The 54,388-nt window shown below is 68.6% G+C and carries 54 protein-coding genes, 1 tRNA gene and 1 riboswitch (1 of these 56 only partly in view); of the genes, 30 read left to right on the plus strand and 25 right to left on the minus strand.

The features are described 5' to 3' along the window. The first annotated feature begins 34 nt into the window (after positions 1-34). The 3 genes from tldD to ACPYIS_RS05495 all read left to right on the plus strand — a co-directional run bounded on the left by tldD (position 35) and on the right by ACPYIS_RS05495 (position 3,315). A complete protein-coding gene (gene tldD / locus ACPYIS_RS05485) occupies positions 35-1,507 on the plus strand; it encodes a metalloprotease TldD (protein WP_424859816.1) in 1,473 nt (490 codons plus the stop codon). A 268-nt stretch (positions 1,508-1,775) separates the two neighbouring features. Continuing rightward, a complete protein-coding gene (locus ACPYIS_RS05490; protein WP_299021642.1) occupies positions 1,776-2,921 on the plus strand; it encodes a 3-deoxy-7-phosphoheptulonate synthase in 1,146 nt (381 codons plus the stop codon). A 73-nt stretch (positions 2,922-2,994) separates the two neighbouring features. Further along, complete coding sequence (locus tag ACPYIS_RS05495) at positions 2,995-3,315, plus strand: hypothetical protein (protein WP_299021640.1); 321 nt, start codon at positions 2,995-2,997, stop codon at positions 3,313-3,315. Here the strand turns inward: ACPYIS_RS05495 and mpl are convergent. Continuing rightward, complete coding sequence (mpl, locus tag ACPYIS_RS05500; RefSeq protein WP_424859815.1) at positions 3,309-4,736, minus strand: UDP-N-acetylmuramate:L-alanyl-gamma-D-glutamyl-meso-diaminopimelate ligase; 1,428 nt, start codon at positions 4,734-4,736, stop codon at positions 3,309-3,311. The genes ACPYIS_RS05495 and mpl overlap by 7 nt on opposite strands. Before the next feature lie 56 nt (positions 4,737-4,792). On the opposite strand from mpl, the gene ACPYIS_RS05505 reads away from it, so the two are divergent. Together ACPYIS_RS05505 and ACPYIS_RS05510 are read left to right on the plus strand one after the other, a co-directional pair. Further along, on the plus strand, positions 4,793-5,428 hold the full coding sequence (locus tag ACPYIS_RS05505; RefSeq protein ID WP_424859814.1) for a hypothetical protein: 636 nt from the start codon (positions 4,793-4,795) through the stop codon (positions 5,426-5,428). Continuing rightward, complete coding sequence (locus ACPYIS_RS05510) at positions 5,410-5,934, plus strand: TlpA disulfide reductase family protein (RefSeq protein WP_424859813.1); 525 nt, start codon at positions 5,410-5,412, stop codon at positions 5,932-5,934. Before ACPYIS_RS05505 ends, ACPYIS_RS05510 begins: the two co-directional genes overlap by 19 nt. Positions 5,935-5,942: 8 nt before the next feature. Here ACPYIS_RS05510 and ACPYIS_RS05515 read toward each other — a convergent pair whose 3' ends face one another. Both ACPYIS_RS05515 and ACPYIS_RS05520 read right to left on the minus strand, forming a co-directional pair. After that, positions 5,943-8,372: an EAL domain-containing protein gene (locus ACPYIS_RS05515; RefSeq protein WP_424859812.1), complete on the minus strand. Its 2,430-nt coding sequence runs from the start codon at positions 8,370-8,372 to the stop codon at positions 5,943-5,945. Further along, complete coding sequence (locus tag ACPYIS_RS05520) at positions 8,369-9,661, minus strand: HD-GYP domain-containing protein (protein ID WP_424894979.1); 1,293 nt, start codon at positions 9,659-9,661, stop codon at positions 8,369-8,371. The genes ACPYIS_RS05515 and ACPYIS_RS05520 overlap by 4 nt, the downstream gene beginning before the upstream one ends. A 114-nt stretch (positions 9,662-9,775) precedes the next feature. On the opposite strand from ACPYIS_RS05520, the gene ACPYIS_RS05525 reads away from it, so the two are divergent. Then, positions 9,776-10,984 carry an HD-GYP domain-containing protein gene (locus ACPYIS_RS05525; protein WP_424894978.1) on the plus strand — a complete coding sequence of 403 codons (1,209 nt, stop codon included), beginning with the start codon at positions 9,776-9,778 and terminating at the stop codon, positions 10,982-10,984. Positions 10,985-11,062: 78 nt separating this feature from the next. On the opposite strand, the gene ACPYIS_RS05530 is transcribed toward ACPYIS_RS05525, so the two are convergent. Further along, positions 11,063-11,139: transfer RNA gene (locus tag ACPYIS_RS05530), tRNA-Pro, on the minus strand. Positions 11,140-11,158: 19 nt separating this feature from the next. Then, entirely contained in the window at positions 11,159-12,103 is a 945-nt protein-coding gene (locus ACPYIS_RS05535; RefSeq protein WP_424895228.1) for a polyprenyl synthetase family protein, read from the minus strand. 159 nt (positions 12,104-12,262) lie between these two features. Then, a riboswitch (S-adenosyl-L-homocysteine riboswitch) is annotated at positions 12,263-12,372 on the plus strand. 60 nt (positions 12,373-12,432) lie between these two features. Between ACPYIS_RS05535 and ahcY the strand changes: the two genes are divergently transcribed. From ahcY to ACPYIS_RS05555, 4 genes are read left to right on the plus strand one after another with little or no spacing between them, the layout of a single operon-like run. After that, the gene (gene ahcY / locus ACPYIS_RS05540) at positions 12,433-13,869 is read left to right on the plus strand and encodes an adenosylhomocysteinase (RefSeq protein ID WP_424894977.1); all 1,437 of its coding nucleotides are present in this window, start codon (positions 12,433-12,435) and stop codon (positions 13,867-13,869) included. An 11-nt stretch (positions 13,870-13,880) separates the two neighbouring features. Next, a complete protein-coding gene (locus ACPYIS_RS05545) occupies positions 13,881-14,648 on the plus strand; it encodes a TlyA family RNA methyltransferase (protein WP_424859808.1) in 768 nt (255 codons plus the stop codon). Further along, on the plus strand, positions 14,633-15,475 hold the full coding sequence (gene metF, locus ACPYIS_RS05550; protein WP_299023051.1) for a methylenetetrahydrofolate reductase [NAD(P)H]: 843 nt from the start codon (positions 14,633-14,635) through the stop codon (positions 15,473-15,475). Before ACPYIS_RS05545 ends, metF begins: the two co-directional genes overlap by 16 nt. Positions 15,476-15,514: 39 nt before the next feature. Next, the gene (locus tag ACPYIS_RS05555; RefSeq protein WP_299023049.1) at positions 15,515-16,786 is read left to right on the plus strand and encodes an O-acetylhomoserine aminocarboxypropyltransferase/cysteine synthase family protein; all 1,272 of its coding nucleotides are present in this window, start codon (positions 15,515-15,517) and stop codon (positions 16,784-16,786) included. A gap of 44 nt (positions 16,787-16,830) precedes the next feature. On the opposite strand, the gene ACPYIS_RS05560 is transcribed toward ACPYIS_RS05555, so the two are convergent. Then, on the minus strand, positions 16,831-17,757 hold the full coding sequence (locus ACPYIS_RS05560; protein ID WP_299023047.1) for a 23S rRNA (adenine(2030)-N(6))-methyltransferase RlmJ: 927 nt from the start codon (positions 17,755-17,757) through the stop codon (positions 16,831-16,833). A 175-nt stretch (positions 17,758-17,932) separates the two neighbouring features. Here ACPYIS_RS05560 and rplM point away from each other — a divergent pair, with 175 nt between their 5' ends. The 3 genes from rplM to erpA all read left to right on the plus strand — a co-directional run bounded on the left by rplM (position 17,933) and on the right by erpA (position 19,330). Continuing rightward, positions 17,933-18,364: a 50S ribosomal protein L13 gene (gene rplM / locus ACPYIS_RS05565; protein ID WP_299023046.1), complete on the plus strand. Its 432-nt coding sequence runs from the start codon at positions 17,933-17,935 to the stop codon at positions 18,362-18,364. Positions 18,365-18,373: 9 nt separating this feature from the next. Then, positions 18,374-18,766 carry a 30S ribosomal protein S9 gene (rpsI, locus tag ACPYIS_RS05570; protein ID WP_299023045.1) on the plus strand — a complete coding sequence of 131 codons (393 nt, stop codon included), beginning with the start codon at positions 18,374-18,376 and terminating at the stop codon, positions 18,764-18,766. Positions 18,767-18,952: 186 nt separating this feature from the next. Further along, the gene (gene erpA / locus ACPYIS_RS05575; protein ID WP_299023044.1) at positions 18,953-19,330 is read left to right on the plus strand and encodes an iron-sulfur cluster insertion protein ErpA; all 378 of its coding nucleotides are present in this window, start codon (positions 18,953-18,955) and stop codon (positions 19,328-19,330) included. 9 nt (positions 19,331-19,339) lie between these two features. Here the strand turns inward: erpA and ACPYIS_RS05580 are convergent, their stop codons facing one another. Both ACPYIS_RS05580 and ACPYIS_RS05585 read right to left on the minus strand, forming a co-directional pair. Then, entirely contained in the window at positions 19,340-20,488 is a 1,149-nt protein-coding gene (locus ACPYIS_RS05580; protein WP_424859807.1) for an anhydro-N-acetylmuramic acid kinase, read from the minus strand. Positions 20,489-20,510: 22 nt separating this feature from the next. Beyond that, positions 20,511-21,857 (minus strand): M23 family metallopeptidase, encoded by a 1,347-nt coding sequence (locus ACPYIS_RS05585; protein WP_424859806.1) that lies wholly within the window; start codon positions 21,855-21,857, stop codon positions 20,511-20,513. Between the two features lie 222 nt (positions 21,858-22,079). On the opposite strand from ACPYIS_RS05585, the gene tyrS reads away from it, so the two are divergent. Both tyrS and ACPYIS_RS05595 read left to right on the plus strand, forming a co-directional pair. Then, the gene (gene tyrS, locus ACPYIS_RS05590; protein ID WP_424894976.1) at positions 22,080-23,336 is read left to right on the plus strand and encodes a tyrosine--tRNA ligase; all 1,257 of its coding nucleotides are present in this window, start codon (positions 22,080-22,082) and stop codon (positions 23,334-23,336) included. Positions 23,337-23,352: 16 nt separating this feature from the next. Further along, on the plus strand, positions 23,353-24,279 hold the full coding sequence (locus ACPYIS_RS05595) for a cation diffusion facilitator family transporter (RefSeq protein WP_299021265.1): 927 nt from the start codon (positions 23,353-23,355) through the stop codon (positions 24,277-24,279). Between the two features lie 12 nt (positions 24,280-24,291). Here the strand turns inward: ACPYIS_RS05595 and ybeY are convergent, their stop codons facing one another. Then, complete coding sequence (gene ybeY, locus ACPYIS_RS05600) at positions 24,292-24,759, minus strand: rRNA maturation RNase YbeY (RefSeq protein WP_299021264.1); 468 nt, start codon at positions 24,757-24,759, stop codon at positions 24,292-24,294. A gap of 6 nt (positions 24,760-24,765) precedes the next feature. Then, entirely contained in the window at positions 24,766-25,707 is a 942-nt protein-coding gene (locus tag ACPYIS_RS05605; protein WP_424894975.1) for a PhoH family protein, read from the minus strand. 35 nt (positions 25,708-25,742) lie between these two features. Between ACPYIS_RS05605 and ruvA the strand changes: the two genes are divergently transcribed. Beyond that, positions 25,743-26,318, plus strand: a complete 576-nt coding sequence (gene ruvA / locus ACPYIS_RS05610) for a Holliday junction branch migration protein RuvA (protein ID WP_299021260.1) — start codon at positions 25,743-25,745, stop codon at positions 26,316-26,318. A gap of 10 nt (positions 26,319-26,328) precedes the next feature. Beyond that, positions 26,329-27,393, plus strand: a complete 1,065-nt coding sequence (ruvB, locus tag ACPYIS_RS05615; RefSeq protein ID WP_299021257.1) for a Holliday junction branch migration DNA helicase RuvB — start codon at positions 26,329-26,331, stop codon at positions 27,391-27,393. 19 nt (positions 27,394-27,412) lie between these two features. Here ruvB and ACPYIS_RS05620 read toward each other — a convergent pair whose 3' ends face one another. Continuing rightward, on the minus strand, positions 27,413-28,069 hold the full coding sequence (locus ACPYIS_RS05620; RefSeq protein WP_424859803.1) for a histidine phosphatase family protein: 657 nt from the start codon (positions 28,067-28,069) through the stop codon (positions 27,413-27,415). A gap of 91 nt (positions 28,070-28,160) precedes the next feature. Between ACPYIS_RS05620 and ACPYIS_RS05625 the strand changes: the two genes are divergently transcribed. Next, positions 28,161-29,147 (plus strand): chemotaxis protein, encoded by a 987-nt coding sequence (locus ACPYIS_RS05625; protein ID WP_425973964.1) that lies wholly within the window; start codon positions 28,161-28,163, stop codon positions 29,145-29,147. Positions 29,148-29,161: 14 nt separating this feature from the next. Here ACPYIS_RS05625 and ACPYIS_RS05630 read toward each other — a convergent pair whose 3' ends face one another. The 4 genes from ACPYIS_RS05630 to ACPYIS_RS05645 form a co-directional block, all read right to left on the minus strand. After that, positions 29,162-29,809, minus strand: coding sequence for a hypothetical protein (locus tag ACPYIS_RS05630; protein ID WP_424859801.1), 648 nt, complete (start codon positions 29,807-29,809; stop codon positions 29,162-29,164). 1 nt (position 29,810) lies between these two features. Further along, positions 29,811-30,746 (minus strand): tRNA 2-thiocytidine(32) synthetase TtcA, encoded by a 936-nt coding sequence (gene ttcA / locus ACPYIS_RS05635; protein ID WP_424859800.1) that lies wholly within the window; start codon positions 30,744-30,746, stop codon positions 29,811-29,813. Positions 30,747-30,819: 73 nt separating this feature from the next. Then, positions 30,820-31,209 carry a dihydroneopterin aldolase gene (locus ACPYIS_RS05640; RefSeq protein ID WP_424894973.1) on the minus strand — a complete coding sequence of 130 codons (390 nt, stop codon included), beginning with the start codon at positions 31,207-31,209 and terminating at the stop codon, positions 30,820-30,822. An 18-nt stretch (positions 31,210-31,227) separates the two neighbouring features. Continuing rightward, positions 31,228-32,058, minus strand: a complete 831-nt coding sequence (locus ACPYIS_RS05645; RefSeq protein ID WP_299019259.1) for an SDR family oxidoreductase — start codon at positions 32,056-32,058, stop codon at positions 31,228-31,230. Positions 32,059-32,098: 40 nt separating this feature from the next. Between ACPYIS_RS05645 and ACPYIS_RS05650 the strand changes: the two genes are divergently transcribed. The 3 genes from ACPYIS_RS05650 to trxC all read left to right on the plus strand — a co-directional run bounded on the left by ACPYIS_RS05650 (position 32,099) and on the right by trxC (position 34,004). Beyond that, complete coding sequence (locus ACPYIS_RS05650; protein WP_424894972.1) at positions 32,099-33,229, plus strand: class I SAM-dependent methyltransferase; 1,131 nt, start codon at positions 32,099-32,101, stop codon at positions 33,227-33,229. A 15-nt stretch (positions 33,230-33,244) separates the two neighbouring features. Beyond that, a complete protein-coding gene (locus ACPYIS_RS05655) occupies positions 33,245-33,439 on the plus strand; it encodes a DUF2905 domain-containing protein (protein ID WP_299019261.1) in 195 nt (64 codons plus the stop codon). A 115-nt stretch (positions 33,440-33,554) separates the two neighbouring features. Continuing rightward, positions 33,555-34,004: a thioredoxin TrxC gene (trxC, locus tag ACPYIS_RS05660; protein ID WP_424859796.1), complete on the plus strand. Its 450-nt coding sequence runs from the start codon at positions 33,555-33,557 to the stop codon at positions 34,002-34,004. A 26-nt stretch (positions 34,005-34,030) separates the two neighbouring features. Here the strand turns inward: trxC and ACPYIS_RS05665 are convergent, their stop codons facing one another. Genes ACPYIS_RS05665 through ACPYIS_RS05675 form a run of 3 tightly spaced genes read right to left on the minus strand, consistent with a single transcriptional unit; the run spans position 34,031 to position 36,403 of the window. After that, positions 34,031-35,341: a multifunctional CCA addition/repair protein gene (locus ACPYIS_RS05665; RefSeq protein ID WP_424894971.1), complete on the minus strand. Its 1,311-nt coding sequence runs from the start codon at positions 35,339-35,341 to the stop codon at positions 34,031-34,033. A gap of 23 nt (positions 35,342-35,364) precedes the next feature. Beyond that, positions 35,365-36,063: a glutathione S-transferase family protein gene (locus ACPYIS_RS05670; protein ID WP_424894970.1), complete on the minus strand. Its 699-nt coding sequence runs from the start codon at positions 36,061-36,063 to the stop codon at positions 35,365-35,367. A gap of 7 nt (positions 36,064-36,070) precedes the next feature. Then, positions 36,071-36,403 carry a metal-sensitive transcriptional regulator gene (locus ACPYIS_RS05675; RefSeq protein WP_424859794.1) on the minus strand — a complete coding sequence of 111 codons (333 nt, stop codon included), beginning with the start codon at positions 36,401-36,403 and terminating at the stop codon, positions 36,071-36,073. A gap of 225 nt (positions 36,404-36,628) precedes the next feature. Here ACPYIS_RS05675 and ACPYIS_RS05680 point away from each other — a divergent pair, with 225 nt between their 5' ends. Together ACPYIS_RS05680 and ACPYIS_RS05685 are read left to right on the plus strand one after the other, a co-directional pair. Then, a complete protein-coding gene (locus tag ACPYIS_RS05680) occupies positions 36,629-37,216 on the plus strand; it encodes a DUF302 domain-containing protein (RefSeq protein ID WP_299019270.1) in 588 nt (195 codons plus the stop codon). A 49-nt stretch (positions 37,217-37,265) separates the two neighbouring features. Further along, a complete protein-coding gene (locus ACPYIS_RS05685) occupies positions 37,266-38,555 on the plus strand; it encodes an OmpP1/FadL family transporter (RefSeq protein WP_424894969.1) in 1,290 nt (429 codons plus the stop codon). A gap of 51 nt (positions 38,556-38,606) precedes the next feature. Here the strand turns inward: ACPYIS_RS05685 and ACPYIS_RS05690 are convergent, their stop codons facing one another. Together ACPYIS_RS05690 and ACPYIS_RS05695 are read right to left on the minus strand one after the other, a co-directional pair. After that, a complete protein-coding gene (locus ACPYIS_RS05690; RefSeq protein WP_424859792.1) occupies positions 38,607-39,563 on the minus strand; it encodes a complex I NDUFA9 subunit family protein in 957 nt (318 codons plus the stop codon). Between the two features lie 52 nt (positions 39,564-39,615). Next, the gene (locus ACPYIS_RS05695; protein ID WP_424859791.1) at positions 39,616-41,574 is read right to left on the minus strand and encodes a transglycosylase SLT domain-containing protein; all 1,959 of its coding nucleotides are present in this window, start codon (positions 41,572-41,574) and stop codon (positions 39,616-39,618) included. 142 nt (positions 41,575-41,716) lie between these two features. Between ACPYIS_RS05695 and ACPYIS_RS05700 the strand changes: the two genes are divergently transcribed. Then, a complete protein-coding gene (locus ACPYIS_RS05700; RefSeq protein ID WP_299020187.1) occupies positions 41,717-42,355 on the plus strand; it encodes a 5-formyltetrahydrofolate cyclo-ligase in 639 nt (212 codons plus the stop codon). A gap of 23 nt (positions 42,356-42,378) precedes the next feature. On the opposite strand, the gene icmF is transcribed toward ACPYIS_RS05700, so the two are convergent. Then, positions 42,379-45,684, minus strand: a complete 3,306-nt coding sequence (gene icmF / locus ACPYIS_RS05705) for a fused isobutyryl-CoA mutase/GTPase IcmF (RefSeq protein WP_424894968.1) — start codon at positions 45,682-45,684, stop codon at positions 42,379-42,381. A gap of 208 nt (positions 45,685-45,892) precedes the next feature. Between icmF and ACPYIS_RS05710 the strand changes: the two genes are divergently transcribed. From ACPYIS_RS05710 to ACPYIS_RS05720, 3 genes are read left to right on the plus strand one after another with little or no spacing between them, the layout of a single operon-like run. Then, a complete protein-coding gene (locus ACPYIS_RS05710) occupies positions 45,893-46,138 on the plus strand; it encodes a metal-sensitive transcriptional regulator (protein ID WP_299019962.1) in 246 nt (81 codons plus the stop codon). Between the two features lie 27 nt (positions 46,139-46,165). After that, positions 46,166-47,305 (plus strand): MBL fold metallo-hydrolase, encoded by a 1,140-nt coding sequence (locus ACPYIS_RS05715; RefSeq protein WP_424894967.1) that lies wholly within the window; start codon positions 46,166-46,168, stop codon positions 47,303-47,305. A gap of 52 nt (positions 47,306-47,357) precedes the next feature. Continuing rightward, the gene (locus ACPYIS_RS05720) at positions 47,358-48,239 is read left to right on the plus strand and encodes a type III pantothenate kinase (protein ID WP_424894966.1); all 882 of its coding nucleotides are present in this window, start codon (positions 47,358-47,360) and stop codon (positions 48,237-48,239) included. Positions 48,240-48,258: 19 nt separating this feature from the next. Here ACPYIS_RS05720 and ACPYIS_RS05725 read toward each other — a convergent pair whose 3' ends face one another. Beyond that, on the minus strand, positions 48,259-49,470 hold the full coding sequence (locus ACPYIS_RS05725; protein WP_424894965.1) for a M20 aminoacylase family protein: 1,212 nt from the start codon (positions 49,468-49,470) through the stop codon (positions 48,259-48,261). 56 nt (positions 49,471-49,526) lie between these two features. Here ACPYIS_RS05725 and ACPYIS_RS05730 point away from each other — a divergent pair, with 56 nt between their 5' ends. Beyond that, positions 49,527-51,608 (plus strand): molybdopterin-containing oxidoreductase family protein, encoded by a 2,082-nt coding sequence (locus ACPYIS_RS05730; RefSeq protein ID WP_424894964.1) that lies wholly within the window; start codon positions 49,527-49,529, stop codon positions 51,606-51,608. A gap of 15 nt (positions 51,609-51,623) precedes the next feature. Here the strand turns inward: ACPYIS_RS05730 and ACPYIS_RS05735 are convergent, their stop codons facing one another. The 3 genes from ACPYIS_RS05735 to ACPYIS_RS05745 form a co-directional block, all read right to left on the minus strand. Further along, entirely contained in the window at positions 51,624-51,881 is a 258-nt protein-coding gene (locus ACPYIS_RS05735; RefSeq protein ID WP_058615462.1) for an acyl-CoA-binding protein, read from the minus strand. 58 nt (positions 51,882-51,939) lie between these two features. Continuing rightward, complete coding sequence (locus ACPYIS_RS05740; RefSeq protein WP_424894963.1) at positions 51,940-52,404, minus strand: ComEA family DNA-binding protein; 465 nt, start codon at positions 52,402-52,404, stop codon at positions 51,940-51,942. A 120-nt stretch (positions 52,405-52,524) separates the two neighbouring features. After that, positions 52,525-52,656 (minus strand): hypothetical protein, encoded by a 132-nt coding sequence (locus ACPYIS_RS05745; protein WP_424859785.1) that lies wholly within the window; start codon positions 52,654-52,656, stop codon positions 52,525-52,527. Positions 52,657-52,789: 133 nt separating this feature from the next. On the opposite strand from ACPYIS_RS05745, the gene rfbB reads away from it, so the two are divergent. After that, on the plus strand, positions 52,790-53,896 hold the full coding sequence (rfbB, locus tag ACPYIS_RS05750) for a dTDP-glucose 4,6-dehydratase (protein ID WP_424894962.1): 1,107 nt from the start codon (positions 52,790-52,792) through the stop codon (positions 53,894-53,896). Next, positions 53,893-54,388, plus strand: partial view of a dTDP-4-dehydrorhamnose reductase gene (rfbD, locus tag ACPYIS_RS05755; protein WP_425973968.1) — the 5' portion only. Its footprint extends 446 nt past the window's final position; 496 of the gene's 942 nt are visible here — the first part of the coding sequence; it begins with the start codon at positions 53,893-53,895; its stop codon lies off the right edge, out of view. Before rfbB ends, rfbD begins: the two co-directional genes overlap by 4 nt.

Here is a 54,388-nt window from a genome sequence, read left to right on the forward strand (position 1 = left end):
TGCACGGTCGGACGGGGCTGCCTACAATGCCGTCATGATCGCCGTCGAACCCACCCTAGCGCGCCTGGCCACGGCGCGCGCTTTGTTGCTCGAGCCTTATGGCTTGGACGAAACCCATCTGCGCCGCGCGCTGTCGGCCATCATGGCGCCCGGTGTCGATGACGCCGACCTGTACTTCCAGTACACGCGCAGCGAGGGCTGGAGCCTGGAGGAGGGCATCGTCAAGACCGGGTCGTTCAGTATCGACCAGGGGGTCGGCGTGCGCGCCGTCAGCGGCGACAAGACGGCATTTGCCTACTCCGACGACTTGTCGTGGGCCGCGCTGCGCGAGGCGGCCGAGAGTGTGCGCGCCATCGGCCGCCAGGGCGGGGCACAGTGTGCGCGCGTCGGGCGGCGCCGGACGCGCCCTTCGGTGGCGCCGTCGCGCCAGCTCTACGGGGGGCACGACCCCATCGCCACGCTGGAGAGCGCCGCCAAAGTGGCGCTGCTCGAACGCGTCGAGAAGATGGCGCGCGCGCGCGACCCGCGTATCGTGCAGGTGATGGCCGGGCTGGCAGCGGAGTACGACGTGGTGCTGGTGGCGCGCGCCGATGGTGTGCTGGCGGCCGATGTGCGGCCCTTGGTGCGGCTGTCGCTGACCGTGATCGCGCAGCAAGGCGAGCGGCGCGAGGTCGGCACCTCGGGCGGCGGCGGTCGCTTTGGGCTCGACCGCTTCGACGACGCGCTGCTGGCGCGCTACGTGGACGAGGCGGTGCAGGCCGCGCTGACCAACCTGGAGTCGCGCCCCGCCCCGGCGGGCGAGATGACCGTGGTGTTGGGCCCCGGGTGGCCTGGCGTGCTGCTGCACGAGGCCGTGGGCCACGGGCTGGAGGGGGATTTCAATCGCAAAGGTTCCAGCGCGTTTGCCGGTCGCATCGGCGAGCGCGTCGCGGCCAAGGGTGTGACCGTGCTCGACGACGGCACCCTCGAGGGCCGACGCGGCTCGCTCAACATGGACGACGAGGGCAACGCCAGCCAGCGCAACGTGCTCATCGAGGACGGTATCTTGCGCGGCTACTTGCAGGACCGGCTCAACGCCCGCCTGATGGGGGTGGCCCCCACCGGCAACGGTCGGCGCGAGAGCTATGCCCACTTGCCCATGCCGCGCATGACCAACACCTACATGCTGGCGGGCGAGCACGACCCGCAGGAAATCATCGCCAGTGTGCGCCGCGGTCTGTACGCCACCCAGTTCGGCGGCGGACAGGTCGATATCACCAGTGGCAAGTTCGTCTTTTCGGCCAGCAGCGCGTGGTGGGTGGAAAACGGCCGCCCCGTCTATCCGGTCAAGGGCGCGACCCTCATCGGCAGCGGGCCGGAAGCGCTCAAGCGCGTGGTCCTGATCGGCCGTGACCTCGCGCTCGACAGCGGCATCGGCACCTGCGGCAAAGAGGGCCAGAGCGTGCCCGTGGGCGTTGGGCAGCCGACCCTGCGCCTGGACGGGCTGACCGTGGGGGGGACGGCCTGATGGCCACCGTCGCAGCGCGCCCGAGCGTTGCACCCGCACGACAACGGCGCGGTGCGTGCGGGTTGTCAGCATCGTGTCATGCAGGCTGTGCTACAGTCAGGCCTATGCAACTGCGCGGCTTTTACTTCGGCACCTTTTGGTTCTCACGCGTCACCGACGGCAGAGAGGTCTGAAAGCGCCCTGTAACAGCCCACTGAACTCGAAACCGTCGGTCCCCACCGGCGGTTTTTTTTTGACTTCATCTCCCACCCTCTCCAAGGAGCGACCCATGAGCCCGAGCCCCAGCAAAGCCAGCAGCACCGATGCGTGGTATCCGCACCCGGCCGACCGCACCAGTCAGACCGACGACCAACGCATCGAGGACATCACCGTGCTGCCGCCGCCCGAGCATCTGATTCGCTTCTTTCCGATTCGCGGTACCGCGATCGAAAAGCTCATCACCCACACGCGCCGCGCCATCCACCAAATCCTGCACGGCAAGGATGACCGGCTGCTCGTCATCATCGGGCCGTGCTCCATCCATGACCCGGCCGCGGCCATGGACTACGCCCGGCGTCTGAAGGCGCTGCGCGATCAGCACGCCGACACGCTGGAGGTGGTGATGCGCGTGTATTTCGAAAAGCCACGCACCACGGTGGGCTGGAAAGGGCTGATCAACGATCCCTACCTGGACGAGAGTTTTCGCATCGATGAAGGCCTGCGTATCGCGCGCCAGCTCCTCATCGACATCAATCGGCTGGGGCTGCCGGCGGCGAGCGAATTTCTCGACGTCATCAGCCCGCAGTACATCGCCGACCTGATTGCCTGGGGTGCGATCGGCGCCCGTACCACCGAGAGCCAGGTGCACCGTGAGCTGGCCTCGGGGCTGAGCGCGCCCATCGGTTTCAAGAATGGCACCGACGGCAACATCCGCATCGCCACCGACGCCATTCAGGCCGCTAGCCGGCCGCACCATTTCCTGTCGGTGCACAAAAATGGCCAGGTCGCCATCGTACGCACCAAGGGCAATACCGATTGCCACGTCATCTTGCGCGGCGGCAAGCTGCCCAACTACGACGCCGATAGCGTGGCCATCGCCTGCCAGCAATTGCAAGAGGCCAAACTGCCCGCGCGCGTGATGGTCGACTGCAGCCACGGCAACAGCCAAAAACAGCACGAGCGCCAGGTGGACGTGGCGCGCGACATCGCTGGTCAGATCGCGGCGGGGTCGGACCGCATCTTTGGCATCATGGTCGAGAGCCACTTGCGGGCTGGGGCGCAGAAATTCACGCCCGGCAAGGACGACCCGGCCACGCTGGAATACGGCCGCAGCATCACCGACGCCTGCATCGACTGGGACACCTCGGTTCAGGTGCTGCAGATGCTGGCCGATGCCGTCGCGCAGCGGCGCTCGCGCAAGGCCAAGCGGGCATGAGCAGAGTGGGGCACGCGGCCGACGGGTCTCGGGTAGGATAGGCACCCATCGTCCCACCCCGCAAAGCCCTGCCATGCGCAACCACGTCATCGTTCACTTCGGCCCCGATCGGGAGTACACGTTCGACCTCGACGAGGTGCAGCCCATGCCGCACGAGCTGGCGCGGCAGTGGCTCGATCAGCAATTCATCGAGCTGGGCTGCGAGCCGCTGCGTCTGAGCGGCAAGGTGCTGACGGCCGACAAGGTGCTGGCCATCGCCCAGACCGTGGGCGAGGAGCGCTTTGCCGACCCGGCCCACCGGCCCTGGGCCATGGTGTACGCGCGCGCCGCCAGCAGCCTGCTCGGCAAGCCCGTCGTCAAGGTGGACGTGCCGGCGATGACCGTGGGCTACTGAGCGCCAGCGCGCGCGCGCAGCGCTGCCAACAGCCGCTCGTGCACGCCGCCGAAGCTGCCGTTGCTCATGCACAACAGGTGGTCGCCCGGCTGCACCGTGGCCAGCACCTGCGTGACCAGGGTGTCGATGTCGGGCGCCACCTTGGCCCGCTCGCCCAGTGGGGCCAGTGCGGCGGCCGCGTCCCAGTCCAGCCCGCCGGCGTGGCAAAACGCCCACTCGGCCCCCGCCAGCGCCCACGGCAGCTGGGCTTTCATCGTGCCCAGCTTCATGGTATTGGAGCGCGGCTCGAAAATGGCAAGAATCCGCTCGTGCGCACGCCCCTCGCGCTGCAGGCGTCGGTGCAAGCCGTCGATCGTGGTGCGTATCGCCGTCGGGTGGTGGGCGAAGTCGTCGTACACCGTCACCTCGCCACCGGGCAGGGCCACGCGCCCGCGCACCTCCAGCCGCCGCCGCACGCCTTGAAACGCTGCCAGGGCCTCGGCCGCCTGCGCCGGATCGACGCCCACGTGCTCGGCGGCCGCGATGGCGGCCAGCGCGTTGAGCTGGTTGTGCACCCCGGCCAGCGACCAGCGCACCCGCGCCACCGGCTGCCCGCGGCGCAGCACCGTGAAATCCTGCGGCTCGCCCTCGGCCGTGTAATCGCTGTCGGTGGCGCCGAAGGTGCGCAGCTCGCTCCAACATCCTTGGTGAAGCACGCGGGTCAGGCTCTCCTCCAACCCGTTGGCGATCACGCGGCCGCTGGCGGGCACGGTGCGCAGCAGGTGGTGAAACTGCCGCTCGATGGCCGCCAAATCGTCGAAGATGTCGGCGTGGTCGAATTCCAGGTTGTTGAGCACCGCCGTGCGCGGCCGGTAGTGCACGAACTTGCTGCGCTTGTCGAAAAATGCGGTGTCGTACTCGTCGGCCTCGATCACGAACGGCGTGCGTTCGTCGGGTGTCGGCAGCCGCCCCAAGCGGGCCGAGACGCCAAAATCGTGCGGCACGCCCCCGACCAGAAAGCCCGGCTCGCACCCGGCGTGCGCCAGGATCCACGCCAGCATCGCGGTGGTCGTCGTCTTGCCGTGCGTGCCAGCGACCGCCAGCACGTGGCGGCCGTGCAGCACGTGCTCGCCCAGCCACTGGGGGCCACTGGTGTAGCGCGCCCCGGCGTCCAGAATCGCCTCCATCAACGGAAACTTCGGCGAGCCGTCGGCCAGCCGGGCGCGGCTGACCACATTGCCCACCACGTACAGGTCGGGCCGCAGCGCCAACTGATCGGCGCCATAGCCTTCGATCAGGTCGATGCCCAAGGCGCGCAGTTGATCGCTCATGGGCGGATAAACGCCGGCGTCGCAGCCGGTCACCCGGTGGCCCGCTTCGCGCGCCAGCGCCGCCAGCCCGCCCATGAAGGTGCCACCAATACCCAAAATGTGGATGTGCATCCCGGCATTATCGCGGCCGCGCCTGGGGTCTCGCGCCGATGGCGGACAATGCGGGCATGGATGACGACGTGCAGCGGGAATGGGCGGCGGTCGCTGCCGCCTTGATGGTGGACGAGGGGCTGGAGGCGCGCCGGGCGCTGCAGCGCGCGCTGACCCGGTTGCGCCTGCCCGCCCGTACGCCGCCGCCCGGGCCTGCCATGATCGATGCCGCGGTGCGCGAGCACTTGGCGATCTTTCACGCCGACACGCAGCCCGCCGAGTTGCGTGCCTTGCGCGAGACGGCGCTCGCCTGGATGGAGCGGCTGGCGGCGTTCGAGCCCTTGCTGGGGGGTGCCGTCTGGCACGGCACGGCAACGCGCCTGTCTGACATTCACCTGCAGCTCTTCAGCGACGACCCGAAGGCGGTGGAAATCGCACTCATCAACGCGGGGCTGGATTACGACGCGCGCTGCGCGCCGGGTTTGCAAGGCAAGGAGACGAGTGTGCTGAGCCTGACCGTGCGCTGCGATGGACTGGGCGAGGCGGTCGGCCTGCACCTGTGGGTCAACGATGCGCAGGCCCAGCGCGGCGCGCGCCTGCCCGACGCGCTGGGGCGGGTACCGCGCGGCACGCGTGCCGAACTGCGAAACTTGCTCGCGGCGGCCGAATCCGACGCGGCGAAAGGATGCGAGACATGCAACGACGGACCGTGACGATCGCTGCCGTGGCGGCCGCGGCGGCGGCCGCTGGCGGCGCGCTGTCGTGGTGGCGGCTGGCGCCGACCGATCCCGCCGCCGGGGCCGAGCAGGCGTTTTGGGCGCTGCGCTGGGACGCGCCCGACGGCGGCGAGATCCAAGCGCAGGCCTTTCGCGGCCGGGCGCTGCTGGTCAATTTCTGGGGCACCTGGTGCCCGCCGTGTGTCGAGGAACTGCCGTTACTGGAGCGCTTCTACCGCGAGCGGCAGGCCCAGGGCTGGCAGGTGCTGGCGCTGGCGATCGATCAGCCGAGTGCGGTGCGCCAGTTTCTGCAGCGCCAGCCGTTGTCGTTCCCCATCGGGCTGGCGGGCTTGGGTGGCACGGAACTCGCGCGGTCGTTGGGCAACACCACAGGGGCGCTGCCGTTTACCGTGGTGCTCGATCGCAGCGGCCGGGTGGTGCAGCGCAAGCTGGGGCAGGTCAAGCTGTCGGATTTGCAGGCCTGGGCCGACGCGATTCGATGAGCGCCGGGTCACGCCGCTGCCGGGCGTGACGGCTCGGCGGATCGCTGCTGCAGCCAGTCCTGCAGCGCGTCGGCGGGCATCGGGCGCGCGTACAAAAAGCCTTGGCAGTGGTCGCAATCCAAATCGAGCAGCGCCTGCACCTGCTCGGGCCGCTCCACGCCCTCGGCCACGGTTTCCATCGACAGGGCATGACCCATTTGCACGATGGCGGCCACGATCGCCGCATCGGTCGGGTTTTCTGGCACCGCTGTGATGAAGCTGCGGTCGATCTTGAGCCGGTGCAGCGGAAAGCGTCGCAAATACACCAAGCTGGAGAAACCGGTGCCGAAGTCGTCCAGTGCCAGGGTCACCCCCAGGTCGGCGAGCGCCTGCAGCTTGGCCAGCGCCTCGTCGGTGTCACGGATCAGGATCGACTCGGTCAGTTCCAACTCCAGCCACTGCGGTGGCAAGCCGTGCCGCTGCAGCGCATCGGCCACGTCCTGTACGAAGTCGGCCTGCTGAAACTGCAACGCCGACACGTTGACGGCCACTTGCAGTGGGCGGCCTTGTGCCGCCCATTGGGCGGCCTGCGCGATGGCGCTGTCCAGCACCCATTGCCCCAGCAAGGCGATCAGCCCCGTTTCCTCGGCGACGGCGATGAAGGTGCCCGGCATCACCAACCCCTCGCCCGGGCGCTGCCAGCGCAGCAGGGCCTCGCAGCCCGTGGCCCGGCCGGTGCGCAGCTCCACCCGGGGCTGGTAGTGCAGCATAAACTCGCCGCGTTCCAGGCCCTGCCGCATCGCGTGGTCCATCTGGATGCGTGCGAGCAGGTCGGCATTCATGTCGGCTTGGTAGAAGCGATAGTGCCCTTTGCCGCGCTCCTTGACCTGGTACATCGCGGTGTCGGCGTGCTGGATCAGCTCATCCAGGGTCGCGCCATCGTCGGGATACATCGCGATGCCGATGCTGCACGAGAGTGTGAACTGCATTTCCTCGATCGAGACCGGCTGCTCGATCGCCTCGATGATGCGTCGTGCGGTGATCTCCGCGGCACGGCGGTCGGCGTCGTGCAGGTGGATGACGAACTCGTCGCCACCCAGGCGCGCCAGCGTGTCGGTCTGGCGCAGACAGCGCTGCAGGCGCGCGGCCACCTCGACCAACACGCGGTCACCAAACAGGTGCCCGAGCGAGTCGTTGATGCTCTTGAAGCGGTCCAAATCGAGGAACAGCAGCGCAAAGCCGCGGCCATGGCGCTGTGCCAGCCGCACGGCGTGCCCGACGCGCTCACCCAACATCAGGCGGTTGGGCAGGCCCGTCAGCGGGTCGGTGTAGGCCAGTTGTTCGATGCGGCGTTGGGCCTCGAGTTTTTCCGACAAATCCTTGGCAAACAACACCGTGTGCAAGGGCTGGCCTTGGCCGTCGCGCAGCAGCACCCACGACGCCAGCAACGCCACGCCGGGTGCCTCACGCCGGCGCAGCCAAAGCTCGCCTTCCCAATAGCCCTTGGCTTGCAGCGCGGTGTCTACCTCCTGCAGCCAGTCCGGCCGCCCAGGGGCGTATAGCAGGGCCTCCACCGAATCGCCCTGTGGGTCTGCCGCATCCAGCCCCGCCAGCCGCAGGGCGGCGGGATTGCAGGCGACGATGCGGTGCCGCGGGTCGGTCAGGACGATCGGGTCGAGGCTGGCTTCGAACAGCTTGGCCGCCAAGCGCAGTTTGGCGTCGGTGGCGGCGCGTTCGGTCACGTCGCGGTGGGTGTAGACGCGCCCGATCGGGCGGCCGCGCGCCAGTTGCGGGCGTGAGGCCCGCTCGAGGATGCGGCCGTTGCGCAGCACGATGACATCGTGCGCCTCGAGCAGCGGGGCGCGTTGCAGCTCGCCGAGCCGGCTCTGAAAACCCGTCGGATCGGACACGCTGCTGGCCAGATGGGCCCAGATCGCGGCGTCGTCCTGGTGTGTGAGCAGCTCGTCCGGCAGCCCCCACAGTGCGGCAAACGGGCGGTTGAACGCGCGGATGTGGCCTTGCAGGTCGCACACCAGAATGCCGTCCGAGGTGGACTCCAGCGCCGCGCGCAGCTCGGTCAGCAATGCTTCGAGCTGCTGACAGGTTTGCTGCCATTCACGGCAGTCCTGCATCGCCACCAGCACCACCGTCTCGCCGCCGTCGGGCGTCACGGGGGTGATGCGCCGCTGCACGCGCACCAGCGAGCCGTCGGCCCGGCGCACCGTGGCTTCGGACTCTAGCGTCTGCACGATGCCGGCCTGCCACTCCTGCCAGTACACATGGTCCTGCGGGTCGGCGATCCAGTCCTGCACCGGGCTGCCCAGCAGCGTCTCGCGCGGCACGCCCAGCAGCCGCGCGGCCGACGCGTTGACCGTCAGCACGCGCAGCGTGCGCGGGTCGATCACCCATACCGCCTCCAGCAGCCCCTCGATGATCGGTGCCCAGTGCACATAACTCATGCCGCGGCCTCCCGGGCCTCGCCCTCGGGTCGAAGCGCGCGCTCGAAAAAATAGCAGTACCGGGGTCGCGGCTCCAAATAGTCGAGCGCGGCGCGCGGCAGCTGATCAGGGCGCAGACTGCGTTGGATGGATAGGTCTGGCGTGTCTTGCAGGTCGAGCAGCAGCGCTTCGCTGCGTGGCGTGCGTGGATCGTGCACCAGCACGCGCGGCTTGAGCGGGCGAGCCGCGTTGACCGCCTGCACTTGCGCAAAGCGCCCGTCGCTGAGTTGCACGATCGAGCCTGGCGGATAAACGCCGACCATGCGGATGAAGGCGCTCAAGGTCTTGGCATCGAAGCGCGACTTGTGCATGGCAAACAGCCGTGACAGTGCCTCGTGCGGCGTCAGGGCCCGCGCCGGGTTGAGGGGGTTGCACATCCCGTCGTAGCGGTTGATGAGCGCCAGAACGTGGGCCGCAGGGGACATCTCCGCACCGCTGCATCCCCGGGGAAAGCCGCTGCCGTCGGCCGCCTCGTGGTGCTGCGCGATCGCCTGCACCACGGCAGGCGCCAAGGCCATCGCCTGCGCCAGCGTCACGCCGTGCTCGACGTGCTCCTGGTACACCTTGAGCTGCGTCGCGGTGAAGGCATCGTCTTTGTAGCGCACCAAGTCGGGCAGGCGCACCTTGCCGATGTCGTGCACGAACGCTGCCAGGCCCAGCGCCGTCTGTTCGTCGGCGCTCAGCCCCATCGCGCGGCCGAGCAGCAGCGCCAGCACCGTTACGTTCATCGCGTGCTGCGCGCCGCGGTCACCCTGCACATCGCCCAGCAGACGGATGGCCGACTCGCCCTGGCCGTCGATGTCGGCCAGCAACGACCCGACCAGCGTGTGCGCCTCGGCCGCAGCGGCCCGTGGATCGCGCTCCACCGCCTCTTGCAGCGCCCGATAGCGCCGCGCCCCTTCGTGGTATTGGCGCTCGCAGCGCTGCAGCGACCGGCGTTGCTCGGCCAGCGCCTGGGCGCGCGGGTCGGAGGGCGTACGAGGGGTGGAGGCCTCGGCCGCTGGGGTATCCGCGGGGCGCCGATCCGCGCCGGGCAGCGCGGGCGCTTCCAGTGCCTCCAGGTCGCTGCGCGCGGGGTCGATGCGCACCCGGGTCAGGCCCAGCGCCTGGATGGTCTCGATCTGCCGCTGCGACGTCAGCCGAAACTGGTTGCGCGGAAACGGATGCTCCATCCAGCCGAGGTCGAGCAGGACGTAGTGCCCGACCCGCAGATCCGCTACGGGGATCAGGGGTAGCGACGCGTCAGGCATCCTGGGGTCCTCGGGTCAACATGACGGGATTATCGCAACGAAACCCCGATTCGAGCGCTTTTTGCGGCTTGCGGCACTGTCGGTCGTACTACAGTATGGGTTGGATGCCACTCTATGTACGTTCCATTGCCGATCGATGACATCACCCTGGGCGAGCCGCTGCCGGTCGACGTCTGGGATGGCCACGGCCAGCTGCTGCTGCGCAAGGGGCAGCCGGTTCGCGATGAGCGCCATCGCGAATGGTTACGCCTGCACAACGCACAGGTCAAAAGTGACGAGTTTCGCGACTGGACCTACCGCTATACCGCGGCCATCGACCGCGCGCTGCGTGGCGAGCAGCCGCTGGAGGACATCGCGGCCGTCGCGCGGCCCATGGGCGTGGCGGAGGCGCCCGCGCCCGATCCCGAGCAGCGGCCGATCGAGGAGCACTGGGCCGACGTGCACGAGCAGCTCACCCTGCTGCTGCACCAGGGGCAGGAGGTCCATGACTTTGGCGACCGCTTCTTGCGCATCGAACAGCGCGTGCTGGCGCTGACGCGCTTGCGCATCGACGACAGCCTGTTCGTGCTGGTGCAGATGTTGATGGACCGCCGCCAGGGCTACAGTGCCAGCCATGCCTTGCTGTGTGGTCTGGTGGTGCGGCTGGTGGGGCAGACGTTGGGCTGGGCGGCGCCGCGTCTGCAGGCGCTGCAGCGCGCCGCCATGACCATGAACGTCGGCATGGCGCGGCTGCACGACGATCTGGCGCGGCAGGACACCCCGCTGACGCGCGATCAGCGGCGCGTCGTCTTCGACCATCCGGTGCGTGGCGAGGCGCTGCTGCGCGCCGTGGGCGTGCGCGACGAGGCCTGGCTGGAGCTGGTGCGCGACCACCACGAGCAGCTGGGTGGCGCAGGGTACCCGCTGGGCCGGGTCGTCATCAGCGACGACGCCCAACTGCTGCGCATGGCCGATGTGTTCGTCGCGCGCATCAGCCCGCGTCTGAGCCGTGCCGGGCTGCCGGCCCCGCGTGCCGTGCGCGACGTCTACCTGGATGCCAGCGGCATGCCCACGCCGCTCGGGTCGGCGTTCGTCAAGGCGCTGGGCCTGTACCTGCCCGGCACGTATGTCGAGCTGGCCAGCGGCGAGATCGCCGTCGTGGCGCGCCGCGGGCGGCGCGCCAACGTGCCACTGGTGTTTGCCCTGACCACGCGCGACGGCTTGCCGCGCGGCGAGCCGCCGCTGCGCGATACCGCCGACCCGGCCTATGCCGTGCGGCGGGCGGTCGAAGCCGATGCGGTCAAAATCCGAATTCAGCCGTCGCGGTTGTTGGTGAGGATTTGAGGAAGGGAGCGTCTTTGTCGAGGTGCTCTGGGCAGCTCGGCTACCCCGCGGGAGATCGCGATGCGCGCGGGCGATTCCTGGTCGGGGTGAGAGGATTCGAACCTCCGGCCTCTACGTCCCGAACGTAGCGCTCTACCAGGCTAAGCTACACCCCGATGTGCTCCAGCGCTGCCCTCAAGAGCGGCGCTGCAATAGCTGAGCCGCTAATTGTAGCAGAGCTTGCCGGTGCAATTCCTGCGCGGCGCTGCCCGCAGGCAGCGCCGCGGCCGCGTCGATGGCCCGCTGCGCCTCGGCGGCGGCATGGGCGCGCGCCTCGTCCAGGCCGCCGCTGCGCCGCACGATGGCCAAAATGTCGTCGAGCCGCTCCGCGTCGCCGGCTTCGATTGCCTGGCGGATCAGGGTCGCTTCGTCCGGGGTGCAGCGGCGCAGCGTGCAAATGAGGGGCAACGTCACCTTGCCTTCGCGCAGGTCGTCGCCCAGGTTTTTGCCCAACTCGGCGGCGTCGCCCTCGTAGTCCAGCACGTCATCGACGATCTGGAACGCCGCCCCCAGCGCTTCGCCGACGGTGGCGCAACGTTCCTCCGTCTCGGCATCGGCGCCCGCCAATATCGCGGCCAGGCGTGCGCTCGCTTCGAACAGCTTTGCTGTCTTGGCGCGGATGACGCGCAGGTACGCCGCCTCGTCCAGGTGCGCGTCGTGCATGTTCATCAGCTGCAGCACCTCTCCTTCGGCGATCACGTTGGTGGCATCGGCCAGCACGCGCATGATGCGCATGTCGCCGCAATCCACCATCATCTGAAAGGCGCGCGAGTACAAAAAGTCGCCCACCAGCACGCTGGCCGCGTTGCCGAACACTTGGTTGGCGGTATCGCGTCCGCGGCGCAGGGTGGACTCGTCCACCACGTCGTCGTGCAGCAGCGTGGCGGTGTGGATGAACTCGACGACCGCCGCCAGCGTGTGGCGGCGCGGGTCGTGGCAGCCCAGCGCGCCGCACAGCAGCAACAGCAGCGCGGGCCGCACCCGCTTGCCCCCGGCACCGATGATGTAGTGCGCCACCTGACCCACCAACGGTACCTCGCTGCCCAGGCGCTGCTGGATGACGGCATCCACCGCCTGCATGTCGGCGGCGACCAGGGACAGCGCGTGCGCGGGGGAGGAGGGCGGGGTGGCGTTCAAGATGGGGCGTGACGTCCGGGTACCCGGGGCGGCCGGGCGCCGATCAACCCGGCAATTATAGGAAGGCCACACGGCCGGCCCCGACCGCCTATAATGGGGTCGTTCTTCGAGGAGCGTTGCAGCGTTGGCCCCACCGCCAGCGCGAGGCTCGGGGGACGCGGCCGCGCCCGTGCTGGGATGGCGGCTCTCTGGCACAACGACGCTCACCCACCGACGTGGCGTGAGCAACCGTGTGCGCCACGGCGGTGGATGACCATCGAAGGAGTCATCCCATGAACGCACCGCTGAAACAGACCCTCCCCACCGATTGTGTGATCGCCGACATCGGCCTGGCCGATTGGGGCCGCAAGGAAATCCGCATCGCGGAAACCGAAATGCCCGGCCTGATGGCGATCCGCGAGGAATACGCCCCCAGCCATCCGCTCAAAGGCGCGCGCATCGCGGGCAGCCTGCACATGACCATCCAGACTGCCGTGCTGATCGAGACGCTGCAGGTGCTGGGGGCGCAGGTGCGCTGGGCCTCGTGCAACATCTTTTCCACGCAGGACCACGCGGCCGCGGCCATTGCCGCCGCAGGTACGCCGGTGTTCGCCTTCAAAGGCGAGACCTTGGAGCAGTACTGGGACTACACGCACCGCATCTTCGAGTTCGGGCCCGCGGGTGCGCCGGATGAGGGCCCGAACATGATCCTGGACGACGGCGGCGACGCCACGCTGCTGATGCACCTGGGCAAGCGTGCGGAAAAAGACCCGTCCGTCCTCGACCGTCCGACCAGCGACGAAGAGCGCGTGCTGTTTGCCGCCATCCGCCAGCGCCTGGCGCAAGATCCCACCTGGTACAGCCGCAAGAGCGCGCAGATCATCGGCGTGACCGAGGAGACCACCACCGGCGTCAAGCGCCTGCAGCAGATGGCTGCGCGCGGTGAGCTGATGTTTCGCGCCATCAACGTCAACGACTCGGTCACCAAGAGCAAGTTCGACAACCTCTACGGCTGCCGGGAATCGTTGGTGGACGGCATCAAGCGCGCCACCGACGTGATGATCGCCGGCAAGATCGCCGTCGTGTGCGGCTATGGTGACGTGGGCAAGGGCTCGGCGCAGGCGCTGCGCGCGCTCTCGGCCCAGGTGTGGGTGACCGAGATCGATCCCATCTGTGCGCTGCAAGCCGCCATGGAGGGCTACAAGGTCGTCACCATGGACGAGGCGTGCGACAAGGCCGATATCTTCGTCACCGCCACCGGCAACAAGCACGTCATCACCTACGAGCACATGGGGCGCATGAAGGACCAGGCCATCGTGTGCAACATCGGGCACTTCGACAACGAGATCGACGTCGCCTCGCTCGAGGCACGCTGCCGCTGGGAGGAGATCAAGCCCCAGGTCGATCACGTCATCTTCGAAGACGGCAAGCGCATCATCCTGCTGGCAAAGGGGCGCTTGGTCAACCTGGGTTGCGCCACCGGCCACCCCAGCTACGTGATGAGCAGCTCGTTTGCCAACCAGACCATCGCGCAGATCGAGCTCTTCACCCACCGCGACTATTACGAAGTGGGCAAGGTCTACGTGCTACCCAAGCACCTGGACGAGAAGGTGGCGCGACTGCAGCTGAAAAAACTCGGCGCCCGCCTCACCGAACTGACCGATGAGCAGGCCGCCTACATCGGCGTGCCCAAGGAGGGGCCGTACAAGCCCGACAGCTACCGCTATTGATCCGTCCCGCCGTGCGCGCCGACCAACAGCTGGTGCAGCAGGCGCTGGCGCCGTCACGCTCGGCGGCGCAGCGCCTGATCGCGCGCGGGGCCGTGCGCTGGCGCGCGCACGTGGGCGCGCCCTGGCAGCCGGTGCGCAAAGGGGGTGACGAGCTGCCTGCGCAGGCCGAGCTGGCGCTGCTGGACGACGCGGAGCTGCGCTACGTCTCGCGCGGTGGGCTCAAGCTCGAGGCGGCGCTGGCGCGCACCCGGCTGGACGTGCGCGGCTGGCGCTGCTTGGACGTCGGCCAGAGCACGGGCGGCTTTACCGACTGCCTGCTGCAGCACGGCGCCGCGGCCGTGGTGGGGGTCGACGTGGGGCACGGCCAGTTGCACCCCCGCCTGCGTGCCGACCCGCGGGTGCGGGTGCTGGAGCGCTGCAACGCGCGCGACCTCACCGCCGAGGCACTGCGGGATGCCGCGGGTCCAGCGGCCGCCCCGCCGTTCGACTTGATCGTCGGCGACCTGTCCTTCATCTCGCAGACCCTGGTGTGGCCGGCATTGGTGCCGCTGCTGGCCGCGCACGGGCAGATGCTGATGTTGGTCAAGCCGCAGTTCGAGCTGCAGCCCGCCGATATCGGCAAGGGTGGCTTGGTGAAGGATCCGTCCGCCTACGCGCGGGTGCAGGCACGCATCGCGCAAGCGGCGCAGGCGCTGGGTCTGCAGTTGCGCGACTACTTTGATAGCCCCATCGAGGGCGGCGATGGCAACCGGGAGTTTTTGGTATGGCTTTGCCGTTGAGTTTCGAGTTTTTTCCACCCAAGACGCCCGAAGGGGCGCAAAAGCTGCGTGCGGTGCGCCAGCAGCTGTATGCGGCGCGCCCCGAGTTTTGTTCCGTCACCTATGGTGCGGGCGGCTCCACGCAAGAGGGCACCATCGCCACGGTGGCCGACATCCTGGCCGAAGGGGTACCGGCAGCGGCGCACTTTTCGTGTGTCGGGGCGACGCGCGCGCGGGTGCGCGAGCAGCTCGCGCAGCTGCAGGCCATGGGCGTGCGCCGCCTGGTGGCGTTGCGCGGCGACCTGCCCAGCGGCTACGGCCTGGGCGGCGAATTTAGCTACGCCAGCGATCTGGTGGCCTTCATCCGCGCCGAGTTTGGGTCTGCCTTCCACATCGAGGTGGCGGCCTACCCCGAGATGCATCCGCAGGCGCGCTCGCCCCAGGCGGATCTGCAGGCCTTCGCCACCAAGGTGCGTGCGGGGGCCGACTCGGCCATCACGCAATATTTTTTCAACACCGACGCCTACTTCCGCTTCGTCGACGACGCCTACGCGCTGGGGGTAGACATTCCCATCGTGCCCGGTATCATGCCCATCACCAATGCGTCGCAGCTGCTGCGCTTCTCCGACGCCTGCGGCGCCGAAGTTCCGCGCTGGATCCGGCTGCGCCTGCAGGGGTATGGCGACGACACGGCGTCCATCCGCGCCTTCGGGCTGGATGTCGTCACCGACTTGTGCGACCAGTTGCGCACCGCGGGCGTGCCGGGGCTGCACTTCTATACCATGAACCAGGCGGACGCGACGCTCACCATTCTGCAGCGGTTGGGCTTGTTGCCCGCCGCGCACTGACCCCCTTACCCTAACCCGCCACGACAGCAAGGAGACCCCATGCGTTTCGAAACCCAGGCCGTGCATGCCGGCTACCGCCCCGACCCGACCACGAAAGCGGTCGTCCCGCCCATCTACCAGACCGTGGCCTACGCGTTCGACAGCGCGCAGCACGGCGCCGATCTGTTCGACTTGAAGGTGCCGGGCAACATCTACACCCGCATCATGAACCCGACGCAGGCGGTGCTGGAGGAGCGCCTGGCCGCGCTGGAGGGGGGTATCGGCGCGCTGGCGCTGGCCTCGGGCCAGGCAGCGATCACCTACGCCATCCAAACCATCACCGAGGCGGGCGACAACATCGTCTCGGCCAGTGCGCTCTATGGCGGCACGTACAACCTATTTGCGCACACCCTGCCGCAGGTCGGCATCGAGGTGCGGTTTGCGGACAGCGACCGGCCCGAGACGTTCGAGTCGTTGATCGATGCGCGCACCAAAGCGCTTTACTGCGAATCGATGGGCAACCCGCGCGGCAACGTCACCGACATCGCGGCGCTGGCGGCCATCGCGCACCGCCACGGGGTGCCCCTCATCGTCGACAACACCGTGCCCAGCCCCTACCTGTGCCGCCCGTTCGAGCACGGTGCCGACATCGTGGTGCACTCGCTGACCAAATACCTGGGCGGCCACGGCAACAGCGTGGGCGGCGCCATCGTCGATTCGGGCAAATTCCCGTGGGCCGAGCACCGGGCGCGCTTTCGGCGCCTGAATGAACCCGATGTCAGCTACCACGGTGTCGTCTACACCGAGGCGCTGGGACCGGCGGCCTACATCGGGCGCGCGCGTGTGGTGCCGCTGCGCAACATGGGTGCGGCCATCTCGCCGTTCAACGCATTTTTGATCCTGCAGGGCATCGAGACGCTGCCGCTACGCATGGACCGCATCTGCGACAACACGCTGGCAGTGGCGCAATACCTGAAACAACACCCCAAGGTGCGCTGGGTGCGCTACGCCGGCTTGCCCGACGACCCGTACCACGCGCTGGCGCAGCGTTATTTGGGCGGGCGTGCCTCGGGGTTGCTCACGTTCGGCATCGAGGGTGGGCGCACCGCAGGCGAGCGTTTCTTGGATGCGCTGCAGCTGTTCACTCGCTTGGTCAATATCGGCGACGTGCGCTCGCTGGCCACGCACCCGGCGTCCACCACGCACCGCCAGCTTTCGCCAGAAGAGCTGGCCCAAGCGGGCGTGACCGAGGACACCGTGCGCCTGTGCGTGGGCATCGAGCACATCGACGACCTGCGCGCCGATCTGGCGCAGGCGCTGGCCGCGGCTTGACCGTGGCGCGGCGCGTGCGCCTGGGCAGTCCGGCACGCCCCGCGTCAACCCTCGGCCGCCTCGACCGTCCAGGCCGCGCCGCGCCCCTGCCGCAGCGCAGAAAGTACCCAAGGCAGCGCCTCGCGCAGCTGCGGGGCCAACGTGTACGGCGGGTTGATGACGAAAACGCCGCTGGCGCGCAGACCCCCCACGGGCCGGCCACGCGCAGCCTGCGCCTTGGCCTGCGCATCGGGCTGGGCGCCGATGTTGAGCTCGGCTTGCAACCACGGTCGCTGGGCGCGCTGCGCCAAGGCGCGCAGCCGGCGCGGCAGCGCGTGCGCCTCGGGCCGTCCTATCACGGGATACCACACCAGATAGCACCCTTGGGCGAAGCGGCGCAGTGCCTCGGCCGCGGTGGCGAACACGTGCCCGTAGTCCGACTTGAGCTCGTAGCTGGGGTCGATCAGCACCAGCGCCCGGCGCGACGGCGGCGGCAGCAGTCGCCGCAGACCCTCGAAGCCGTTGTCGCGCCGTAGCTCGATGGCGGGGTGCGGCTCGCGCGCGCGCCACTGCTGCACGGTCCGATCCAGCAGCCGCCCGTCGGTGGGGTGCCACTCGAACAGCTGCAGCCGGTCCTGCGGGCGCAACAGTGCCTGCATCAGGGCGGGTGAGCCTGGGTAGTGCTGCAGCAACCCGTGGGGATTGGCGGCCTGTATCTGTTGCCAATAGTCTTGTACGGCGGGTGGCAACGCGTCGCCGCGGGCGTGCGCCGCCATGGCCGCGTCCCACACCGCGGCGATACCCTGCGCCGCCTCGCCGGAGGTGCGCGCGTGCTCGTGGTCCAGCCGGTACTGCCCCGCCCCGGCGTGCGTGTCTACCAGCAGCAGCCCCCCTTCCTTGCCCTGCAAGTGGCGCAGGGCGGCCAGCAGGGCGATGTGCTTGAGAACGTCGGCATGATTGCCGGCATGAAATGCGTGGCGGTAACTGAACATGCGGCGATGGTAGCCGAGGTAGGCTTTGCGGCCTAGTCGCTGATTGCGATACAATGTTGGGCTTCGCAGCGATACGGCTGGGCCCCGCGGCGAAACGTTCCACCCCACCTAAGAGGCTGCCAGCAGAGCAGCGCCGACCGTGGAAAAGGGTCTGCCCAAACCACAGGAAACTGACATGACCAAAACCTTCAGCGCCAAACCCGCTGAGGTGGTGCATGAGTGGTTTGTGATTGACGCCACCGACAAGGTGCTCGGACGTGTCGCCAGCGAAGTGGCACGCCGACTGCGCGGCAAGCACAAGGCCATCTACACCCCTCACGTCGACACGGGCGACTTCATCATCGTCGTCAACGCCGACAAGATCAAGGTCACGGGCAACAAGGCCCTCGACAAGATCTACTACCGCCACACCGGCTACCCCGGCGGCATCCGCTCGATCAACTTCCGCGACATGCAGGCCAAGCACCCGGGCCGCGCGCTCGAGAAGGCCGTCAAGGGCATGCTGCCCAAGGGGCCGCTGGGCTACGCCATGATCAAGAAGCTCAAGGTCTACGCCGGCCCCGAGCATCCGCACAGCGCGCAGCAGCCCAAGGCGTTGGAAATCTAAGGAGCGGCCATGATTGGTGAATGGAACAATGGCACGGGCCGTCGCAAGTCCAGCGTCGCGCGCGTGTTCCTCAAGAAGGGCTCCGGCAAGATCACGATCAACGGACGCGACATCCAGGACTATTTCGGTCGCGAAACCTCGATCATGATCGCCAAGCAGCCGCTGGTGCTGACCAACCACCTCGAGACGTTTGACATCCAGGTCAACGTGCACGGCGGCGGTGAGTCGGGCCAGGCCGGTGCGGTGCGCCACGGCATCACCCGAGCGCTGATCGACTACGACGCTAGCCTCAAGCCCGCGCTGAGCGCGGCCGGCTACGTCACCCGCGATGCGCGCGAAGTCGAGCGCAAGAAGGTGGGTCTGCGCAAGGCCCGCCGCGCCAAGCAGTTCAGCAAGCGCTGATTTGCACGGTCTTGCAGGAAAACCGCCCTTCGCTTCGTCGGGGGCGGTTTTTTGTTGGCGGGCGAAGCGCCGCGCCGCGCGCCACAAGGCACTGGCCCCGTCATGGCTTTTGTGTGGAACGGATTTGGGGTCTGCCGTGCTCCTTTGCTATCCTTCAAGTATCTTGTCATCATCAGGAACGCCACCATGTCCGCTGTCGCCGAAACCCCGTCCACCACTGAAACCGAGATGCCCGCGCCGTTGGTGTTCACCGATGCCGCCGCGGCCAAGGTTGCCGACCTGATCGCCGAGGAGGGCAATCCGGACCTCAAGCTGCGCGTCTTCGTGCAAGGTGGCGGTTGCTCGGGCTTCCAGTACGGCTTTACCTTCGACGAGGTGGTCAACGAAGACGACACGGTGATGACCAAAAATGGTGTCACGCTGCTGATCGATGCGATGAGCTACCAGTACCTGGTCGGCGCCGAGATCGACTACAAAGAAGATCTGCAGGGGGCGCAGTTCGTCATCCGCAACCCCAACGCCACCACCACCTGTGGCTGCGGCTCGAGCTTCAGCGTCGGCTGAAGCGTCGGCTCAAGGGGCGTAGAGCGCGCCCAGCACGCGCTCGCCCCGTGCCCCCGTGACGGCGGAAAGGTTGCCGCTGCGGCCCAACAGGCGCTGGCGTGCCAGCCAAGCAAAGGCGGCCGCTTCCACCCACTGCACGGGCCAACCCAGGCGGGCCGTCGTGTCGATGGTGACCGCGGGCAGGCGCTGCGACAGCGCGGCCATGATGGCTTGGTTGCGCGCGCCGCCCCCACAGACGAGCACCTGCCGCGGGGCCAGGGTTGGTTCGTTTCCCCAATCCAAGGTTTCCAGCGCGCGGGCGATGCCTTCGACCGTCAACGCCACCAACGTGGCCTGCACATCCACGGGTGCCACGCCCGGGTGCCGCGTCAGGATGGCGTCGAGCCAGCCCAGGTGGAAGTGATCGCGTCCGGTGCTGCGCACACCGGTGCGGGAAAAATAGGGGTCGGCCAGCAGATCGGCGAGCAGCGCCGGCAGCACGCGCCCCTGCCGCGCCCAGGCGCCGTCAGCGTCGTAGCGCGCCCCGGTATGGCGCTCGCACCAGCCGTCGAGCAAGACGTTGCCCGGCCCGCTGTCGCAGCCTAGCACGCCACCGTCGGCGCGCAGGGCAGTTAGATTGGCGATGCCGCCGATGTTGACCACGGCGACCCCCTCCCCCGCGCGCCCAAAGGCCGCGCGGTGAAAGGCGGGCACGAGGGGAGCACCTTGGCCCCCGGCCGCGATGTCGCGGCTGCGAAAGTCCGCCACGACGGCGATGCCGGTCGCTTCGGCCAGACGGGCCGGGGCTAGCAGTTGCAGGGTATAAGGGGCTTCGTCCTCGCCCAGCCCGGGATGTCCAGGCGGCAGGTGGCGCACGGTTTGCCCGTGCGCACCGATGGCCGCCACCTGCGTCGGCGCCATGTCGGCCGCGGTCAACAGCCGCTCGACGACGTCGGCATAGACCGTGGTGAGTTGGGCCGCGGCCTGGGCCGCGCGGTGTAGCTCGTCAGGCCCCGGGTGTTGCAGGGCCAGCAGCGCGGCGCGCAAAGCGTCGGTCAGGGGCACACTGGCGTCGGCGACGACGCGTCCCGTGCCACTGTCGCCTTCCGGGCCGAAATCCACCAAGACACCATCGACGCCGTCCAGCGAAGTGCCGGACATCAGCCCGATGCAGTGCATGGCCCGTTGCGCGATCGGGGGGTTATTCCGCGCTGGCCTGCACCACCGTGGCCGCCGCCGCGAGCTGTTCGCGCATGGTCGCAGCGACGCGCTCGAACGCGGACCGCCAGCGTGCCTCCAGGGGTTCGCCGCCACTGTTGTCACGCGCGATCGTCAACGGGTCGCGGTGCGCGCCAGCGACGATGTATTCGAAGTGCAGGTGCGGCCCGGTGGCGGTGCCGGTGGCGCCCACGGCGCCGATGGTCTGCCCCTGTTCCACGCGTTGGCCCTTGCGCACCTCGATGCGGCTCAGGTGCGCGTAGATCGTTTTGCGGTCCTGCTTGTGCTGCAGGATGACGACATTGCCGTAGCCGCGCTGCCAGCCCGCGAATTCGACCACCGCATCGGCCACGCTGCGCACCGGTGTGCCCGTGGGCGCGGCGTAGTCCACGCCCAAGTGTGCACGCCGATCGCCATAGACGGGGTGAAAGCGCATGCCGTAGCCGCTGCTGACGCGCGAAAAAGCCAGCGGCGAGGCAAGGAAGGCGCGCTGCAGGCTCTCGCCCTGGAAGTTGTAGTAGCCCCCCTTGGCACCACCCGGCGGCTGGAACCACACGAGTTGGTGGCGCCGACCCGCGTTGACAAACTCGGCGCCCAGCAGGCGGCCGTAGCGCAGCACCTCGCCGTCGGCGGACAGCGCTTCGTAGACGACGTGGAAGGTGTCGCCCGCGCGCAGGTCGCGCCGGAAATCGATCTCGCCGCCGAACAGATCGGCCAGCTGCGAGGCGACGCTGTCGGGCAGGCGGGCCGCGTCGGTGGCGGCAAACAGCGAGGTGCGGATGGTACCGCTGGCCAGGTGGACGGAGGCGACGAGCGGTGCGGACTCCAGGCGTGCGCGCCACACGCCGCCGTCGCGCTGTACCGTCAGGCGCTGGAAGGTGGGACTGTCGTCGCGCGGCAGCCAGCGCGCGGTCAGGCGCAGCAGCCGCCCATCATCGTCGACCTCGGCGCTGACCAACTTGCCGGGCCGTCCGCGCCACAGCGGGGCCGCGTCAGGGTGGCGGCGCAAAAACTCCGCGGCTTGGGCGTCGCTGACGCCCAGCCGCTGCAGCAACGTGGCCAGCGTGTCGTCGCGGCGCGTGGTGTCGGTGCGGTAGAGGATGAAAGGGGCGGTCGGGGTCTCGGTGTCTGCGGGGGTGAAGGCGACGGGCACCGCCTCGACGAGCTCGCGCTGTGGCAGCCGGTCGAGGGCGGCGTCCAGCGGGTCGGTACCGAAGGCGGTGATGCCCGTGCCCAAGAGCAGAACACCCAGGGCTGCCACGACACGCCGCGGATGCCGCTGCAGCCGGCGCTGCCAGAGTTGCAGCCGTTCTTGCAATCGTTCGATCATGCCGTATCCAGTGAGGGGGTGGGCCGCGCGAGACGACACTCACCCGGACCTCGAGCCTGCTTGGCAGGCCCGCAGGGCGCGCATGGAGGGATGGATCCGCCGTCTACAATCGGGACCGCGGCCGGCGCTCGAGGCTACCGAGCCGCGCCGAATCGCAATCCGCGGCGGGCGAATGGGCGGAGTATACCGGCTCTTCCACCGCCGTCATCTGTGTAAACCCCAATGAATATTTCCACAGTATCCACCGACGCGGCGACCGAAGAGGCCTTGCAGGGCGCCTCGGATGCGGTGCGCGCGGCGCTGGCCATCACCCTGCGTGGCTGCGACGAGCTGCTACCGGTGGCCGATTGGGTGCGCAAGCTGCGTCGCAGCGAAGCGACGGGACAGCCGCTGCGCATCAAACTGGGGCTCGACCCCACGGCCCCCGACATCCACCTGGGACACACGGTGGTGCTCAACAAGCTGCGCCAGTTGCAGGACTTGGGGCATCAGGTCATTTTCCTCATCGGGGATTTCACCTCGCTCATCGGTGATCCGTCCGGGCGCAACAGCACGCGCCCGCCGCTGACGCCCGAGCAGATCCAGGCCAACGCCGAGACCTACTACCGTCAGGCGAGCCTGGTGCTGGATCCCGCGCGTACCGAGATTCGCTACAACAGCGAGTGGAGCGACGCGCTGGGCGCGCGCGGCATGATCCAGCTCGCCGCCAAATACACGGTGGCGCGCATGATGGAGCGTGACGACTTCACCAAGCGCTTCAAGGCCGGCACACCGATTTCGATTCACGAGTTTCTCTACCCCCTGATGCAGGGCTACGACTCGGTGGCGCTGCGCGCCGATCTGGAACTGGGCGGCACCGACCAGAAGTTCAACCTGCTCATGGGCCGGCACCTGCAACAAGAGTATGGGCAGGAGCCGCAGTGCATCCTGACCATGCCGCTGCTGGAGGGCTTGGACGGCGTGGACAAAATGTCCAAGTCCAAGGGCAACTACATCGGCATCACCGAGGACGCCAACACCATGTTCGCCAAGGTGATGTCGATCAGCGATGAGCTGATGTGGCGCTGGTATACGCTGCTGTCGCGGCGCTCGCTGGCCGAGATCGAGCAGCTGCAGCGCGAGGTGGCGCAAGGCCGCAACCCGAAAGAGGTCAAGGTATTGCTGGCCAAGGAGATCACCGCGCGCTTTCACAGCCCCGCCGCGGCCGAGGCGGCGCAGCAGGACTTCGAGTTGCGCGCCAGGGGCGGGGTGCCGCAGGAGATTCCCGAGGTCGCGCTCAGCGGCGCGCCGATGGGCATTGGGGTGCTGCTGAAGTCGGCGGGGCTCGCGCCCTCGACGAGCGAGGCCAACCGCCTCATCGACGGCGGCGGCGTGCGCGTGGACGGCAGTGTGATCAGTGACAAGGGGCTCAAGCTGTCGGCGGGCACCTACGTGGTGCAGGTGGGCAAGCGCAAGTTTGCCCGCGTGACGCTGGCCTGAAAACGGCCCGGCAGCGATGGCACGCATGTGGCAGCGGCTGACCCCGAAGCGCTTGCTGGCCGTCTCGGTCGCGGTGGCGCTGGCCACGATCGCGCTCAAGACCCTGGCGTGGTGGCTGACCGGCTCGGTGGGTCTGCTGTCCGACGCCATGGAGTCGGGCGTCAATCTGGCGGCAGCGCTGTTTGGCCTGTGGATGGTGACGGTCGCGGCGCGCCCGGCCGACGACGATCACCCTTACGGCCACCACAAGGCAGAGTATTTTTCTTCCGGCTTCGAGGGCATCCTCATCATCGTGGCGGCGCTGGGTATCGTCTGGGCGGCGCTCGATCGCCTGTGGTCGCCGCAGCCGTTGCAGCGGCTCGATTGGGGGTTGGTGCTGTCGGTGTTCAGTGCCGCGCTCAACGGGGCGCTGGCGTGGGTGATGCTGCGCGCCAGCCGCGTGCACCGGTCGTTGGCGCTGGAGGCCGATGCGCGCCACCTGTTTACCGACGTGTGGACCTCGGCCGGCGTGGTGGTGGGCTTGGGGCTGGTGGTGGCCACCGGCTGGTGGTGGCTCGATCCCCTGATTGCCATCGCGGTGGCGATCAACATCGCCCGCGAGGGCGTGCATCTTCTGTGGCGTTCCAGCCAGGGGTTGATGGATGAAGCGGTCGAGCCCGAGGTGCGCGCCGCCATCGATGCGGTGTTGGCCGACTTTGCGCACACCCGCGGCGGCGCCGAGATCATCCGCTTCGATCATGTGCACACGCGCAAGGCCGGCCAGCGCCGCTACGTCGATCTGCACATGCACATGCCCGCGCATTGGACGCTGGGGCGCGCCGCGGCCTTGCGCGCCAGCGTCGAGCAGGCGCTCATGAGCGCAGTACCCGGGTTGCGCGCCACCATCCAATTGCTGCCCACGGACGTGGAGGCGCACTTCGACGACACGCACGACCTCAAATGATCGGGCCCAGCGTCAGCGGTCACGCGCGGCGTAGGGGTTGGCAAAGCCCAGCCGGGTCAAGATGGCGATTTCACGCGCCTCCATCGCCTCAGCGTCGGCGTCACTGGTCTCGTGATCCCAGCCCTGGGCGTGCAGTGTGCCGTGCACCAGCAAGTGGGCGTAGTGGGCCTGTAGCGACTTGCCCTGCTCGGCGGCCTCGCGGGCCACCACCGGCGCGCACAACACCAGATCGGCCTGCACCACGGGTTCGGTGGCGTAGTCGAAGGTCAGCACATTGGTCGCGTAGTCTTTGTGCCGGTAGTCGCGGTTGAGCGCGCGGCCTTCCTCGGCATCGACGATGCGCACGGCGATCTCGGCATCGCGCTCGAGCGCGTGGCGGATCCAGCGCGCGACCGCATGGCGCGGTAGCGCGGCGCGGTGCGCGGCTGCGTCGTCGAAACGGGCAAACTGCAACGACAGGGTGAGCGTGGGCAGGGGCATGGCAGGTCAAGCCGCCGCGGGTGGGCGGGCTTCGTAGGCATCGACGATGCGCGCCACCAGCGGATGGCGCACCACGTCGGCGCTGGTCAGGCGCGCAAACGCGATGCCTTGCACGCGCCGCAGCACGCGCTCGGCGTCGATCAAGCCCGAGAGTTGCGAGCGCGGCAGGTCGATCTGGCTGACGTCGCCCGTGATCACGGCCTTCGATCCAAAGCCGATGCGCGTCAAAAACATCTTCATTTGCTCAGGCGTGGTGTTTTGCGCCTCGTCCAGGATGACGAAGGCGTGGTTGAGCGTGCGCCCGCGCATGAACGCCAGCGGCGCGATCTCGATCTGCTGGCGCTCGAAGGCTTTTTGCACCGCCTCGAAGCCCATCAGGTCGTACAGCGCGTCGAACAGCGGTCGCAAGTAGGGGTCGACTTTTTGCGCCAGGTCGCCGGGCAAAAAGCCCAGCCGCTCGCCGGCCTCCACCGCCGGGCGCGTCAGCACCAGGCGTTGCACCGCGCTGCGCTGCAGCGCATCCACCGCGCAGGCCACGGCCAGGTACGTCTTGCCGGTGCCCGCCGGCCCGATGCCAAACGTGATGTCGTGGCTCGCGATGGCGGCCAAGTAATGCGCCTGGTTGGCGGTTCGGCCACGAATCTCGCCCCGGCGCGTTTGCAGCACCGGGCCGGGGGTGCCGGGCGCGTCCGGCGGCCCATCACCGGCGAGCATGAGTTGCACCGTCTCGGCCGCGATCGGCTCGCGCGCCAGCTCGTACAGGGCTTGCAGCACCTCCATCGCCTGGGTGGCGGCGGCCTTGGGGCCCTCGACGCGAAAGTGTTCGAAGCGGTGCGCGATGCGCACCTGCAGGGCGGCCTCGACCGTGCGCAGGTGCTGGTCCAGCGGCCCACACAGGTTGGCCAGCCGCGTGTTGTCGGCGGGGGAGAATGCGTGGCGCAGGATCAAGCCGATAATCCCAGGGTGTTGAACGAGAGGCCCCAATGATAGGCAAACTCACCGGCACCCTGCTGGACAAACACCCGCCGCAGATCGTGGTCGACTGCCACGGCGTGGGCTACGAGGTCGAAGTGCCCATGAGCACGTTCTACGGCCTGCCCGCCACCGGCGAGCGCGTGGCGCTGCTGACGCACCTGGTGGTGCGCGAGGACGCGCACCTGTTGTACGGCTTTGCCAGCGCGGCCGAGCGCGACGCGTTTCGCGCGCTGATCAAGATCAGCGGCGTGGGTCCGCGCATTGCGCTGGCGCTGCTGTCAGGCCTGAGCGTGGCGGAACTCGCGCAGGCGGTGGCCGCGCAGGAGGCGGGTCGCTTGGTCAAGATCCCGGGCATCGGCAAAAAGACCGCCGAGCGGCTGCTGCTGGAGCTCAAGGGCAAGCTCGCTCCCGATTTGGCACCGCCCACGGCGGCCCCGGTGAGCGACGCGCACGCCGATATCCAGCAGGCGCTGCTGGCGCTGGGCTACCACGAGCGCGAGGCGGCGGCGGCGCTGCAGGCGCTGCCTGCCGACGTGGGGGTGAGCGAGGGCATCAAGCTGGCGCTCAAGGCGCTGGCCAAGTGAGGAAGCCGCCGTGACGATCGAGACCGACGATTTTGCGCCCAGCCCGCGGTCGCGGCTGGTGTCGGCCGCGCCGGAGTCAGGCCGCGAGGAGGCCCTGGAGCGCGCGTTGCGCCCTAAGGGCTTGGACGAGTACGTGGGCCAGACCAAGGTGCGCGAGCAGCTCGAAATCTTCATCGGCGCGGCCAAGAAGCGCGGCGAAGCGCTGGACCACGTGCTGCTGTTCGGCCCGCCCGGGCTGGGCAAGACGACGCTGTCGCACATCATCGCGTACGAGATGGGCGTCAATCTGCGCCAGACGAGTGGCCCCGTGCTGGAAAAGCCCAAGGACTTGGCGGCTCTGCTGACGGCCTTGGAGCCCAACGATGTGTTGTTCATCGACGAAATCCATCGGCTGAGTCCCGTGGTCGAGGAGATTCTGTATCCGGCGCTGGAGGACTACCAGATCGACATCATGATCGGCGAGGGGCCGGCGGCGCGCTCGATCAAGCTGGATCTGCAGCCTTTTACGCTGGTGGGGGCCACCACGCGCGCGGGCATGTTGACCAACCCGCTGCGCGATCGCTTCGGCATCGTGGCGCGGCTGGAGTTTTATTCGGCCGAGGAACTCACGCGCATCGTGACGCGCTCGGCGGGGCTGCTGGGTGCGCCGATCGAGCCCGAGGGTGCCTTCGAGATCGCGCGCCGCTCGCGCGGCACGCCGCGCATCGCCAACCGGTTGCTGCGGCGGGTGCGCGACTACGCCCAGGTCAAGGGCAGCGGCACCATCACGCAGGAGATGGCCAACCGTGCGTTGGCCATGCTGGACGTGGACCCGCTGGGCTTCGACCTGATGGACCGCAAGCTGCTGGAGGCAGTGATCCACAAGTTCGACGGCGGCCCAGTCGGGCTGGACAACATCGCCGCCAGCATCGGCGAGGAGCCGGGCACGATCGAGGACGTGATCGAGCCCTATCTGATCCAGCAAGGCTACTTGCAGCGCACGCCGCGTGGCCGCTGCGCCACCTTGGCCGCGTATCGCCATCTGGGGCTGCAGCCGCCGGCGGCCGCGGGCGGGCTGTTCGCCGACGCGGGGTAGGGTGATGCGGCGGTCGGCGTCATGCCGACGCGGACTCGTCGCGCGGGCCGGCTTCGTCGGCCTCTTCCAGGTGGCGCGTATCGCCCCACGACAACAGCGCAAAGCCACTGTCCGCGGTCCACAGCACGCGGTGGATGGCGGCGTTGCCCATGGCCCAGGCACGCGGCGCCTGCAGGTCGACGCGTGCGGCGGCCCGGTACAAGATGTCGAGCACCCCGCCGTGGGCCACGACCACGATCTGACCGCCGAGGTGGCGCGCCGCCAGCTCGGCAAACGTCGTCTCCACGCGCTGACGCAAGTCCCGCAGTGATTCACCGCCCGGAGGGGCGAAGTCGGGGTCGCGGGCTTTCCAGGCGCGCACGACGTCGGGGTGGGCCTGCTCCAGTTCGGCCCACGTGCGGCCTTGGAAGGCGCCGAAATGGCGTTCGCGCAGGCCCGGGTGGGTCTGCACCGGTAAGCCGTGGCGGCGCGCGACCGCGGCCGCCGTCTGGTGGGCGCGGCGGAGGTCGCTGGCATAGACCGCTTGCAGCGCCTCGTGCGCCAGCGCCTCGGCGGTGCGCTCGGCTTGCCAGTGCCCCACATCGTTGAGTGGGATGTCGATCTGGCCTTGGATGCGCGCATCACGGTTCCAGGCGGTCTCACCATGACGGATGGCCAGAATCCGCGTCATCTGCATCGGGTTGCCTTGCGGGAAAGGGAAAGAAGTGCCTAGAATGGTAACAGCCCGCCCCGAGTGGCCCCGGCCCCCAACCTCGCAAGGCCCATCCATGAGCAGCACCGCGTTTCAAAAAGAAGTCGACGAGCGCACCAATCTGACTGGCTCCAACAAGTTCGAGATGCTGTTGTTTCGCCTTGGGCGCTCGCCCGGCGCCCAGCAGTCCGAGCTGTTTGGTATCAACGTCTTCAAGGTGCGCGAGATCGTGGCCATGCCGCCGCTGACCGCCATGGCGGGGGCACCCCAGCATGTGCTGGGCATGGTCAACCTGCGCGGGCAGGTGATTCCCGTGATCGACCTGCCTGCCGTCATCGGCTGCACGCCCGAGACGGGCCTGAACCTCATGCTGGTGACCGAATTTGCCCGCTCCACGCAGGCGTTTGCCGCCGAGTCGGTAGAAGACATCGTGCGCCTGGACTGGGGCAAGATTTTGCCCGCCGACCACACCGCGTCGGTCGCGCGTGGGCTGGTCACCAGCATCGCGCGCCTCGACGATGGGCAAGGCGGCGTCAAGCTGGTGCAGATTCTGGACGTGGAGTCGATCCTGCAGCGCGTCATGCCCAGCGAAGCGCTGGAAATCAAGAAGGAGGATGTGGGGTCGGCCCTGCGGCTCAAGCCGGGCGCGGTGGTGTTGGCGGCCGACGACTCGTTCGTGGCGCGCAGCATGATCGAGTCGGAGCTCAAGGCGCTGAATTTGCCGTTCGTGATGACCAAAAACGGGCAGGAAGCGTGGAAGGTGCTGCAGGAAATGGCCGCCGACTGCAAGGCGCAAGGCATACCGGTCACCGACCGCGTGGCGGTGGTGCTCAGCGACCTGGAGATGCCTGACATGGACGGCTTCACGCTCACGCGCCAGATCAAGGCCGATCCCGCGCTGCGCGCCATTCCAGTGGTCATCCATTCCTCGCTGACCGGGGATACCAACGAGCAGCACGTGCAGCGCGCTGGGGCCGATGCGTACGTGGCCAAGTTTGCGGCGAAAGAGCTGGCTAGCACCTTGCGCAGTGTGTTGGCCAAGGCGCAGGCCGTCGCGGCCTGACGCCGCAGTGGTGGTCAGGGGTGCGGGGACTCGACCACCACGCGACGCGGGCTCGACGGCGGCTCCGGAAATCCATCGAGTGCTGCCTGCAGCAGCGCCCGCCACAGGGTTGGTGCGTCCGACCGCGGACCATCTTGCACGGCCCGGGTTTCATACACCACGTCGCCGCTGCGGCGGTCGCGCAGTGTCAGTGTCAACTCGCGCACGTAGTAGGGCGGGCGCAGCGTCCAGTGCAGGCCGATGCTGCTGACCACGCCGCGGCCGACCATCACCTGCCCATACGGGGCCCAGCCCGGGCGGGGCTCGGGGGCGTCCCACGGTGCATAGGGATACTTGACCGAGCGCGCCACGATCTGCACCCCCCAGGGCACCGCGCTGGGGGCGCCACCACTGGCCGTCTCGGCGCGCTGCAGACCCAGGCGGGCCAACTCGGCTGCGGCCAGCGCTTCGATCGCCTCTTGCTCGCGCGCCGCATCGCCGCTGCGCTGCGACGGCAGCCGCTCGAATACATAACGGTCCCCCGCGGCCGGGCGGACGCCACCGTTCCACGCGGCCTGGCTGCGCACCTCGTGTTCCAGCCGCAGCGGGGTGGCGCAGCCGGCCAACCACGCCGCCCCGATCAGCAGGGCGATGAAACGCCACGTGCGTAGCCCGCGTCGCATGTCAATCCTCCGGCAGCAGGGCAAACACAGGCCGTGGCGGACGCGCTACCGCGTCACTGGCGGCCGGTGTCTCGTCATCGTCCGCCGGGGCGGCCATGCCCTCGGTCGGCAAAGGCTCGTCGTCGAAGGCGATGTCGCCATCGGCTTGCGGGCGGCCGCTGGCGCGCACCCCCGCGAAGTCGTACAGCGTGCGGTCCATCAGGTGGCTGGGCACGACGTGCTGCAGCGCCTTGAGCATGTTGTCGACGCGGCCAGGGAAGCGTTTGTCCCACTCGCGCAGCAGGTCGCCCACCTGTTTGCGCTGCAGGTGCTGCTGGCTGCCGCACAGGTTGCACGGGATGATGGGGAACTGCCGCACCTGCGCCCAGCGGATCAGGTCCTTTTCGGGTACGTAGGCCAGGGGACGGATAACGACATGCTCGCCGTTGTCGCTGACCAGCTTGGGTGGCATGCCCTTGAGCTTGGCGCCAAAGAACATGTTGAGCAGCAACGTCTGCAGAATGTCATCCCGGTGGTGCCCCAACGCGATCTTGGTGGCCCCCAGCTCGCGCGCCACGCGGTACAGGATCCCGCGCCGCAGCCGACTGCACAGGCTGCACATCGTCTTGCCTTCGGGGATGACCTTCTTGACGATGGAGTACGTATCCTGCGTTTCGATGTGGAACCGCACCCCGAGCTGGCGCAGGTAGGCCGGCAGCACGTCGGCGGGAAAGCCCGGCTGCTTCTGATCGAGGTTGACCGCGATCAGCTCGAAGCGCGCCGGGGCGCGGCGTTGCAGCCGCATCAGGATGTCCAGCAGCGAGTAGCTGTCCTTGCCGCCCGAGAGGCACACCATGACACGGTCGCCGTCCTCGATCATGCGGTAGTCGTCGATGGCCTGGCCGACCAGGCGGCACAGGCGTTTTTCCAGCTTGCGGTTTTCAAAAGCCTCGTCCATGGGGGGTCCGGTGCGGTCGGATGCGGCAGGCCGCGACAAGCCTGGGATTGTCCCGCAAACGGGGCCGCCCTGCCTACCACTGGCCGCATTCCATGCGGATGGCGACCTCGCAGTCGTCGAAGATCTCGAGCTTGGCGATGCGCACGCGCACGCCGATCACGCCCGGCAGCTGCATCAGGCGCAGCGCCAGCTTGCCCACCAGCGTCTCCAGCAGGTTGATGTGCTCGGCGGTGCACTCGTCGATGATGATCTGGCGCACCTTGCGGTAGTCGAGCACGTGGCGGATGTCGTCGTCGTGCGGCTGCAGCGGCTGCAAGCCCTGGTTGATCTCGGCATCCACCTCGATGGGCTGCGGGCCTTGGCGCTCATGGTCCAGGATGCCCAGGTTGGCATGAAAGCGCAGGCCCGTCAGCGTCAGCACCTGACGGCCGATCTTGTGGGTGGGGGCAGCAGCGTTGACCATGTTCGACGTCCGCGGCGCTCAGCCCATGCACGAGAAGTCGCGCTCGAAGCGCCACAGGTGCTGCCCGCCATCGACGAGCAGATGGGTGCCGGTGAGCGAGCGATTCTCCAGCGCGAAACGCACGGTCTCGGCCACGTCTTGCGGGGTGGACGAGCGCCCCAGCGGGGCCTGCCGATGCAGGCGCTCGAACGCGTCTCCCAGCAGGGTCTCGCTGGTCAGCGTCAGCCCGGGCGCCACGCCCACCACGCGCACCCATGGCGCCAGTGCCAGTGCCAGCAGCTCGGTGGCGGCGCGCAGTGCGGCTTTGGACAGCGTGTAGCTGAAGAAGTCTGGGTTCGGGTTCCAGAGTTTTTGGTCGAGCAGGTTGACCACGCAAGCGCGCGCACGCCACGCTTGGCGCTCGTCCTCGCTTTCGGCGAGCGCCAAGCGGGATTGGACATGGGCATACAGACCCTGCGCCAGCAGCACCGGCGCGGCCGTGTTGGGCAGCCAGTGGTCACGCATGGTGGCAGGGCTGGCGCCCAACGCATCGTCATACGAGAAGCGCGATGCCGAGTTGACCACCGCGAGCAACCCGCCGAACTGCGCCACCACGGCGGGGACCAGCGCGCGGCAGGCCGCCTCGTCCGCCAGGTCGGCCGCGAAAGCGTGTGCGCGCACGCCCAGCGCGCGGCAGTCCTGCACCGTCTGCTCGGCCTCAGTGGCCGAGCCGCGGTAGTGCACCGCCACGTCCCAACCGGCGCGCGCCAGGGCCAGCGCGATGGCGCGGCCCAAGCGCCGGGCGGCCCCCGTGACCAGCACCACACGGGGGCAAGGCAGGGGCTCCGATGGCGGCGGGTCGGTCGTCATGGTCGAGTGAGTCAGGGGTTGGGCAAGGCACAATCATGCCATGCAAGTCGCAGCCCCAGATCCAGGGCCGGCCATGCCGGCGGTGCAGCACGCCCTGCGGGAGACCGGCGGCTGGCTGCCGTTCGAGCGCTTCATGGCGTTGGCGCTGTACGCGCCGGGGCAGGGCTACTATGCGCGCGGTGCGCGTATCTTTGGCGCCACCCCGGCCGATGGCAGCGACTTCGTGACCGCGCCCGTGCTCAGCCCCCGCTTTGGCGCGACGCTGGCGCGGCAGGTGGCGCAGGCGCTGGCCGAAACCGGCACCCATGCGGTGTGGGAGTTCGGCGCCGGCACGGGGGCGTTGGCGGCTCAGATACTCGCGGCGCTCGATGCGCTGGCCCCCGCGGACAGCGGGGGCGCGCGCGTGGCCTACCACATCGTCGAGGTCTCGGGCGCGCTGCGCGCGCGGCAGGCCGAATGTCTGGCGCCATGGAGCGGGCGTGTGACATGGCACGAGCGCTTGCCAGATGCGCTGGAGGGCGTGCTGATCGGCAACGAAGTGCTCGACGCCATGCCGGTGACGTTGCTACACCGGCGGGGGGGCGTTTGGCACGAGCGCGGGGTGGCGTGGGATGCGCAACAGGCGCGCTTCGTGTGGGTGGATCGGCCGACCGACCGGCGGCCGCCGCTGGCGATCGCGGGCACGCACGACTATGTGACCGAGATCCACCCCCAGGCGGAGGCGTTCGTGCGCACCGTGGGCGAGCGTTTGCGCCGCGGCGCGGCGTTTTTCATCGACTATGGCTTCCCCGAGCACGAGTACTACCATCCGCAGCGCGCCGGGGGCACGCTGATGTGCCACCGCGCCCACCGGGCCGACGCCGACCCGCTGACCGACGTGGGCGCCAAGGACATCACGGCGCACGTCAATTTCACGGGGGTGGCGCTGGCGGCGCAACAAGCCGGGGTGGAGGTGCTGGGCTACACCAGCCAAGGCCGCTTTTTGCTCAACGCGGGCGTGCTCGACGGGCTGGACGACGCGCCGCTGGCCGAGCGCGCCGCGGTGCTCAAGCTGGTGCACGAGCACGAGATGGGCGAGTTGTTCAAAGTCATCGGTCTGGCGCCGCCCGCGAGCAGCCGCGGTTGGGTGCCGATCGGGTTCGCCCAGGGCGACCGTACGCACACGTTGTGACGGCGGAGCGTACCGATGATTCGCTGGTTGATCGTCGTTTGTCTGGCGCTGCTGATCTTCAGTTGGCTTACGCCCTGGCTGCGGCGTCTGGGCTTTGGGCGCTTGCCGGGTGACCTCCATTTCCGGCTCTTCGGGCGCGAGTGGGACATTCCGCTGGCCAGCACGGTGTTGCTCAGTCTGCTGGCGGCGGCGATCGCGCGCTGGATCTGAGGGTGCGGCACTGGCCGTCGGCACGGGGCGTCGATTCGGTACCCAGAGGGGTATGACTTGAAACCGCGGATTTCGGCCCCATGTGCGGGCTATCGTTGTCACCAGGAGCCCCCGCATGTCCGCCGAACCATTGCACATCGTCTGCCCCCATTGCCACACCACCAATCGCGTGCGCGCCGACCAGTTGAACCAAGCGCCCGACTGCGGTCGCTGCCACCGGCCGTTGTTCGACGGCCACCCGGTCGAGCTCGACGCGGCGGCCTTCGAGCGCCACGTCGGGCGCAGCCAGATCCCGGTGCTGGTCGACTTTTGGGCGCCGTGGTGCGGGCCGTGCCGCATGATGGCGCCGGCGTTCGAGGCGGCCGCGCGCCAGCTCGAACCCCACGTGCGGCTGGCCAAGGTCAACACCGAGGCCGAGCCGGCGCTGGCGGCGCATTTCGGTATTCGCAGCATCCCGACGCTGGCGCTCTTCGTCGGCGGACGCGAGGTGGCCCGCCAGCCCGGCGCGATGGGGCAGGCCGACATCGTGCGCTGGGTGCAGGCGGCGTTGGCGCAGGCGCGCTGACGGCACGCGCCAGGCTCGGTCCGCGGTCAGTCGCCGCGCAGCGCGTCGGCGATGGCGCGCTGGCGCGCGTGTTCGATCGCGGCCCCGATGCGCAGCCCCAGATCGTGCGCGCTGGGATGACGGGCCTGCTCCTGCTGGGCGAGCGCGGCGGTGTCCACCGCCAGTGCGGCCTGCAGCGCGCGGCGCAGCCGTGCCGCCTGGGGGTAGGGCCGGTCTTCGTGGTGCAGGCGGCCGCGCGCGTCGCATTCGCAGGCTAGCAATACCTGCTCAAAGCGCTCGGGCCGGCGCAGGGCATCGCAGCGCTGCAGCAAGCGCAGGATGGCGGCGGCCCCCAACGCGTCGCTGCGGTGGATGTGGCCGTGCTCGCGCGCCACCACCTCGGCCAGTTCGCGGCAGTCGCGCGGCACGCGCCAGCGCTCGCTGACCTGGCGCAGCAGCCGCACGCTGCGCTCCTCGTGTCCCAGGTGGCGCGGCAGGATCTCGGGCGGTGTCGTCCCCTTGCCCAGGTCGTGGCACAGGCAGGCGTAGCGCGTGGCCAGCGGCGCGTTCAGGCGCGCGCTCATGTCCAGCACCATTTCTAGGTGCACGCCGGTGTCGACCTCGGGGTGGTAGTCCGCACGTTGCGGCACGCCCCATAGGCGGTCCACTTCGGGCAGCAGGACGCGCAGTGCGCCGGTCTCGCGCAGCACAGCCAGCATGCGCGAGGGGCGTGGTTCCATCAGCCCGCGCGAGAGTTCTTGCCACACCCGCTCGGGTACCAGGTGATCGACCTCGCCGTGCGCCACCATGTCGCGCATCAGCGCCATCGTCTCGGGCGCGATACGGAAATCAGGCCAGCGCGCGGCAAAACGCGCCATGCGCAGGATGCGCACCGGGTCTTCGGCAAACGCCGGGGTGACGTGGCGCAGCACTTTGGCCTGCAGGTCGCGCCGGCCGCCATAAGGGTCGACCAGCCGCGGATCGTTGGGGTCGAAGCGCCCGTCGGCGTCCAGCGCCGCTGCGGGCAGCGCCATGGCGTTGATAGTCAGGTCGCGGCGCGCCAGATCTTGCTCCAGCGTCACACTGGGGTCGGCAAAGAAAGCGAAGCCGTGATAGCCGCGTGCCGTTTTGCGCTCGGTGCGCGCCAGCGCGTACTCTTCGCGCGTGACCGGGTGCAGAAAGACCGGAAAGTCCCGCCCGACCGGCACATAGCCGGCGGCGACCATGGCCTCAGGCGTGGCGCCAACCACGACCCAGTCGCGGTCGGCGTGCGCCGTGCCGTCGGGGCGCTGGTGTGCCAAGTGGAAGTGCCCCAGCAGACCGTCGCGCACGGCGCCGCCGACGAGGTAGATGTTCATGGGTTCGACACACCTGCGGTGCTTCAGGGGTGCAGCCGGTAGGGCTCCTCGGCGGGCAAGAAGTCTCGCTCGGCTAGCGCGTCGCGCACCCATTCCTGCACACTCGGCAGCGTAAGCACGCGTTCCACGTAGTCGGCCACGGTTGCCGACATCGGCAGCGCATAGGTACGCAGGCGCAGGCAGACCGGCGCGTAATAGGCGTCAGGCACGCTGAAATCGCCGAACAACAACGGCCCCCCGTGCTGCGCGAGCAACCCTTCCCACATCACCGTCAGCCGTGCGACGTCCGCGCGCACGGCGGCGTTGTCGCGCCAGATCAGGGCGCCAGTGTCGGGCAGGTGCGCTTCGACGTTCATCGGGCAGGCCCGGCGTAGAGCAGCGAAGCCGCTGTGCATTTCAGCGCAGACGCTGCGGGCTACGGCGCGCTTGCGCGGATCCGCTGGCCACAGGAGGCGGTCGGCAAAGCACTCGGCTACGTACTCGACGATGGCCAGCGAGTCCCACATTATGAGCGGCCTGCCAGGCGCGCTCTGGTCCAGCAGCACGGGCACCTTGCCCGTCGGGCTCCAGCCCTGCAGCGCACGTTTGAAGGCCGAGTCCGGGGCGTAGGAGTCGAAACGCAGCTTCACCTCCTCGAACGGGATGCCCGCCTGGCGCAGCAGCACCCACGGCCGCATGGACCACGACGAGTAGTTCTTGTTACCGATGATCAGCCGTAGCATGGCAATCTCAGGCGTACTTTTCGAGGATGCGCGTGGAGCGCTCGACCTCGCGCAGCGTGTCGTCGTCCGAGACGGCGACGGACTCCATCACGGAGCACGCCATCATGCGAAAGAACGCTTTGTCCATGGCCTTGCGCGCGGCCGACATCTGCTGCGCGACGTCCTCGCACGGGCGGCCGGATTCGACCATCTCGATGAGCGCGCGCACCTGGCCTTCGATGCGCTTGAGCCGGTTGACCACATCGCGCTGGTGCTCGCTGCGGTAGCGCGACGACGGCGCCCCGGTCGGATGGGTAGTAGTGGGGCGGGTGTCGTGGCCGGAGGGGGCGGAGGCTTTCATGGGGTGATCCTTCGATGTCGGACGCAAGCCCCGAGTGTGCCAAAAAACATGGCCCCCAGCGTGGTGTGCCCATTGAGGCGCACCCATCGCGGCTTGCGCCTTTGGTGGCCTTGATCAAAACCCTACCCCCTAGGGTAAATGCGGATGCCGTTGCGCGGTCTGCCTTGCTAATCTCCACGTGCCTTGACAAATATCAAAGCCCTGCGGGGCGGAGGAGTTGGACGCATGAAGATGACACGTGAAGGATGGCGCAAGAGCTGGCTGGCGCTGGCGATGGTCGCTGTCGTGGGATTGACCAGTGGCTGTGGCACCGTGGCCACCATCGGCAAGCTCGAGGACGGGGCGGGCGCGGAGGCGATGAAGATGTGGGACCGCTGGATCGAGGGCGGCGGTGACATCGCCGTCGCGACGACCTGGGAGCGCAAGGTCAAGCCCGGCCTGAGTGTGGCAGACGTCGAGGAGATCATGCGCACCGTGATGGTGGAGCGCAATATGCGCGACGTCGGCACGCTGCCGCTGTCCAAGGAACTGGAAGCCCGCTCCGGCAAGAAGGAGCCGGTATTGACGATCTACCAGTTCTGCAGCCCCAACATCGCACGTCGCATGGCGGATTTCAGTCCGGCCATGGCTGCTTACATGCCGTGTCGCATCGCGCTGGTCGAGCGCCCCGACGGATTGTGGCTGTACACGCTCAACATGGACATGATGGTCAAGATGGGCCGCAAACTGCCCTCGCCGCTCAAGGAGGAGGCCTGGAGCGTGCGCGAGGCCGTCTGGGACATGATGGAGCGTGCTTCCAAGGGCGAATTCTGAGCACACGGGCCAAGATCCGATCCCACCCAAAAAGACAGAGGAGAACCGCATGCATCACGCAACCGAAGGGCGGCCGCTCGCGGCACGCCGCATTCCCCGTATCACCCTGGCCGCCGTGGCGCTGGCGTGCGCCGGTGCGGCACAGGCCACCAATGGCTACTTCCCGCACGGATTCGGGCTGAAAGCCAAAGGCATGGGTGGCGCGTCGATCGCCCTGGCGCACGACGGATTTGCCGGGGTCAACAACCCCGCCGCGGCGCTGTTTGCAGGCAGCCGCATGGACGTGGGGGCCGAGATTTTCCGGCCATACCGCGACGCGCAGTTCGTGGGCCAGACGCCCGTGGTGGACAGTGGCCGCACCGCCTTTTTGATTCCGGAGTTCGGCTACAACGCGCGTCTGTCCGAGACATTGGCCGTGGGCCTGACCGTCTATGGCAACGGGGGCATGAACACGTCGTATGCGCCCTTTCCCAACGGGCAGAACCTATTGGGCGGCACAGGCAAACTCGGCGTCGATCTGATGCAGATCATCGTGGCGCCGACGCTGGCGATCCAAGTCGCGGAGGGGCATGCCCTGGGCGTATCCCCGTTGCTGGTGTGGCAGCGCTTCGAGGCCTATGGGCTACAGGGGTTTGCCGGGATGTCGTCCGATCCAGCCAACCTGACCAATCGCGGCAAGGACAACAGCACCGGCATCGGCGTGCGCGTGGGCTACATGGGCAAACTGGGCGATCGGGTCACGGTCGGTGCCGCCTACTCGCCGCGGGTGCGCATGGGGCGCTTCGACAAATACCGCGGCTTGTTCGCGGGGGCGGGCGATTTGGACATCCCGGCCAACTACGGCGTTGGTGTCGCGCTGCAGCTGACGCCGGCCTGGACGCTGGCGCTGGATGCGACGCGCATCCGCTACGGCGGTGTGCCCTCGATCGCCAACGGCAGCCTGTCACAGGTGATGGCAGGCCAGCCGCTGGGCGCGGCCAGCGGTCCCGGTTTCGGCTGGCGCGACATCAGCATCGTCAAGCTGGGGGTGCAGTGGCAAATGGACGAGCGCTGGACGCTGCGTGCCGGCGTCAACAAGGGCGGCAATCCGATTCGCGCCCAGGATGCGATGTTCAACATTCTGGCGCCCGGCGTGATCCGCGAGCACGTGACGTTTGGTGCGACCTACACGCCCGACAAGCAGACCGAGTGGACGTTTGCGCTCTGGCACGGCCGACGCGAGACCGTGGTGGGGCCGAGCGTCGACTTCTCGACGAACCCGCCGGGAGTGAACCCGACAGGCACGCGCATCGGCATGCACCAAAACGGCTTTGGTGTGCAGTACAGCCGCAAGTTCTGATATCTGGGGGCAACCGCTTGCCGCCGTCCGCTCGGGGCGGCGGCTCTTTTTTCAGCGTCGTAGGTGCGCGCGGCGGCGCAGCTGGATCAGCGGATCGGCCGGGCCGTCCAGGTCCAGGTAGCGCGCCGCTACCGGCTCCACCGCGCTGGGTGTGATGCCAAGGTCGGCCAGGGTCGGTCGCGTGCCGGTGGCGACGTTGTCCACTTCCATCGAGCGCAGGTTGTCCCTGGACAGCAGCGGCTCGCCCGGCAACAGCTCCATCAGCAGGGCCTGGAAGTACGCCAGCGCACGCGGCAGCGGAATGACCGGCCGCGGATGGCCGCTGAGCCGTCCGGCCAAGCGCACCAGATCCGCGAGCGTCCAGACTTCGGGGCCGACGCATTCGAACGTCTTGCCGATGGTGTCCTCACGGCGCAGGCACTCGACGATGGCGTGGGCGACATCGCCCACCCACACGGGTTGGAAGCGCGCCTGCGCGCCTGCCAGCGGCACAACGGGCAGGGTTTGTTGCAGCCGCGCAAACAGGTTCAGGAATCGATCCTCGGCCCCGAAAATGACGCTGGGCCGCAGCACGGTCAGCGCCAGCCCCGCGCTGGTCATCGACCACAGCGCGGCCTCACCGGCCCCTTTGGTCTGCTGGTACAGCGACGGGCCTTGCGGGTCGGCTCCCAGTGCGCTGACGTGCACAAGCCGCTGGATTTGGGCGGCCAACATGGCTTGCGCCAGGCGTTGAGGAAACGCCACGTGCACCTGCTCGAACTGGTGGCGACTGCCGTGCAGAATGGCGATCAGGTTGACGACGGCGTCGTGTCCCGGCAGCAGGCGCTCCAGTTCGCGGTCGTCGTGCACGTTGGCGACGATCACGTCCACCATCGGCAACATCTGGATCGATTTGGCGTGCTCGGCATGGCGCGTCGGCACGGTGACGCGCACCCCCACGCGGTTGAGCCATTCGCAAACGTGGCGGCCAACGAAGCCGGTGCCGCCGAGTACCAGCACGTGTTTCATGGTGTCATCGCTCCACTGGGGCATGGCCGTGGTCGTCGCCGCGTCGGCGCCGTCACGGCAGGTCGGTATCGGGCGCGCGTGCCGTCGCCGGCCGGGGGCCGATGGGCCCCAAGCGGCTGCTCAGCCGCTGCGGTCGCTGCTCCAGGATGGCAGCGTAGACCGTGGTGTTGGACAACACACGCTTGACATAGTCGCGTGTTTCGTCGAACGGAATGTTCTCGATCCACACCGAGGCCTCCAGCTCCGGTCCCTGGCGCCACTGGCGCGGGCGCCCTGGACCCGCATTGTAGGCGGCGGCGGCCAGCGCCATTGAGCCCTCGAAATCGTCCAGCGCCAACTTCAGATACGCGGTGCCGATGCGCACGTTGGTGTCGGGGTCGGTGATCTGGTGCGGCTCGAAGTCTCGCAGGCCGATCTTGCGTGCGGTCCAGCGCGCGGTGGCGGGCATCACCTGCATCAGCCCCGAGGCGCCAACGTGCGAGCGCGCGTCGGTGATGAAGCGGCTTTCCTGCCGGATCAGGCCATAGACGTAGGCCGGATCGAGCCCGATTTCGCGCGCACGCGGCACGACCAACTCGCGCAGCGGCATGGGAAAGCGCTGCGCGATATCGACCACCTCGCGCGTGCGCAGGCTGGTGTTGATACACCGGTCCCAGACGCCGCGCTCGCAGGCCCACTCGGCTGCGGCCAGCAGCTCGCGGTCGCTCATCCCCCCCGGCGTGTGGAGGGCGACTTCGTAGTTCCACTCGCGCACACCCTCCGCGCGCAGGCCCAGCTCGATGGCGAGCAGCGCGCGTTGCAGCCCCGCATGGGCGCGGATGGCCGCCCGCTCGGCCGGCGTGGGCGGCGGTGGGGCGGGCGGCAGCGCGACGTCGCGGCCCAGCGCTTCTGCCGCCAATTTTTCATAGAAGCCGTCCAGTCCCGCGATGCGCCCGTACAGCTCGCGGGCCTGCGCGGCGTCCTCAGGGCGTGGGCTGGTTTGCAGGGCGCGCGCGAGCCAATACGTCCAGGTGGGGTCGCGGCGCTGCGCCTCGCTCATGTGCTCGATGGTGCGCCGCACCATGCCCCAGTCGCCCGCGCGCAGCGCGGCACGCACTTTCCAGGCGCGCAGCTCGTCGGGCAGCAGCGCGTCGTTGGCACGGGCGAAGTAGCGCACCGCCTCATCCGACAGGCGCAATGCCGCGCGTTTGCCGATCACTCCCCACACCCAGGCCTGTTCCTCAGGGGTGAGCTGGGCACGCCAGCGCAGATCGTCGGCGGCCTGTGCCGCTGCCACTGGGTCCTTCGTCGCGAGGCGGATCAAGGCCAGGGTGACGATCTCCTTGGTGCGATCGCGCACCGCAGTGACTTTGTCGTCCAGGTAGCGCTGGGGGTTTTGGGTGGCGCGATCGACCAGCCCGACCCACTGCGGGTCCAGCAGCCCGACGGCCTGGGTGGCGATACCGATTCGCCCAGCCTCCACACCCAACCGTGCGCGCTGCCAGGCCACCTCGCGCGGCAATGCACCGGCCTGGATCAGCCGTTGCGCGGCGGCGGCGCATCCCGGCGCTGCGGTGCGCTGCGCCAGCCAGTTCTCGCGCACCAGTGCGGCCACCTCGCTCGGGGCGGCACGGGCTGTCTCGACGCGCGCTAGCGCCGTGTAGCAGCGCACCTCGGGGTCGTCGTTCATGCGAAACGCGATGGCCTCTTGCAGCAGCGTGGCCCAGTCCTGTTGCCGTCCCAGCACCAACAGCCAGTCGTTGCGCAGGCGGTCTTCCCAGTAGGTGCCGCGCCAGCGCTGCAGAAAGGCGCGGATCTCGTCCGCACTGGCACTGTCCAGCCGCGCCCGCAACGCCCAGTACGCCGCCAGCGGCTCCAGCGGGTGGCCCTGCACCAGGGGCAGCAGCTGCGCCAGCCGTTGCGCATCGCCTTTTTGGAAGGCGGCGCGCATCTCGACGAGCGCACGCTCCGCGGCCGCGCGCGGGGCCCCGTCGCCGACGGCGACCGGCTGCGCGGCCGCCGACTGCGCCATGGCTGGCGCGACCCACGCGCCACTGCCCCACAGCGGTAAGATGACAGCCGCCCTGACCGCCACGGCCCTGATGGTGCGCCAGACGGCAGTGCTCGACGAACGCGCCCTGAGGCGTCCAACAAACGAACCCATGCCCACGATTATGGACAACATCGACCCCTCACGCCAGTCGGAACCCACCGATGCTGCCCAGCGCAAGCAGCAGTGGCGCCAGCGTCTGGTGGCCGAGCGGCTGCGACTGTCCGATCGACTCGCGCGCAACGAGGCGCTGCAGCGCGTCATGCGGGTGTGGATGGTGGGTCGCACCGACACGGTGGTGGGGGCGTACTGGCCGATCAAGGGGGAGTTCGATCCGCTGCCCGCGCTGCACCGCTGGCAGGAGGCGGCCGATGTCGACGACGCCGCCCGCGCGCGGCAGCGCCGCCGCATCGGGTTGCCGGTCATCGACAAGGTGGCGCGCACGCTGCGCTTTCACGTCTGGTACCCGGGCTGCCCGATGGAGGAGGACGCCTACGGCATCCCCAAGCCCAAGGATACCGAGGTGGTGCAGCCCACGCTGCTGTTCGTGCCCTGCGTGGGCTACGGGCCGGGCGGTACGCGGCTCGGCTACGGCGGGGGTTTTTACGACCGCACACTGGCCTCGCTGCAGCCGCGGCCGTTTACCGTCGGGCTGGCCTATGCGCACGGCTTCGTGCCGTGGTTGCAGCCCGAGCCGCACGACGTGCCGCTGGACGCCATCCTGACCGAGCAAGGCGTGGCGTGGCCCGTGACCGACGATTGAGGCGCGAAAACTGCGCGCCACACTCACATGTTGCGCCGGTACTGGCCCCCCACCTCGAACAAGGCTTGCGTGATTTGCCCCAGCGAGCAGCAGCGCACGGCGTCCATCAGCACCTCGAACACGTTGCGGTTGTCGATCGCGGCGTCTTTCAGGCGCTGCAGCATCGCCGGGGCTTCGTGCGCGTGGCGGGCGTGGAAGTCGCGCAGGCGCGCGAGTTGCGACTGCTTTTCTTCTTCGGTCGAGCGCGCCAGCTCCAGCGCCTCGGGGATGGGATCGCCGTGCGGGTTACGGAAAGTGTTGACGCCGATGATGGGCAGCTCACCGGTGTGCTTGAGCATCTCGTAGTGCATGCTCTCGTCTTGGATTTTGCCGCGCTGGTAGCCGGTCTCCATCGCGCCCAGCACGCCCCCGCGCTCGGCGATGCGCTCGAACTCTTGGAGCACCGCTTCTTCCACCAGCTCGGTCAGCTCTTCGATGATGAAGGCGCCCTGGTTGGGGTTTTCGTTCTTGGCCAGGCCCCACTCGCGGTTGATGATGAGCTGAATCGCCATCGCCCGACGCACCGACTCCTCGGTCGGCGTGGTGATGGCTTCGTCGTAGGCGTTGGTGTGCAGGCTGTTGCAGTTGTCGTAGATGGCAATCAGCGCCTGCAGCGTGGTGCGAATGTCGTTGAAGGCGATTTCTTGCGCGTGCAGGCTGCGGCCGCTGGTCTGGATGTGGTATTTCAGCTTTTGGCTGCGCTCGTTGGCCCCGTACTTGTCGCGCATGGCCACGGCCCAAATGCGCCGCGCGACCCGACCCAGCACGGTGTACTCCGGGTCCATGCCGTTGCTGAAGAAAAAGCTCAGGTTGGGCGCGAAGTCGTCGATGTGCATGCCGCGCGCCAGATACGACTCCACGTAGGTGAAGCCGTTGGCGAGCGTGAAGGCGAGCTGGCTGATCGGGTTGGCGCCCGCCTCGGCGATGTGGTAGCCGCTGATCGAGACCGAGTAGAAATTGCGCACGTTGTGGTGGACGAAATATTCCTGGATGTCGCCCATCACCTTCAGGCTGAACTCGGTGCTGAAGATGCAGGTATTCTGGCCTTGGTCTTCCTTGAGGATGTCGGCCTGCACCGTGCCGCGCACGTTGGCCAACACCCACTCGCGGATCTTGGCGATTTCGGTGTCGGTCGGCTCGCGGCCGTTGTCGGCGCGGAATTTGTCGATCTGCTGGTCGATGGCGGTGTTGAAAAACATCGCGAGGATCGTCGGAGCGGGACCGTTGATGGTCATCGACACCGAGGTCGCCGGGTCGCACAGGTCGAAGCCCGAATACAGCACCTTCATGTCGTCCAGCGTGGCGATCGACACGCCGGAGTTGCCGATCTTGCCGTAGATGTCTGGGCGCGGATCGGGGTCGTGGCCGTAGAGCGTGACCGAATCGAACGCGGTGGACAGCCGCTTGGCCGGCATGCCCTCCGACAGCAGCTTGAAGCGCCGGTTGGTGCGAAAGGCGTCGCCCTCACCGGCGAACATGCGCGTCGGGTCTTCGCCCTCGCGCTTGAAAGCGAACACCCCGGCGGTGTAGGGGAAGGAGCCGGGGACGTTTTCCAGCATCAGCCACCGCAGCAGCTCGCCGTGGTCCTCGTACTTGGGCAGGGCCACCTTGCGGATTTTGTTGCCCGACAGCGTGGTGTGCACCAGTCGCGTGCGGATCTCCTTGTCGCGGATCTTGACCACGTACTCGTCGCCCGCATAGGCCTTTTGCATGTCGGGCCACTGCTGCAGCAGCTTGCGCGCGTCGGCGTCGAGCCGCTGTTCGCGCTGCGCGGCCAAATCGAGCGCCGCCTCGGCTGCCTTGGGGCGGTGCGGTTTGTCGACGCTGAGCATGGCGGCGGCGGCGCGCAACTGCTGCACCTCGCGCGCCAACGTGGCTTGCTGGCGCACGCGGCGTTTGTAGGCGCGCACGGTGTCGGCAATCTCGGCCAGGTAGCGGCTGCGCTGTGGCGGCACGATCGCGTGCAACTGGCTGCTGTGGCGCGTGCTCACGCGCGGCAGCCGGCCGCCGTCCGCGCCCAGCGGCAGCGTCAGGCCCAACTCGGCCAGCCGCGGCAACAGCGCCTGATACAAGGCGGTCACGCCATCGTCGTTGAAGCGCGCCGCCATCGTGCCGAAGACCGGCATCTCCTCGGGCCGCTTGCCCCATGCTTCGCGATTGCGCTGCACCTGTTTGGCCACGTCGCGCAGCGCGTCGAGCGCGCCCTTGCGGTCGAACTTGTTGATCGCCACGAACTCGGCGAAGTCGAGCATGTCGATCTTCTCGAGCTGGCTGGCCGCACCAAACTCGGGCGTCATCACATACAGCGGCACGTCCACGTGCGGCACGATGGCGGCATCGCCCTGGCCGATGCCAGAAGTCTCAACGATGACGAGGTCAAAGCCCGCCACCTTGCACGCCGCCACCACGTCGGGCAGCGCGGCCGAGATCTCGCTGCCCGCCTCGCGCGTGGCCAGGCTGCGCATGTACACACGTGCGCCTTGCTGCCAGGGGCCGATCGCGTTCATGCGGATACGGTCGCCCAGCAGCGCGCCGCCACTCTTGCGGCGGCTGGGGTCGATGCTGACGACCGCAATGCGCAGCGCATCGTCTTGGTCCAGCCGCAGGCGCCGGATCAGCTCGTCGGTCAGGCTCGATTTACCGGCTCCGCCCGTACCGGTGATGCCCAGCACCGGCACGCGCGCGCTGGCTGCCGCTTCGTGCAGTTGCGTGCGCAAGCCGGGGTCGGCTTGGCCGCTTTCCAGCGCCGTGATGAGCTGCGCCAGCGCGCGCCAGGCGGCGTCCGTGTGGCCGCGGATGGCCTCCAGCGATGTCGGCGCGTAGACCGACAGGTCGCGGTCGCAGCGCATCACCATCTCGCCGATCATGCCCTGCAGGCCCATGCGCTGGCCGTCTTCGGGGCTGTAGATGCGCGCCACGCCATAGTCCATCAGCTCGCGGATTTCGCTGGGCACGATCACGCCGCCGCCGCCGCCGAAGACCAGCACGTGCTCGCCGCCGCGCGCGCGCAACTGATCGACCATGTATTTGAAATATTCGACGTGCCCGCCCTGGTAAGAGCTCACGGCGATGCCCTGCGCGTCTTCCTGCAATGCCGCGGTCACCACCTCGTCCACCGAGCGGTTGTGGCCCAGGTGGATCACCTCCGCGCCCATGCTCTGCAGGATGCGGCGCATGATGTTGATGGCCGCGTCGTGCCCGTCGAACAGGCTGGCGGCGGTGACGAAGCGCACCTTGTGCGTTGGGCGGTAGTTGGCCAAGGCCTGATAGTCGGCAGACAACTGGGTCATGCAGGTCTCCTCGGGGTGGCTGGGCGGCGGCACGCGCGACGGCGTTCGTGTTTGACGTTTACGTAAACGTCAATATTACCCGAGTCCGCGCGGCTCGCCAACCGGGTTGGCCCGGTCCGGGAGGGGCATCGCCACGTGCGCGGGTCTTGGCAGCCCGGACCGTTTGCCATACCATACGGGGTATATACCTTTCCATGTTTGGCATGTCATGACCGCCGTCCACGACCCCGAGCGAAAAAAGGCCCTGTTGCTGCGCCTGCGGCGCGTGGAAGGGCAGCTGCGCGGCATCCAGCGCCTGATCGAGGCCGATACCGATTGTGAGAAGGTGACGCAACAGTTGGCGGCTGCCCGCAAGGCGCTGGACAAATCGTTTTTCATGATGGTGGGCTGCGTCATGGCCCAGGGTGACACACCGCCCGACGACGTGGCCGAGCTGCTGTCGCGCTTTGCGTAACCGGGGGTCGTCGCTACCATGGCGGACATGAACCCGATCCAGCTCTTCGACCCCGACTCCTGCACCTATACCTACGTCTTGTTCGACGAGGCGTCGCGCGAGGCGCTCATCATCGACCCCGTGGACGTGCAGCTCGAGCGCGATTTGACCGTGCTGCGTGAGCACGACTTGCGGCTGCGCTGGGTGCTCGAGACGCACGCCCACGCCGATCACATCACCAGCGCGCTGCGGCTGGCCGAGCACACCGGCGCCCTCACGGCCGCCCCGGCCGCCTGCGGCATCGCCACCGTGCACCGCCCCTTGCAGCACGGCGACGAGGTGACGTTCGGTTCCCAGCGCGTGCGCGCGCTGGCCACCCCGGGCCACACTGCGGGCAGTATGAGCTACTTTTGGGAGCGTGCCACGAGCCAGGGGGTGCAGCGGCACGTCTTCACCGGCGACACGCTGCTCATCGACGGCTGTGGGCGCACCGACTTTCAGTCGGGCGACGCGGCGGCGCTCTACCGCAGCATCACCGAGGTGCTGTTCGCCCTGCCCGACGATACCGTGGTCTGGCCGGGGCACGACTACCGGGGGCGCACGCACTCCACCATTGGGCACGAGAAGGCGCACAACGCCCGCGTGGCCGGGCGCACGCTCGACGAGTTCGTCGCGTTGATGAACGGCTTGAACCTGTCGCGCCCCCGCCGCATGGATGAGGCGGTGCCGGCCAACCTGCATGGCGGCATCCGGCACGACGCGGACGGCGCGGCACTGGACGCACCCCAGCCCGCCGACGGCTATGCGGGCGACGTTCCACCCGCCGTCGCGTGGGACTGGGTGCAGCAGGGCCGCGCCGTGCTGGTGGACGTGCGTACCGACGCCGAGCGCGAGTGGGTGGGATACGTGCCCGGCGCCGTGCCGCTGGCGTGGAAGCAGTGGCCCGGCATGCAGCCCAACCCGGGCTTCGATGACGGTGTGCGCTCACTGCTGCGCGGCGACGGCCGACCGCTGCTGATGCTGTGTCGCAGCGGCGCGCGCTCGATCGCGGCGGCACGGCGCGCCACCGAGCTGGGCGCCACCGCCTACAACGTGCTGGAGGGCTTCGAGGGCGATTTGGACGAACATGGCCAGCGCGGGCGTCGCGGCGGCTGGCGCTACCGTGGTCTGCCGTGGCGGCAGAACTGAGCGGTAGCGGCAGGTGACACCGGCCTTCCGAGGCCGGGTTTATGATGGCGGCATGACAGCGTCGCCGCCGAACGTCCCGGTTTTTGCTTCCCCGACCCCTGCGCATGGCCCAGCCGTATCGGGAGGCACCGCCCTGTTGGCGCTCGACGTGGGCAACACGCGCCTGAAGTGGGCGCTGTACGAGGCGCCGCGCCCGGGTGCGCGATTGCTGGCGCACGGGGTGCAATTCCTGGAAAACATCGAAACCCTGGCCGAAGGCGACTGGCGCGCCCTGCGCGCGCCGCACTGGGTGCTGGGCAGCATCGTCGCCGGTGCTGGCGTGCGCCACCGGGTGGAAGAACAGCTCGAACTCTGGGATGCACCGGTGCATTGGGTGGTGCCCAGCGCGACCGAGGCGGGACTCGTCAACGGCTACGACCATCCGGCGCGCCTGGGGTCGGACCGCTGGGTGGCCATGATCGGTGCGCGCCAGCGGCTGCTCGCGCGCGGACAGCGGCGGCCCTGCGTGGTGGTCATGGTCGGCACGGCGGTGACGGTGGAAGCCATCGACGCCGAGGGCCGCTTTCTGGGTGGCTTGATCTTGCCTGGCCACGGCATCATGCTGCGGGCGCTCGAGTCCGGTACGGCCGGGCTGCACGTGCCCACCGGCGAGGTGCGCGCGTTCCCCACCAACACCAGCGATGCACTGACGAGCGGCGGCACGTATGCCATCGCCGGGGCGGTGCAGCGCATGGTAGACAATTTGCGTGCCCACACCGGGCAGGAGCCAGTATGCCTGATGACCGGTGGCGCCGGCTGGAAGATGGCGCCGCACATGACGGTGCCGTTCGAGCTGGTCGAGGGGCTGATCTTCGACGGGCTGCTGGCGATTGCGCGCGAGCGCTATGGCAACGCGCAGGCACCGGTGCCCCCCGCGCCAGCGCGTCGGCCGTGAGCGCTCGGTACGCGCAGCGTCACTGGCCGCGCGCCAGCCAGCGCTGCGCCAGCCGCACCCAGAACGTCGCGCCCAGCGGAATCAACGCATCGTTGAAGTCGTAGTGCGGGTTGTGCAGCGTGCACGGCCCCGCGTCGTGCCCCGGCCCGTGTGCGTGCCGGTGGCTGCCATCGCCGTTGCCGATGAACACATACGCCCCTGGCTTGGCTTGCAGCATGTACGCGAAGTCCTCGGCGCCCATGGTGGGCTCTTGCGCCACGACGTGGTCTGCTCCCACGATGTCGCGCATCACCTCGGCGGCAAAGGCGGCTTGCGCCTCATGGTTGATGGTGGGCGGGTAGTTGCGCCGGAACTCGAACGTCGCCTCGGCGCCGAACGCGGCGCAGATCTGGCGGGACAGCTCGCGCATGCGCGTCTCGATCAAATCCAGTGCAGGCAGCGAGAAGGTGCGCACTGTGCCCCGTATCTCGCAGGTGTCGGGGATGACGTTGGTCGCCTCGCCCGCGTGGATCATCGTGACCGAAATGACCCCAGGCTCCACCGGGCGCAGGTTGCGTGTGAGGATGGTCTGAAACGCCTGCACGAGTTGGCACGCCACCGGGACCGGGTCGATCGCATGGTGCGGCAGCGCCGCATGGCCGCCGCGGCCGCGCACCGTGATGGCAAATTCGTTGCTGGAGGCCATCACCGGCCCGGGGCTGACGGCAAAGTGGCCCACGGGCAGCCCCGGCCAGTTGTGCATGCCAAAGACGGCCTCCATGGGGAAGCGCTCGAACAGCCCGTCGGCGATCATCTCGCGCGCGCCGCCACCGCCTTCCTCGGCGGGCTGGAAAATCAGGTACACCGTGCCGTCGAAGTCGCGCTGCTGGGCCAGGTATTGCGCGGCGGCCAGCAGCATCGCGGTGTGGCCGTCGTGCCCGCACGCGTGCATGCGCCCGGGGTAGCGGCTGGCGTGCTCGAACGTGTTGCGCTCCGTCATCGGCAGTGCGTCCATGTCCGCGCGCAGCCCCAGCGCTCGCCCACAGGCGCCGCCATCGCGCCCGTGGACGATACCGACCACCCCCGTCTTGCCCAGACCCCGGTGGATCGAGATGCCCCACTGCGTCAGCAGCGCGGCCACGCGGTCGGCGGTGCGCACCTCCTCGAAGCACAGTTCCGGGTGCGCGTGCAGATCGCGCCGGATGGCAGCCATGGCCGCTGCCTGCTGGACGATGGGTTCGATCAGTTTCATAGGGGGGATGCTAGCGCGGATTGGGATGACTGTGGGCCTTGGCGTACCATGCACCCATGACCACCACCGTTGAAGCCCCGATAGAGGCCTCCACCATCCGAGGCGCCTGCCCGCACGATTGCCCCGACACCTGCTCGCTGCTGACCACGGTGCGCGCGGGGCGCGCCGTGCATCTGCAGGGCAACCCTGACCATCCGCAGACGGCCGGCGTGCTGTGTACCAAGGTCAGCCGGTACCTGGAGCGGGTCTATCACCCCGAGCGTTTGTTGCAGCCGCTGCGTCGCGTGGGCCGCAAGGGCGAGGGCCGCTTCGAGCCCGTCGGCTGGGACGAGGCGCTCGACGACATCGCCGCCCGTTTGGGGGCGCTGGCCGCGCACGACCCGCAAACCATCCTGCCCTACAGCTACGCGGGCACCATGGGTCTGGTGCAAGGCGAGTCGATGGCGGCGCGGTTTTTTCATCGCTTGGGCGCGTCGCTGCTGGACCGCACCATCTGCTCCAGTGCTGGCGCGGCGGCGCTGGAGGCCACGATCGGCGCCAAGGTTGGCATGCGCGTGGAGCATTTCGCCGACAGCCGCCTGATCCTCATTTGGGGCAGCAACAGCGTGGGCAGCAACCTGCACTTCTGGCGCTACGCGCAGCAGGCCAAGCGTGCGGGGGCGCGGCTGGTGTGCATCGACCCGCGGCGCAGCGAAACTGCCGACAAGTGCCACGACCACCTGGCCCTGCTACCGGGCACGGACGCCGCGCTGGCCTACGCGCTGATGCACGAGTGCATCGTGCACGGTTGGGTGGACGAGGACTACGTGCAGCACCACACGCTCGGCTGGCCTGCGCTGCGCGAGCGCGCCTTGCAATGGCCGCCGGCGCGCGCGGCGGCTGTTTGCGGTCTGCCCGTGGCGCAAATCCAAGCGTTGGCGCAGCACATTGGCGCGTGTGTGCAGCAGCGCCAGCCCGTCGCCATCCGGCTCAACTACGGCATGCAGCGCACGCGCGGTGGCGGCAACGCGGTGCGTGCCATCGCCTGCTTGCCCGCAGTCATCGGCGCGTGGCGTTACCGGGCAGGGGGGGTGCTGTTGTCCAGCTCGGGTTGGTACCCCGTGCAACGCGACGCGCTACAGCGCCCCGATTTGCTGCTGCGCAGTCCGTGCCCGCAGCCGCGCACGCTCAACATGAGCACGCTGGGGCAGCTCCTGTGCCATCCCGGCGACGCCCACTTCGGCCCGCCGGTGCAAGCGCTCGTCGTTTACAACAGCAACCCGGCGGCGGTCGCCCCGCAATCGGGCGAAGTGGTGCGCGGGCTGGCGCGCGAGGATCTGTTCACCGTGGTGCTCGAGCAATTCCTGACCGACACCGCCGATACCGCCGACTACGTGCTGCCCGCGACCACGCAGCTCGAGCACTGGGACATCCACCTCAGCTACGGCCACACCGACGTGCTGCTCAATCGGCCCGCGATCGAACCCTTGGGTTTGGCGCGGCCCAATACCTGGGTGTTTCGGCAGCTCGCGCAGCGTCTCGGGTTCGATGAACCCTGCTTTGCCGATGACGACCTCGCGTTGTGCCGCCAGGCGTTTGGTGACGCGATCGATTTCGACGCGTTGCTGGGTCGGGGCTGGGTGTCGTTGCCGGTGCCCGACGCCCCGTTTGCCGACGGGGGCTTTCCCACCCCATCGGGTCGGTGCGAATTCGCGAGCGATCGCTTGGCAGCGCTCGGGCTGGACCCGCTGCCTGAGGTACTGCCCAACCACGAGCCCGCCGGTGCCGATCCACGCTACCCCCTGGCGATGATCTCGCCCCCGGCGCGGCACTTCCTCAACTCGACCTTCGTCAACGTCGTCTCACTGCGCGATGCCGAGGGCGAGCCGTTGCTGGACATCCACCCCGACGACGCCGCTGCGCGTGGCATCGCCGACGGTGACTGGGTGGAGGCGTTCAACGACCGGGGTTGCTGCCGCCTGCGCGCCCGGGTCGGCACACGCACCCGTCCCGGGGTGGTGGTGGGGCTGGGCATTTGGTGGCGCAAACTCAGCCCCAGTGGCACCAACGTCAACGAACTGACCAGCCAGGCACTCACCGATCTGGGCCGCGCGCCCACGTTCTACGACTGCGCCGTCGACGTGCGGCGCGTCGATTGAGGCACCAGCGCGCCGTCAGGCCAGCGAATCGACCAGTGCTGCGTAGCGCTGCATCGCGTCCTCGCGCGCCACGCCCTTGAGCTTGTTCCAGGCGTCCCACTTGGCGCGCGCCACCACATCGGTCAGGCTGGGCTTCGGGGTCGTGTTGTCCCCTTCCGTCGCCTGCTTGTACAGCGCGTACAGTTGCAGCAGGGTGTTGTTGTCGGGGCGCTGGGTCAGGGTTTTGACGCGTTGCAGCGCGGTGTCGAAGGCAGCTTGGGTTGGGTTATCCATACTGCAATGATACGAACGTTCGTTCGAATATTCAACTGCTGCCGCCCGCTGGCGGCCATCAGCGCGCAGGCGCCGACAGACCTGGGATCGGCGGATAGGCCGGCGCAGGCGGGGGCGCGGCGGAACGGGTGCCGTCCCGACGCGGTGGGGCAAGGGCGCCCACCCCGGCGGGTGCGGGTGCCGCGCCTTTGCCCGGCGCCGAATCTCTCCCTCGCGCGAGCTCGCTGCCCCAGCTCGTGCCGTTGACGCGTAAGCCCTGTACCGATAGCGCCTCGGCCCTCTTCGGCCCCAGGCCGGACACCCGGGCTTGCAGATCGGCCCAATCGCGAAACGGCTGCTGCTGGCGCGCCTGCACGATGCGCTCGGCCATGACGGGTCCCACGCCTCTGAGCGTCTGCAGCTGCGCAGCGGTGGCCGTGTTGGCCTCCAGCCATGCGGCCCAAAGGGGCGTTGGTAGGGCCGCGCAAGCCGACAAACACCACCACCCCAAGAGCGCCGCCACCCGTTGGGTGGCATGGCGCATCCGTCTTCTCATCCAAGACTTCACCCCGAGTCCCTCCCTTCCTCCTTGGTTGTCGTGCAGCCAAAGCCACGATCGGGCCTGGTGCTGCCGCGCCTTGTCTGGCCGCGCGATGTTTCCTCCCTACGGGCGCAGCAGTTCCTCCAGCGTCTGCGCCGAGAGGATCTTCTCCAGGCAACGCTCCAGCTGCTCGTCGCTGGCAGTGGTGGGGTCGATGGTAGCGTTGAGCCTGCTGCGGCGCAACCAGCTGCCCAAGCTCGAATGCCGCCAGCGCCACGTCGCCCAGCATGCGCAGCGCCATCTGGCCCTGCCAGCCTCGCTGGGCGCAAGACCCTGTTCCCATTGCGCACGCGCTACACTCCGCGCCGATCAGTCTCAGGACCCAACCATGACCATCCTCGTCACCGGCGGCGCCGGCTTCATTGGCAGCAATTTCGTGCTCGACTGGCTGCGTCGGCATGACGAACCCGTCGTCAATCTGGACAAACTCACTTACGCGGGCAACCGCGAAAACCTCGCCAGCCTGGAGGGGGATGCACGGCACCATTTCGTGCACGGCGACATTGGCGACCGTGCGTTGGTCGAGCGCCTGCTGGCCGAGCACCGGCCGCGCGCGGTGCTGCACTTTGCGGCTGAAAGCCACGTCGACCGCTCCATCCACGGACCCGAGGACTTCATACAGACCAACGTCGTGGGCACCTTTCGCCTGTTGGAGGCGGTGCGCGCGTACTGGACGGCACTACCGGCGGCAGAGCAGGCGGCGTTTCGTTTCCTGCACGTGAGCACCGACGAGGTATTCGGCTCACTCGGCCCGCACGACCCGCCGTTTGCCGAAACCCACCGCTACGAGCCCAACAGCCCGTATTCGGCGAGCAAAGCCGCCAGCGACCATCTGGTGCGCGCCTGGCACCACACCTACGGGCTGCCAGTGCTCACCACCAACTGCTCCAACAACTACGGGCCCTACCACTTCCCGGAAAAGCTCATACCGCTCATGATCGTCAACGCCCTGGCGGGCAAGCCGCTGCCCGTCTATGGCGACGGCCAGCAAGTGCGCGACTGGCTCTACGTTGGCGACCACTGCGCGGCCATCCGGCGCGTGCTGCAGGCCGGCCGCGTGGGCGAGACGTACAACATCGGCGGTCACAACGAGCGCACCAACCTCGACGTGGTGCGCACGATCTGCCGACTGCTCGATGCGCTCGCGCCCGCCCCGGCGCGCGGCGTGTGCGACGTGCGCAGCGGTGCGCCCGTGCAGCGCTACGAGCAGCTCATCACCTTCGTGACCGACCGCCCCGGGCACGACCGCCGCTACGCCATGGACGCGCGCAAAATCGAGCGCGAATTGGGCTGGCGCCCGGCCGAAACCTTCGACAGCGGCCTGCGCAAGACCGTCCAGTGGTACCTGGACCATCCCGACTGGGTGCAGCGCGTGCAAAGCGGCGCCTACCGCGCGTGGGTGCAGCGGCAGTACGGCCAGGAATCGCTGGCATGACGGCCCCCGTCATCCTGCTGTTGGGCAAAGACGGCCAGGTCGGCTGGGAGCTGCAGCGCAGCCTGGGGGTCATCGGTGACGTCGTGGCGCTGGGCCGCGCGGGCGCGAGCGTCCCCGGGATCGATGCGCCGCTGTGTGGGGACTTGACCGACCTCGACGGTATCTCCCGGACCGTCCAGGCATTGCGGCCGGCGGTCATCGTCAACGCGGCGGCCTACACCGCCGTGGACCAGGCCGAGGCCGAGCCGGCGCGTGCCCAACGCCTCAACGCCGAAGCGCCAGGCGTACTGGCTCGGGCCGCTGCGGCCTGTGGCGCGTGGCTCGTGCACTACAGCACCGACTACGTATTCGACGGCAGCGGCGACCGGCCGTGGTGCGAGGACGACGCGCCTGCCCCGCTCAACGTCTACGGCCACACCAAATGGGCAGGCGAGCAGGCCATCCGCGCCAGCGGCTGCCGCCACCTCATCCTGCGCACGCAATGGGTATATG

Source organism: Tepidimonas sp. HKU78 (assembly GCF_049860815.1).
Lineage (GTDB): Bacteria > Pseudomonadota > Gammaproteobacteria > Burkholderiales > Burkholderiaceae_C > Tepidimonas.

Coding starts and splice junctions, on each gene's coding strand:
- ACPYIS_RS05560 (WP_299023047.1), bottom strand. CDS start 17,757: ATGTTCAGTTACCGCCACGCATTTCATGCCGGCAATCATGCCGACGTT.
- ybeY (WP_299021264.1), bottom strand. CDS start 24,759: ATGCCCCTGCCCACGCTCACCCTGTCGTTGCAGTTTGCCCGTTTCGAC.
- ACPYIS_RS05650 (WP_424894972.1), top strand. CDS start 32,099: ATGCAAGTCGCAGCCCCAGATCCAGGGCCGGCCATGCCGGCGGTGCAG.
- ACPYIS_RS05520 (WP_424894979.1), bottom strand. CDS start 9,661: ATGCCTGACGCGTCGCTACCCCTGATCCCCGTAGCGGATCTGCGGGTC.
- ACPYIS_RS05585 (WP_424859806.1), bottom strand. CDS start 21,857: ATGATCGAACGATTGCAAGAACGGCTGCAACTCTGGCAGCGCCGGCTG.
- ACPYIS_RS05735 (WP_058615462.1), bottom strand. CDS start 51,881: ATGGATAACCCAACCCAAGCTGCCTTCGACACCGCGCTGCAACGCGTC.
- ACPYIS_RS05515 (WP_424859812.1), bottom strand. CDS start 8,372: ATGAGTTATGTGCACTGGGCACCGATCATCGAGGGGCTGCTGGAGGCG.
- ACPYIS_RS05525 (WP_424894978.1), top strand. CDS start 9,776: ATGTACGTTCCATTGCCGATCGATGACATCACCCTGGGCGAGCCGCTG.
- ACPYIS_RS05695 (WP_424859791.1), bottom strand. CDS start 41,574: ATGGCGCAGTCGGCGGCCGCGCAGCCGGTCGCCGTCGGCGACGGGGCC.
- ACPYIS_RS05730 (WP_424894964.1), top strand. CDS start 49,527: ATGACCACCACCGTTGAAGCCCCGATAGAGGCCTCCACCATCCGAGGC.
- ACPYIS_RS05630 (WP_424859801.1), bottom strand. CDS start 29,809: ATGCGACGCGGGCTACGCACGTGGCGTTTCATCGCCCTGCTGATCGGG.
- icmF (WP_424894968.1), bottom strand. CDS start 45,684: ATGACCCAGTTGTCTGCCGACTATCAGGCCTTGGCCAACTACCGCCCA.
- tldD (WP_424859816.1), top strand. CDS start 35: ATGATCGCCGTCGAACCCACCCTAGCGCGCCTGGCCACGGCGCGCGCT.
- ACPYIS_RS05680 (WP_299019270.1), top strand. CDS start 36,629: ATGAAGATGACACGTGAAGGATGGCGCAAGAGCTGGCTGGCGCTGGCG.
- ACPYIS_RS05580 (WP_424859807.1), bottom strand. CDS start 20,488: ATGCACTGCATCGGGCTGATGTCCGGCACTTCGCTGGACGGCGTCGAT.
- ACPYIS_RS05620 (WP_424859803.1), bottom strand. CDS start 28,069: ATGCAGATGACGCGGATTCTGGCCATCCGTCATGGTGAGACCGCCTGG.
- ACPYIS_RS05595 (WP_299021265.1), top strand. CDS start 23,353: ATGGCACGCATGTGGCAGCGGCTGACCCCGAAGCGCTTGCTGGCCGTC.
- ACPYIS_RS05685 (WP_424894969.1), top strand. CDS start 37,266: ATGCATCACGCAACCGAAGGGCGGCCGCTCGCGGCACGCCGCATTCCC.
- ACPYIS_RS05640 (WP_424894973.1), bottom strand. CDS start 31,209: ATGGTCAACGCTGCTGCCCCCACCCACAAGATCGGCCGTCAGGTGCTG.
- ACPYIS_RS05490 (WP_299021642.1), top strand. CDS start 1,776: ATGAGCCCGAGCCCCAGCAAAGCCAGCAGCACCGATGCGTGGTATCCG.
- ACPYIS_RS05510 (WP_424859813.1), top strand. CDS start 5,410: ATGCAACGACGGACCGTGACGATCGCTGCCGTGGCGGCCGCGGCGGCG.
- ACPYIS_RS05505 (WP_424859814.1), top strand. CDS start 4,793: ATGGATGACGACGTGCAGCGGGAATGGGCGGCGGTCGCTGCCGCCTTG.
- ttcA (WP_424859800.1), bottom strand. CDS start 30,746: ATGGACGAGGCTTTTGAAAACCGCAAGCTGGAAAAACGCCTGTGCCGC.
- mpl (WP_424859815.1), bottom strand. CDS start 4,736: ATGCACATCCACATTTTGGGTATTGGTGGCACCTTCATGGGCGGGCTG.
- rfbB (WP_424894962.1), top strand. CDS start 52,790: ATGACCATCCTCGTCACCGGCGGCGCCGGCTTCATTGGCAGCAATTTC.
- ahcY (WP_424894977.1), top strand. CDS start 12,433: ATGAACGCACCGCTGAAACAGACCCTCCCCACCGATTGTGTGATCGCC.
- ruvA (WP_299021260.1), top strand. CDS start 25,743: ATGATAGGCAAACTCACCGGCACCCTGCTGGACAAACACCCGCCGCAG.
- ACPYIS_RS05725 (WP_424894965.1), bottom strand. CDS start 49,470: ATGAAACTGATCGAACCCATCGTCCAGCAGGCAGCGGCCATGGCTGCC.
- ACPYIS_RS05690 (WP_424859792.1), bottom strand. CDS start 39,563: ATGAAACACGTGCTGGTACTCGGCGGCACCGGCTTCGTTGGCCGCCAC.
- ACPYIS_RS05700 (WP_299020187.1), top strand. CDS start 41,717: ATGGACAACATCGACCCCTCACGCCAGTCGGAACCCACCGATGCTGCC.
- ACPYIS_RS05710 (WP_299019962.1), top strand. CDS start 45,893: ATGACCGCCGTCCACGACCCCGAGCGAAAAAAGGCCCTGTTGCTGCGC.
- ACPYIS_RS05740 (WP_424894963.1), bottom strand. CDS start 52,404: ATGCGCCATGCCACCCAACGGGTGGCGGCGCTCTTGGGGTGGTGGTGT.
- ACPYIS_RS05555 (WP_299023049.1), top strand. CDS start 15,515: ATGCGTTTCGAAACCCAGGCCGTGCATGCCGGCTACCGCCCCGACCCG.
- ACPYIS_RS05655 (WP_299019261.1), top strand. CDS start 33,245: ATGATTCGCTGGTTGATCGTCGTTTGTCTGGCGCTGCTGATCTTCAGT.
- ACPYIS_RS05675 (WP_424859794.1), bottom strand. CDS start 36,403: ATGAAAGCCTCCGCCCCCTCCGGCCACGACACCCGCCCCACTACTACC.
- ACPYIS_RS05670 (WP_424894970.1), bottom strand. CDS start 36,063: ATGCTACGGCTGATCATCGGTAACAAGAACTACTCGTCGTGGTCCATG.
- ACPYIS_RS05535 (WP_424895228.1), bottom strand. CDS start 12,103: ATGCAGGCGGTGGATGCCGTCATCCAGCAGCGCCTGGGCAGCGAGGTA.
- ACPYIS_RS05495 (WP_299021640.1), top strand. CDS start 2,995: ATGCGCAACCACGTCATCGTTCACTTCGGCCCCGATCGGGAGTACACG.
- rpsI (WP_299023045.1), top strand. CDS start 18,374: ATGATTGGTGAATGGAACAATGGCACGGGCCGTCGCAAGTCCAGCGTC.
- ACPYIS_RS05715 (WP_424894967.1), top strand. CDS start 46,166: ATGAACCCGATCCAGCTCTTCGACCCCGACTCCTGCACCTATACCTAC.
- trxC (WP_424859796.1), top strand. CDS start 33,555: ATGTCCGCCGAACCATTGCACATCGTCTGCCCCCATTGCCACACCACC.
- ACPYIS_RS05720 (WP_424894966.1), top strand. CDS start 47,358: ATGACAGCGTCGCCGCCGAACGTCCCGGTTTTTGCTTCCCCGACCCCT.
- metF (WP_299023051.1), top strand. CDS start 14,633: ATGGCTTTGCCGTTGAGTTTCGAGTTTTTTCCACCCAAGACGCCCGAA.
- tyrS (WP_424894976.1), top strand. CDS start 22,080: ATGAATATTTCCACAGTATCCACCGACGCGGCGACCGAAGAGGCCTTG.
- ACPYIS_RS05645 (WP_299019259.1), bottom strand. CDS start 32,058: ATGACGACCGACCCGCCGCCATCGGAGCCCCTGCCTTGCCCCCGTGTG.
- ACPYIS_RS05665 (WP_424894971.1), bottom strand. CDS start 35,341: ATGAACATCTACCTCGTCGGCGGCGCCGTGCGCGACGGTCTGCTGGGG.
- ACPYIS_RS05625 (WP_425973964.1), top strand. CDS start 28,161: ATGAGCAGCACCGCGTTTCAAAAAGAAGTCGACGAGCGCACCAATCTG.
- erpA (WP_299023044.1), top strand. CDS start 18,953: ATGTCCGCTGTCGCCGAAACCCCGTCCACCACTGAAACCGAGATGCCC.
- rplM (WP_299023046.1), top strand. CDS start 17,933: ATGACCAAAACCTTCAGCGCCAAACCCGCTGAGGTGGTGCATGAGTGG.